The sequence below is a fragment of the Streptomyces mutabilis genome, assembly GCF_014649815.1.
GTDB classification, from domain to species: domain Bacteria; phylum Actinomycetota; class Actinomycetes; order Streptomycetales; family Streptomycetaceae; genus Streptomyces; species Streptomyces mutabilis.
Genome location: NZ_BMTT01000003.1, coordinates 115,344 through 173,014, shown reverse-complemented (window position 1 = coordinate 173,014; position 57,671 = coordinate 115,344). Strand labels below are relative to the sequence as shown.

Genomic DNA, 57,671 nt, shown 5'->3' with positions numbered 1-57,671 from the left:
ACTCACGTCTGGCAGGACACCGCCGCGCGCCTGACCGCCGCCGGAGCCGAGGCGCACCCGGTGGCCCTCACCGGGCTCGACGGACCGCCCATCGCGACGGGGACCGGCATCGACCTTGAGACACACATCACGGACGTACTCGCGGTGATCGACTCGGTCACCGCGACCACCGACCGGAAGATCGTGCTGGTCGGCCACGACTACGGTATCCACCCGGCTCTCGGCGCCGCCGACCGGCGGGCGGACCGCGTCGAGAGGATCGTCTACCTGGACTCGGCCATGCCGCGGGACGGCGTGCCGCCCGTGGCCGCCGTGCCGGACCAGTCCCTGCGCGAGCGGCTGGCCGACGAGGCCGGGGACGCGGGGGACGGCGGAGCACTGCCGCCTCCGGCCCACGACGAGTGGGGCCGGTGGGGCAGCACCGCGGGCGTGCCCGCCCCGGCCCTGGACCGGCTCACCGCCCTCGCCTCGCCGCAACCTCTGGGCACCCTGCTCCATCCCCTCACGCTGACCGGCGCCGTGCACTCGGTGCCCACCACGGGCGTGCTGTGCACCGGCAACGGCACGAGCATCGAGATGGTGCAGATGCTGGTGGGCTTCGGCGACCCCGCGCTGCGGACCCTGGTCGACCCCCGGGTGACCTTCTTCGAACTGGCCACCGGACACTGGCCGATGCTGTCCTGCAGCGCCGAACTGGCGGACGTACTCCTACGGGCCGCGGCCGGCGAGGGGCACCGGCTGGCGCCCGTCGACGCGGCCGAACCCCCTCCGCACCTGCGGCCGTTCCTGCTGGACGTCCCCGAAGTGCCCCGGGAGCGGCACGGGAACGTCGACCTGTATCTGCCCGACGGCGAGGAACCGCATCCCGCGGTGCTGTTCGTGCACGGCGGCCCGGTCCCCGCCGACGCCCGCCCCACACCGAGGGACTGGCCGACCCTGACCGGGTACGCCCGGATGGCGGCCGGCGGCGGGGCCGTGGGCGCGGTCGTCGACCACCGCCTGCACGATCTGGCCGACTACGAGCGGGCCGCCGCCGACGTGGCCGCCGCCGCGGAACTCCTCCGGGCCGACCCACGCGTTGACGCGGACCGCATCGCGCTGTGGTTCTTCTCCGGCGGCGGCCCGATCACGGCCGACTGGCTGGACGCGCCCCCGGCCTGGCTGCGTTGCCTGGCGGCCACCTACCCGATCCTCGCGCCCCTGCCCAACTGGGGGCTGTCCGGCACCCGCTTCCACCCGGCGCGTGCGGTGGCGAACGCCGGCACGCTCCCCGTCGTCCTCACCCGCGCGGGACGGGAGGTGCCCCAGATCGCCGCGACCGTCGAGGAGTTCCTGGCCGCGGCCGAGGAGTGCGGGGCGGACGTCGACGTCGTCGACGTGCCGCAGGGCCACCACAGCTTCGAGACCGCCGACCCGACCGACGAGTCCCGTGATGCCGTGCGCCGCGCGATGCGTTCCGTACTGGACCGCGTCGGCCGGCCCGGCAAGGCGTGACCACGCGGCAGCCGGGCACGACCCGCCGGGACTTTGTCCCGCCTGCGGAAGAAGAGACGAGATCTTGCGTGAAAGGGGTTACAGGTTCGGACCAACGCCGCTAACTTCCTTGGCATGAGCCGGTCATAATAGAGCTCCTCCGGCCGGCCTCGACGGCGCGACGGCGCGCGCCCGTACTCCCTCACGGCAGGCCCTCATGCCTGCCGCCACCCCACACCTTCGGGAGAACCCTGTGCGCACGAGACCGCTCGGACACAGACGTGTCCGCTTCTTACTGCCGGCCCTGGCGTGTGTCATCGGCCTGGCGCTGCCGACGGGCCCGGCGGCAGCCGCCCCGGCGGACCCCGGCGGCGGGGCCGAGGCCGCCGCGGCCGAGGAGTTCCAGCAGGTCACCCTCGCCAAGGGGGTGGCCGAGACCGGCGAACCCATGACCCTGGCGGTCCTGCCGGACCGTTCGGTACTGCACACCTCGCGCGACGGCACGCTGCGGCTGACCGACGCGGCGGGGGACACCGCCGTGGCCGGCAAGCTCGACGTCTACAGCCACGACGAGGAGGGCCTGCAGGGCGTCGCCGTGGACCCGGGCTTCGCCAGCAACCGGTTCGTCTACCTCTACTACGCGCCCCGGCTCGACACACCGGCCGGCGACGCGCCGGCGGACGGCTCGGCTTCCGACTTCGCCCCCTTCGACGGCGTCAACCGGCTCTCCCGCTTCGTGCTGCGCACCGACGGCACCCTGGACGCGGGCAGCGAGAAGAGGATCCTCGACGTCCCCGCATCCCGCGGCCTGTGCTGCCACGTCGGCGGCGACATCGACTTCGACGCGGCCGGCAACCTCTACCTGTCGACGGGCGACGACACCAACCCCTTCGCCTCCGACGGCTACACCCCCATCGACGAGCGCGCCTCACGCAACCCCGCCTACGACGCCCAGCGCTCGTCCGGCAACACCAACGACCTGCGTGGCAAGATCCTTCGCATCAAGGTGAACGCCGACGGCTCCTACAGCGTCCCGTCCGGCAACCTCTTCCCGCCCGGCACGGCCAGAACCCGCCCCGAAATCTACGCCATGGGCTTCCGCAACCCGTTCCGGATGAGCGTCGACAAGGCCACGGGCACCGTCCACGTGGGCGACTACGGACCGGACGCGGGCACCGCCAACGCCTCCCGCGGCCCCGCCGGACAGGTGGAGTTCAACCGCATCACCGGGGCCGGCAACTTCGGCTGGCCCTACTGCACCGGCGACAACGACGCCTACGTCGACCACGACTTCGCCACCGGCGGCGCGGGCGCCACCTTCGATTGCGCGGCTCCGAAGAACACCTCGCCGCGCAACACCGGCCTTACCGACCTGCCGCCCGCCCAGCCCGCCTGGATCCCCTACGACGGCGGCTCCGTACCGGAGTTCGGGGGCGGCTCCGAGTCACCGATGGGCGGGCCCGTCTACCGCTACGACTCCGACTCCACCTCCGACGTGAAGTTCCCCGAGGCGTACGACGGAGACTTCTTCGCCGGGGAGTTCGGCCGCCGCTGGATCAAGCGCGTCGAGGCCGGCGGTGACGGCACCGTGCAGTCCATCAACGCCTTTCCCTGGAGCGGCACCCAGGTGATGGACATGGCCTTCGGCCCGGACGGCGCCCTCTACGTCCTCGACTACGGCACCGGCTACTTCAACGGCGACGCCAACTCCGCCCTTTACCGCATCGAGCACGTCACCGGCGGCCACGCCCCCGTCGCCCAGGCCACCGCGAACACCACCTCCGGCAAGGCGCCCCTCGCGGTGACCTTCTCCTCAGCCGGCAGCTCCGACGCCGACGGCGACGCCCTCACCCACGCCTGGGACTTCGGCGACGGCGCCACCTCCACCGCGGCCAACCCCACACACACCTACACGGCCGACGGCCAGTACACGGCCACGCTGAAGGTCACCGACACGACCGGTAAGTCCGCCACCGCCTCCGTCCATGTCACCGTCGGCAACACCGCGCCCAGCGTGCGCATCGACCTGCCCACCGACGGACGCGTCCACGACTTCGGCGCCGCCATCCCCTTCAAGGTGACGGTGACCGACCCCGAGGACGGCGCCGTCGACTGCGCCAAGGTGAAGGTCACCTTCATCATCGGCCACGACAGCCACGGCCACCCGCAGACCTCCGCCACGGGCTGCACCGGCACCCTCCAGACCCTGGCGGACGGCGAACACGACCCGAACGCCAACATCTTCGGCGTCATCGACGCCGAGTACACCGACAACGGCGCAGGCGGCCAGCCCGCCCTCACCACCCACGACCAGCACATCACCCAGCCCCGCCACCGCCAGGCCGAGCACTACGGCGACTCCTCGGGCGTCCAGGTCGTCGACCACGCGCCCGCGCACGGCGGCAGGACCGTCGGCCACATCGAGAACGGCGACTGGATCTCCTTCCGGCCGTACGCCCTCGACAACGCCACCGCCTTCACCGCCCGGGTCTCCTCGGCCGGGACCGGCGGAACCATCGAGGTGCGCGCCGGCTCCCCGACCGGCACCCTGCTCGGCACGGCGACGGTACCGGTGACCGGCGGCTGGGAGACCTTCCAGGACGTGACGGCCGCCCTGAGCAACCAGCCGTCCGTCTCCACCACCCTCCACCTCGTCTTCAAGGGCGGCGCGGGCTCCCTCTTCGACGTGGACGAGTTCTCCTTCACCACGGGCCAAGACGGCGCGCGCACGGGCCCGGTGCGGGGTGTGAACGGCAAGTGCCTGGATGTGGACGACGCCGGCACGGCGGACGGCACGCAGGTGCAGCTCTGGTCGTGCAACCAGTCGTCCGCGCAGGAGTGGACGGTCGGTGGTGACGGGACGTTGAAGGCGCTGGGGAAGTGTCTGGACGTGTCCGGTGGCGCGAGTGCGGACGGTACGCGGATCCAGTTGTGGACGTGCAACGGGACGGGTGCGCAGAAGTGGGCGGCGGAGCCGGACGGTACGGTGCGCAATCCGCAGTCGGGCAAGTGCCTGGACGCGTCGGGCGGTACGTGGAACGACGGGACGCCGGTCCACCTGTGGACCTGCCACACCGGACCCAACCAGAAGTGGACCCTGCCGTAGCAAGGAGGCGACCTCCCATGCGCAAACATCCGAAAGCAGCCCTGGCCCTGTTCGCCGGCGCCCTGCTGTGCGCGGCACCGCAGGCCGGCGCCCTGCCCGGCCTCACCGCCGCCGCCGAGGCGGCCCCGGGCGCGGCGGAACAGATCGCGGCCGACCCGCCGTACGACGTGCTCGTCTTCTCCAGAACCGCGGGCTTCCGCCACTCCTCGATCGACGACGGCATCGCGGCCCTGCGGGATCTCGGCGCGGCGAACAACTTCACCGTGGACGCCACCGAGGACCCGGGGGCCTTCACCACCGGGAACCTCGCCCGGTACGAGGCGGTCGTCTTCCTGTCGACGACGGGCGACGTGCTCGGTGACGCCCAGCAGACTGCGTTCGAGAGCTACGTCAACGCCGGCGGCGGATACGTCGGCATCCACGCCGCCGCCGACACCGAGTACGACTGGCCCTTCTACGAGGGGCTGGCGGGCGCTCTCTTCCACTCCCACCCCGCCGTCCAGCCCGCCACCGTGGAGGTCGAGGACCGGGCGCACGACGCCACCGCGCACCTCGGCGGCACCTGGCAGCGGACCGACGAGTGGTACAACTACCGCACCAACCCGCGCACCACGGCCCACGTCCTGGCCTCGCTCGACGAGTCCAGCTATTCGGGCGGCAACATGAACGGTGACCATCCGATCGCCTGGTGCAAGGACTACGAGGGCGGCCGGGCCTTCTACACCGGCGGCGGCCACACCGACGAGTCCTACGCCGACCCCGCCTTCCGCCGGCACCTCCTCGGCGGCATCCGCTGGGCGGCCGGCGTGACCAACGCCGACTGCCGCCCGGAGAGCGGCTACACCTCTCTCTTCGACGGCTCCGGCACCACCGGCTGGCAGCAGGCCGGACCCGGCGGGTTCACCCTCGCCGACGGCACCCTCACCTCACACGGCGGGCTGGGCATGCTCTGGTACTCCGCCGAGGAGCTCACCGGGGACTACTCCCTCAAGCTGGACTGGAGGGCGGCCGGGGATGACAACTCCGGTGTCTTCGTGGGCTTTCCGGCCTCCTCCGACCCCTGGTCGGCGGTGGACAACGGCTACGAGATCCAGATCGACGCCACGGACGCGGCCGACCGCACCACGGGCGCCGTCTACGGCTTCCGGTCGGCGGACCTGCCCGCACGCGACGCCGCGCTGAACCCGCCGGGGGAGTGGAACACGTACGAGATTCGTGTCACCGGTGAGCGACTGGAGGTCTTCCTCAACGGCGCGAAGATCAACGACTTCACCAACACCGATCCGGCGCGGAGCCTGCGGCAGGGACACATCGGCCTCCAGAACCACGGCGACGGCGACGAGGTGGCCTTCCGCGACATCCGCGTCAAGCACGCCGGTACGCCGGGACCCGATCCGCGCACGGGCCCGGTGCGGGGTGTGAACGGCAAGTGCCTGGATGTGGACGACGCCGGCACGGCGGACGGCACGCAGGTGCAGCTCTGGTCGTGCAACCAGTCGTCCGCGCAGGAGTGGACGGTCGGTGGTGACGGGACGTTGAAGGCGCTGGGGAAGTGTCTGGACGTGTCCGGTGGCGCGAGTGCGGACGGTACGCGGATCCAGTTGTGGACGTGCAACGGGACGGGTGCGCAGAAGTGGGCGGCGGAGCCGGACGGTACGGTGCGCAATCCGCAGTCGGGCAAGTGCCTGGACGCGTCGGGCGGTACGTGGAACGACGGGACGCCGGTCCACCTGTGGGCCTGCCACACCGGACCCAACCAGAAGTGGACCCTGCCCTGACCGCATACTGAGGGCAGCAGACCCGGTGCGTCCCGCTCACCCGATGAGCGGGACGCACCCGTTTCCCGCGGCATTCGATCCCGCATCTTGACGTGTACGCGCCTTCATGGGTTCATGGGAGCGCTCCCACACAGTAAGCGCTTCCGCAACGCATCCACTTCCTGGAGGCACCGTGCGCACGACACCACGCGAACCCCGGCAGAGTCTCTTGGCCCGCCTGATCACCGCCCTGGCCGCCCTGGCCGCCCTGATCGGTCTGGCCGTCCTCGGCGCCCTCTCCCCGGCCGCCGCCCTGGCCCAGTCGCCCGGCACCCGGGCCGCCACCGGCCTGCACATCAGCGACGGCCGGCTCCTGGAAGCCAACGGCAACGACTTCGTCATGCGCGGCGTCAACCACGCGCACACCTGGTACCCCGGCGAGACCCAGTCGCTGGCGGACATCAAGGCACTGGGCGCCAACAGTGTCCGGGTCGTCCTCTCCGACGGTCACCGCTGGAGCGAGAACAGCCCCGCCGACGTCGCGAACGTCGTCGCCCAGTGCAAGGCGAACCGGCTCATCTGCGTCCTGGAGGTGCACGACACCACCGGCTACGGCGAGGACGCCGCCGCCGGCACGCTCGACCACGCCGCCGACTACTGGATCGGCCTCAAGGACGTACTGACCGGCGAAGAGGACTACGTCATCGTCAACATCGGCAACGAGCCCTGGGGGAACACCGACCCCGCGGGCTGGACCGAGCCGACCGTCGCGGCGGTGAAGAAGCTCCGCGACGCCGGATTCCAGCACACGATCATGGTGGACGCGCCCAACTGGGGCCAGGACTGGCAGGGCGTCATGCGGGCCAACGCCCGGAGCGTCTTCGACGCCGACCCCACCGGCAACCTGATCTTCTCGATCCACATGTACAGCGTCTACGACACCGCCCAGGAGATCACCGACTACCTGAACGCCTACGTCGACGCCGGACTGCCCATCCTCGTCGGAGAGTTCGGCGGCCCCGCCGACCAGTGGGGCGACCCCGACGAGGACACCATGATGGCCACCGCCGAACAGCTCGACCTCGGCTACCTGGCCTGGTCCTGGAGCGGCAACACCGACCCGGTCCTGGACCTCGCCCTCGACTTCGACCCGAGCCGGCTCAGCTCCTGGGGCGAGCGCATCTTCCACGGCGCCGACGGCATCGCGCAGACCGCCGAGGAGGCGACGGTCTTCGGCGGCGCCCCCGGCGACACCGAGGCACCCACCGCTCCGGGGAAGCCGACGGTCTCCGCCGTGACGGACACCTCCGTCACCCTCGGCTGGGCCGCGTCGACCGACAACACCCGAGTCACCGGTTACGACGTCGTCCGGGTCGACGACGGCACCGAGACCGTGGTCGCCACCTCCGCCACCGACTCCGTCACCGTGCCGGGCCTCACCGCCGACACCGCCTACACCTTCGCCGTCTACGCCCGTGACGCGGCCGGCAACCGCTCGGCCCGCTCCGCCACCGTGGACGTCACGACTCGCGACGGCGGCGGCACCCCCGGCACCACGTGCGCGGTGACGTACCGCGTCGTCGGCGAGTGGCCCGGCGGCTTCCAGGGGGAGATCGCCGTTCGCAACACCGGGACCGCGCCCCTCGGTCCGTGGACGCTCACCTTCACCTTCCCGGACGGCCAGACCGTCACCAACATGTGGGGCGGGACCGCGACGCAGACCGGCGGCGCGGTGAGCGTCACCCCGGCCTCCTACACCGCCACCGTCCCGGCCGGCGGGACCGTCACCCTCGGGTTCACCGCGGCGAAGGGAGCCGCCAACACCGCCCCGGCCGCATTCAGCGTCAACGGGACCGCCTGCGCGTGAGGGATGCCTGTGAGCGGTGTCACCACGACACCTCGCGGACGTCGGCCCGGCTCTGCGGCCGGGTCGTGGCCGTGATCTCCGACCGGTGGCGGCTCGCCGAGAACGTCACCGTCAGCGTCTGCGGGCCGCTCTGCTCCGTACTCACCGTGAACCCCCGGTTCGGCACCGCCGAGATCAGGCACACCCCGACGTCACCGAACCGCACGGTCGCCTTGCCGCCCTCTGACGGCACCGTGTAGACGCCGGCGCCGCCCTCCTCGCACCCCGTGCCGCCCCCGACGGTCGGCGTCATCGGCGGAGCGGTGCGGGCGGTCGGTGTCGGTGTCGGCGGCGGGCTCGGCTCGGGCGGCTTCGCACTGCTCCGGGACGGCGCCGGGCTGGGCCCGCGGCTGGTCGCCGACGGGCTCGGCGAGGGCTCCGCGGTCCTCGAAGGGCTGGGCCGGGGGGACTGCGGCGGCTCACTCGGCGCCGACTGAGCGACCGGCGCGGTCGGCCGCGTCGAACCCACCACGAAGTGGATCGTGATGATGACAGCCGTGACACTGGCCGCGGTGCACGACAGCCAGATGATCAGGTAGCGCAGGAGGCGGGACACGACACCATAGTGACGGACCGGCTAACGTGCCTGCCCATGGCCTCCGTACTGGTCGTCGAGGACGACCCTGTGATCCGGGCCGCGCTGATCGAGGTCCTGACCGGACACGGCTACGCGGTCAAGACCGCCCACCAGGGTTTCGAGGCGCTGCGCGACATCACCCAGAGCCCGCCGGACATCGTGGTGCTGGACCTCGGCCTGCCCGACCTCGACGGTCTCGACGTGCTGCGCATGATCCGGGGCATCTCCCGCGTCCCGGTCCTCGTCGCCACCGCCCGCGACGACGAGAGCGAGATCATCCGGCTGCTCAACGCCGGGGCGGACGACTACATGGTCAAGCCGTTCTCCGGCGGCCAGCTCGCGGCCAGGCTCGCCGCCGTGCTGCGCCGGTCCGTGCCCGCCGACGTCCGGGCGGCGCGGCGGCCCGTCCTCCAGGTCGCCGACCTGCGGATCGACCGGACCGCGCGTACCGCGCACCTCGCCGGCCGGGAGCTACCGCTCACCCGCCGTGAGTTCGACCTGCTCGCCTACCTCGCCGCCAACGCCGACCAGGTCATCTCCCGGCAGCGGATACTGGCCGAGGTGTGGCAGCAGCCGTACGTCGAGGACCAGACGGTCGATGTCCACCTCTCCGCACTCCGCCGCAAAATGGGAGAAAAGGCGCGCAAGCCCCGCTACCTCCACACCGTGCGCGGCATAGGCATCAAGTTGGTCAGCTCGCCATGAGACGTGCCCTCGCCGGGATCGCCCTGGCCGTCACCTCGATGGTGGCACTGTCCTTCCTCATCCCGCTCGCCCTCCTCGTACGGGAACAGGCCCGGGACCGGGTCACCACCGCCGCCGAGCAGCGCGCCTCCGCCCTGTCCCCGGTGCTCGCCCTCACCACCCGGCGCGCCGACGTCCAGCAGGCCGTCGCCGAACTCGGCTCCGCCGACCAGCTCGTCGTACGGCTGCCCGACGGCGGCTTCGTGGGCACCCCGCACGCTCCCCGCGATGCGCTCGACCGGGCCGTGCGCGGGCGCGAGACGCTGGCCGTCGACACGGAGGACGGCTGGGTCTACATCCAGCCCGTCGTCCTGCGGGGCGACCGGGTCGCGGTCGTGGAAGCCTTCGTGCCCGCCGCCGACCTCACCCGGGGCGTGGCCGCTTCCTGGGGGGTGATGGCGCTCCTCGCGCTGGGTCTGGTCGGCGGCTCGGTGCTGGTCGCCGACCGGCTCGGCGCCCGAGTGGTGCGCTCCTCCCGCGGCCTCAAGCGCGCCTCACTGGCCCTCGGCTCCGGCGACCTGGACGTGCGCGTGGAACCCGACGGCCCGCCCGAGCTGCAGGAGGCCGGCGCGGCGTTCAACACGATGGCCGACCGGGTCGTCGACCTCCTCGCCGTCGAACGGGAACTGGTCGCCGACCTCTCGCACCGGCTGCGCACCCCGCTGACCGCCCTCTACCTGGAGGCCGACCGAATGGGCGCGACCCCCAGCGCCCGGCGGGTCACGGAGGCGGCCGGCCAGCTGGAGAGCGAGCTGGACTCGGTCATCGCCGCCGCCCGGACCCCGCTGGCGTCTGCGCACCTGGCAGGTGCGGGGGCGGGCGCGGCGAAACCGTGCGACGTCGCCGAGGTGGTCGCGATGCGCCTGGACTTCTGGTCGGTCCTCGCCACCCAGCAGGGCCGGCCCTACGAGCGTTCGCTCACCCCGCGCCCGTCGCCCGTCGCCTTCCCCGAGGACGATCTCGCGGCCGTCGTCGACGCCCTGATCGGCAACGTCTTCCGACACACCCCCGAGGGCACCGCCTTCGCCGTACGCGTGGAGCGGGTCGACCGGCACGTGTTCCTCACGGTCGACGACGCCGGACCGGGCGTGGCGGATCCTGAGGCGGCGCTCACCCGGGGGGTCAGCGTCGGCGGTTCCACGGGTCTGGGTCTGGACATCGTGGCGAGGGCGGCGGGCACGGCGGACGGCGAACTGACGATCACCCGCGCTCCGCTGGGCGGCGCGCGGGTGCGGGTGTCATTCGTACTGGCCGGCGCGGACCGCGCAGGGGGCCGGTGACCGGCGTCAGCGGCCGGCGCCGAAGTTCTGCGTCCACCAGGGGCCGCCGTCGCCGAAGTGGACGCCGACGCCAAGCTCCTCGAAGGAGCAGTTGAGTATGTTCGCGCGGTGGCCGGGGCTGTTCATCCAGGACTCCATGACCGAGGCGGCGTCCGCCTGCCCCCTGGCTATGTTCTCGCCCAGCGTCGACCACTGGTATCCGGCGGCCTCGACCCGGGTCGTCATCGTGGAGCCGTCGGGGCCGGTGTGGGACATCACACCGCTGCTCGCCATGACGTCGCTGTAGTCGTCGGCGGCCCGGGTCAGCCGGTCGTTCGCCGTGACCGGCGAGCAGCCCGCCGCGGCCCGCTCCTCGTTGACCAGCGCCAGGACCTGCGCCTCGGGCCCGCCCGCCCCGCCGGAACCGGAGCTTGAGCCCGCACCGGAAGCCGCCCCGGTGCCGCCCGCCCCCGTGTCGCCGCCACCGCTCGCCGGCCGGACGCTGCCGCTCTTCGCCGTCGTCCTCGCGGGAGCCTCCGACGCGGCCTCGGCCTTCTTGACCGGGCTGTGGGAGGGGCTGGCCGACTTCGTCGGCTTCTCCTTCGGGCCCACGCTCGCGCTCGGCGAGCCGCTCGCCGTGGCGCTCGGGCTCACCGGGCCGGAGACGAGCGGCGCCGCACCGCCTGCTGCGTCCTCGGCACCCGGCGCCTCTCCGGCACTGTTCGCGGTCACCCGGTCCGCGGCCTTGCCGTCCTCACCGTCCGCGACGGCCAGGGTGATTCCGACGCCCGCCGTCACGGTGACGGCGCCCAGGGCCAGCACGGCACCGCGTCTCCTGAGCCCGCCGCGGGGGCGGGCGTGGGAGCGGGACGGGCGAGCGGCTCGGCGGGAACCCATGCAGGACACCTCGGTCTGTCGATCGGCTGGCACGGCCCCGTGCCCGGTGGACGCGACCGCGTCCACCGGGACTGTGGGGGGTGTTCGAGAGCCTAGGACGCGTCGGGCGCGCAAACGCCGTTCGAGGGTCATCTTCAAGAAGCCCTAAAAGAGCCGCCAAACTCCGCTGAGGTCCCGGCCCTGCCGAGCGGTGTAAATCGGGGCCGTGAGTGGCCCGGCTCACATGGCGTACCGGAGGTGGCGCCGACACCATGGTCTCGTCACCCGGCAGGCTGAAGGGATCAAGAATGTTCCGCAAGGTGCTGGTCGCCAACCGCGGGGAGATCGCGATCCGCGCGTTCCGTGCGGGCTACGAGCTCGGCGCGCGCACGGTCGCCGTCTTCCCGCACGAGGACCGCAACTCGCTGCACCGGCTGAAGGCCGACGAGGCCTACGAGATCGGGGAGCCGGGACACCCGGTGCGCGCGTACCTCTCCGTGGAGGAGATCGTCCGCGCGGCCCGCCGTGCCGGAGCCGACGCCGTGTACCCGGGGTACGGGTTCCTGTCCGAGAATCCCGAACTCGCCCGCGCCTGCGAAGAGGCCGGCATCACCTTCGTCGGACCGAGCGCGCAGATCCTCGAACTGACCGGTAACAAGGCCCGCGCCGTGGCCGCCGCCCGTGAGGCCGGCGTACCGGTCCTCGGCTCCTCCGCGCCCTCCACCGACGTGGAGGAACTCGTCCGCGCCGCCGACGACATCGGCTTCCCCGTGTTCGTCAAGGCCGTCGCGGGCGGCGGCGGGCGCGGCATGCGCCGCGTCGAGGAGCCCGCCCAGCTGCGCGAGGCCATCGAGGCGGCTTCCCGGGAAGCGGCCTCCGCCTTCGGCGACTCCACGGTCTTCCTGGAGAAGGCGGTCGTGGAACCCCGCCACATCGAGGTCCAGATCCTCGCCGACGGCGAGGGCGACGTCATCCACCTCTTCGAGCGGGACTGCTCGGTCCAGCGCCGCCACCAGAAGGTCATCGAGCTGGCGCCCGCCCCGAACCTCGACCCCGCGCTGCGCGAGCGAATCTGCGCCGACGCCGTGAACCTCGCCCGGCAGATCGGTTACCGCAACGCCGGCACCGTGGAGTTCCTCGTCGACCGCGAAGGCAACCACGTCTTCATCGAGATGAACCCGCGCATCCAGGTCGAGCACACGGTCACCGAGGAGGTCACCGACGTCGACCTCGTCCAGTCCCAGCTGCGCATCGCCGCCGGCGAGACACTGAGCGACCTCGGCCTCGCCCAGGAGAATGTCTCCCTGCGCGGCGCCGCCCTGCAGTGCCGCATCACCACCGAGGACCCCGCCAATGGCTTCCGCCCGGACACCGGGCAGATCAGTGCCTACCGCTCACCCGGCGGCTCCGGCATCCGCCTCGACGGCGGCACCACCCACGCCGGCACGGAGATCAGCGCCCACTTCGACTCGATGCTGGTCAAGCTCTCCTGCCGGGGCCGGGACTTCACGACGGCCGTCAACCGCGCCCGGCGCGCCGTGGCGGAGTTCCGCATCCGCGGTGTCGCCACCAACATCCCCTTCCTCCAGGCGGTGCTGGACGACCCGGACTTCCAGGCCGGTCGGGTCACCACGTCCTTCATCGAGCAGCGCCCGCACCTGCTCACCTCCCGCCACTCCGCCGACCGCGGCACGAAGCTGCTCACCTACCTCGCCGACGTCACGGTCAACAAGCCGCACGGCGAACGCCCCGAACTCGCCGACCCGCTGACCAAGCTGCCACCGCTGCCCGCCGACGCGGGTGAACCCCCGGCCGGCTCCCGGCAGCGGCTCGCCGAACTCGGTCCGGAGGGCTTCGCCCGGTGGCTGCGCGAATCGCCCACCATCGGCGTCACCGACACCACCTTCCGGGACGCCCACCAGTCGCTGCTCGCCACCCGGGTCCGCACCAAGGACATGCTCGCCGTCGCCCCGGTCGTCGCCCGCACCCTGCCCCAGCTGCTGTCCCTGGAATGCTGGGGCGGCGCCACCTACGACGTCGCGCTGCGCTTCCTCGCGGAGGACCCGTGGGAGCGGCTGGCCGCCCTGCGGGAGGCCGTGCCCAACATCTGTCTCCAGATGCTGCTGCGCGGCCGCAACACCGTCGGCTACACCCCTTACCCGACCGAGGTGACGGACGCCTTCGTCGAGGAGGCAGCCGCCACCGGCATCGACGTCTTCCGCATCTTCGACGCCCTCAACGACATCGACCAGATGCGCCCCGCCATCGACGCCGTACGCCGGACCGGCACCTCCGTCGCCGAGGTGGCCCTGTGCTACACGGCCGACCTGTCCGACCCGAACGAGCGGCTGTACACGCTCGACTACTACCTGCGGCTCGCCGAGCAGATCGTGGACGCCGGGGCCCACGTCCTGGCGATCAAGGACATGGCCGGGCTGCTGCGCGCCCCGGCCGGGGCGACCCTCGTGTCCGCCCTGCGCCGGGAGTTCGACCTGCCGGTGCACCTGCACACCCACGACACCACCGGCGGCCAGCTCGCCACCTACCTCGCCGCGATCCAGGCCGGCGCGGACGCCGTGGACGGAGCCGTGGCGTCCATGGCGGGCACCACCTCGCAGCCCTCCCTGTCGGCGATCGTCGCCGCCACCGACCACACCGAGCGGCCCACCGGCCTCGACCTCCAGGCCGTCGGCGACCTGGAGCCGTACTGGGAGAGCGTCCGCAAGGTCTACGCCCCGTTCGAGGCGGGCCTCGCCGCACCGACCGGCCGGGTCTACCACCACGAGATCCCCGGCGGCCAGCTCTCCAACCTGCGCACCCAGGCCATCGCGCTCGGTCTCGGCGACCGCTTCGAGGACATCGAGGCCATGTACGCCGCCGCCGACCGGATGCTGGGCCGGCTGGTGAAGGTCACGCCCTCCTCGAAGGTGGTCGGCGACCTGGCCCTGCACCTGGTGGGCGCGGGTGTCTCACCGGCGGACTTCGAGGCGGAACCGGACCGGTTCGACATCCCCGACTCCGTCATCGGCTTCCTCCGCGGCGAGCTGGGCACCCCGCCCGGTGGCTGGCCCGAGCCGTTCCGCACCAAGGCGCTGCGCGGCCGTGCCGACGCCAAGCCGGTGCCGGAACTGTCCGCCGACGACCGCACGGGGCTGGCCAAGGAGCGCCGGGCGACCCTGAACCGGCTGCTGTTCCCCGGACCGGCACGCGAGTTCGACACCCACCGTGCCTCCTACGGCGACACCAGCGTCCTGGACAGCAAGGACTTCTTCTACGGGCTGCGTCCCGGCAAGGAGTACACGGTCGACCTCGACCCGGGCGTGCGGCTGCTCATCGAACTCCAGGCGGTCGGCGACGCCGACGAGCGCGGTATGCGCACCGTGATGTCCTCGCTCAACGGGCAGCTCCGCCCGATCCAGGTCCGCGACCGGTCGGCGGCCTCCGACGTGCCGGTCACCGAGAAGGCCGACCGGTCGAATCCCGGCCACGTCGCGGCGCCGTTCGCGGGCGTGGTCACCCTCGCGGTCGCCGAGGGGGACGAGGTCGAGGCCGGCGCCACCGTCGCCACCATCGAGGCGATGAAGATGGAGGCCACGATCACCGCCCCGAAGGCCGGCACGGTGAGCAGGCTCGCCATCAACCGCATCCAGCAGGTCGAGGGCGGCGACCTCCTGGTGCAGCTCGGCTGACCACGGTGGCGGCCCCGACTCGGACCGGGGCCGCCACCGCCGCCTCACGCCTCCTTCGGAGCCGCCTGCTGCACCACCTCGAACGACCACAGAGTGGACCCGCTCGCCGCGGGCTTCGGCCGCTCGCCGCCCTCCGCGCCGCCGCCCTGGTGGGCGGCCTTCATGGGGCCCTCCATCCATGCCTGGAACGACGCCTCGTCACGCCACCGGGTGTAGACGAGGTAGTTGTCGGTGCCCTCCACCGGACGCAGCAGCTCGAACCACTCGAAGCCGTCGGAGCTCTCGACGGAGTGTGCCCGCGAGGCGAAGCGCTTCTCCAGCGTCTCGCGCTGCTCGGCCGGGACGGTCAGTACGTTGATCTTGACTACGCTCATGTCCCCATCCTGCCGCATGCCCCCCGCACCACCGTCAGCACGGCTCGCGCCAGACCCCCAGCTCCGGCCGCTTCAGCATCGAGGACAGCCCGAGCCTGCGCGAATCGGGACAGAAGCGCCGGGTCGGCCCGCTGTACTCCACGTGGAAAACGGCCTTGCCCGCCGCCACGAACGGGGTGAGCCGCGCGCACTCGCCGTACTGGGCGCACTGCTCGTTGACGGCGAAGTCGAAGTCGTCCACGAGCTGCGGAATCTGCGACAGATCGTTCTTCAGGCCCACCGCGAGACCGCGTTCGTGGGCGATGGCGGCGATCATGCGGTTGTACGCCAGCTGGTCCCGCGCGGTCAGCGGGAAGCCGGTCTCGTCGCCGTAGCCCTCCACCAGGTCGGGTTCCACCGCGTCGAAGCCCTTGTCCCGGCACATGTCGAACCGCCGCTCCATGATCGGCCGCAGCACGGAGCGCCGGCGGATGTCCAGCCAGCGCTCGCCCCGCCAGCCGTTGGGTTCGCCCAGCACCTCGCGGGGGAAGGCGTCCCGGTCGGGACGGAAGTCCTCCCAGGCGCCCACGTTGATGTAGCAGATCACCTTGCGGCCGGCCCGGTGCAGCCGGGCCACGTCGTCGGCACCGTTCTCGAAGCCGTCGATGTCGTAGACCGGGACGTCGGCGGACGGGTCCACCCGCCCGTCGAGCTGCCACTGCCAGGCCAGGCCGGGCCGGGGCTGCCACACTCCGGTCGCCGAGGGGCCCGGCGGCGGAGTGCCGTCCGTACCGGAACACCCGGCCACCACCGCCACGGCCAGCGCGGTGAGCAGCGCGGCGCACGCCCGTACCCCGCGCCTCATGGCTCCACCCCGGTCAGTACGGGTGTCAGCCGCGCCCACGGGTTCGGCGGCCCGCCCGTGACCGGCCCGGACACCGCGGCCCCACGCTCCCGCGCGGTGCGCACGGCGAGCGGGGACAGCGCCTCGGGGACCCCGTACACCAGGTGGCAGAACCGCTCCGGCCGGTACCGCAGCGTCCAGTCCGGCCGGCTGAACGCGGACACGTAGACGGACCAGGGGCCCTCGAAGGTGACGACCAGATCGGCGATGCGGGCGTAACCCGGTGCGGGGTGAACCCCGGGATTGAGTACGACGGGCGCCGAGCCCTGCCGGCGCAACGCGCGAACCAGGGCCCGGTAGGCGGGGAGTTCGGTCGCTGCCGAACTCACCTGGTCCAGGAAGCATCCGTCGGCCCCGTACCACTGGCGGTGCCGCAGGGCGTCCTCGGCGACCTCGGCCGCTGCCCGCGTACCGAAGTCCGTGTCGACGTAGCCGAGCAGCCGGGCGCCCGCCGTACGCAGCGCGCCGGCCACCGCGGCGAAGGCGGGATCGGGCGCTTCGCCCGGCCCGTTCGCGGGGTTGAGGACGACCCCGTACGTGCGGTCGGCCGCCGTGATGAGCCGGTGCCAGGCGCCCGGGTCCTCGGCCGGGTGGACGTACAGCGGGATCAGCAGGCTCACGACGGACGGTCGCCTTCCGGGGCACGGGACGGTGGCCGGGCGTCGGCCGACCACAGCGCGGCCAGCGACTCGTCCAGCGTGTACGACGGCCGCCAGTCGAGGACGGCCCGTGCGGCGGTGATGTCGGAGCACTGCCAGGACACCTGGTCCGAGCGTGCGGAACCGGCGCCCTGCTCCTCGATCCGGCCGCGGAAGCCGGCGATGTCCGTGAGCGTCCGCACCAGCCGCCGCACCGGCACGGCCTCACCACCGCCGACGTTGAGCACGGGCGGCAACGGGCCGGGCGCGGTCACGGCGCGCTCGGCCGCCCGCGCGACGTCGCGTACGTCGACGAAGTCCCGGAACGCCGACAGGTCTCCCAGCGGCACCACCGCCTCCGGGTCCTGGCCGGCCGCACGGAGCAGTCCGGTGACCCGGCCCGGCAGGCCGGTGGAGGGCGCGCCGGGGCCCACCGGGTTGCCGACCCGCAGGACCACCGCGTCCAGGCCCGAGGTGGCGACGGTGACGGTGCCGGCCAGCTTGGTGGCGCCGTACACGGTGAGGGGCCGGGTGGGCGCGGACTCCGCCACGGCGACCCGACCGGTGCCCGGCCCGTACTCGGCGGCGGAACCCAGGTGCACCAGGCGGGCCGCTGGACGCGTCCGGCGCAGTGCCGCGCACAGCACGGCGGGGCCGCGGGCGTTGAGCTCGGCTAGCGCCACGGGGTCGCCGCCCGTCGCGCCCGCGCAGTTGACGACGGTGTCGACGTCCGCCTCGGCCAGCGCCCGCGCGAGCCGTTCGGCCGAGTCGGTGGCCAGGTCGACGGGTACGTCGGCGGCGGGGGAGCGGCCACCGCCGAGGACCCGCGCGCCGGGCAGGGCGCGCAGTCGCTCGGCGACGTGGCCGCCCAGATAGCCGGTGAAACCCAGGACGAGAATGCGCATGCGGTGCTCAGGCTCCCTTGAGCAGCAGGGACTTGCGGCTGGTGAACTCCGCGTTGGCCCGGTCGTAGTCGTCGGGACGGCCGATGTCGAGCCAGTAGCCGTCGAAGTCGTAGGCGTGCGGCGGATTGCCGTCCTTGAGCAGGTCCAGCACCAACTCGTCGAAACCCAGCGGAAGTCCGGCGGTGTAGCCGTCGAGGGTCGACCGGGTCAGTCCGTACACGCCCATGGAGACGCGGTAGTCCATGCTCGGCTTCTCGGTGAAGGCGACGACCCGGCTCGCGTCGGTGGTCAGCACGCCGAAGTCGATGTGCACCTTCCTCGCGTACGTGGCGATGGTCAGCGGCGCGTCCGAGGAGCGGTGCCGGTGCAGGACGTCGGCGTAGTCGAGGTCGGTGAGGATGTCGCCGTTCATGACCAGGAAGTGCTCCGGCAGCCGCTCGCGCATGGTGAGCAGCGGCCCCATAGTCCCGAGCGGGCTCTCCTCGGTGGAGTAGTCGACGGTCAGGCCCCACTGCGAGCCGTCGCCGACGTAGGCGCGGATGATCTCGCCGAGGTGGCCTATGGCGATGGTGCAGCCGGTGAATCCGGCGCCGGCGAGCTGGCGCAGGACGATCTCCAGGATGGCGTGCTGGTCGCCGATGGGCACGAGCGGCTTGGGCAGCGCGGTGGTGTAGGGCCGCAGCCGGACGCCCTTGCCGCCGGCCAGGATCACTGCGTGCATGGAATTCCCCCTCGGGTCACGTGCCGGTCGTAGTCGGATCGCGCGGTCAGATGTTGTAGATGCCGGTCTTGTAGCGGGCGAGGTTGGCCGGGTCGCGGAAGAACTCCACGGTGTGCGCGAGGCCCTGCACCAGGTCGTGCGCCGGGGACCAGCCGGTCGCCGCCCGCAGCCGGGTCGCGTCCGCCACCAGCCGCATCACCTCGGAGTTCGCGGGCCGCAGCCGCTGCTCGTCCTCGCGTACGTCGAGCGCGGTGTCCATCACCTTGCCGATGAGCGCCACCAGGTCGCCGACCGAGATCTCGCCGCCGGTACCGGCGTTGAAGGTACGGCCCACCACCCGCTCGGCGGGCGCCGTGCCGACCGCGAGGAACGCCTGCGCGGTGTCCTTGACGAAGGTGAAGTCCCGGGTGGGGCGCAGGTCGCCGAGGGTGATGGTCCGCTCGCCGGCCGCCACCTGGCCGATGACGGTCGGGATCACCGCCCGCATGGACTGCCGGGGACCGTAGGTGTTGAACGGCCGCAGCGTCACCACCGGTGTGTCGAAACTGGCGTGGTAGCTGTCCGCCAGCCGGTCCCCGCCCGCCTTGGAAGCGGCGTACGGCGACTGGGTGTTGATCGGGTGGTCCTCGGTGATCGGCACGGTCCGCGCGGTGCCGTAGGTCTCACTGGTGGAGGTGTGCACCAGCCGGGGCGTGCCCTGGGCGCGAACCGCCTCCAGCACGTTCAGGGTGCCCGTGACGTTGGTGTCCACGTAGCTGTGCGGTGCCTGGTAGGAGTACGGGATCGCGATGAGGGCGGCCAGGTGGTAGACGCAGTCGGCGCCCTCGACCAGACCGCGGACCGAGCCGGGGTCGCGTACGTCGCCGAGGACGATCTCGACCTGGCCGAGCACGTCGGGCGAGAGGGTCTCCAGCCAACCGTAGGAGGAGAAGGAGTTGTACTGCGCCATGGCCCTCACCCGGTGCCCGGAGGCCACGAGTGCCTCGGTGAGGTGGGAGCCGATGAAGCCCTCGGCTCCGGTGACGGCGGCGAGCGGTGTGGCGGTCACGCGGGGTCCTTCCGGTCGGTGGTCGGTGGTCGGTGGTCGGTGGGTGGCGAGGCGCGGTGGGGAGCTCGCGCGGGTTCGGTGGTGGTATGGCGGTTCCGCCGCGGCCTCACGCATGCGCCGCCGGCCGACCCAGCAGCCGCAGTACGCACGCGGCGAGACAGAGCCCGGCGACTCCGCAGCACAGGGTCAGGGCGGTCGCCGGGTCCGGCGGCAGCCCGGCCAGGACGACCGTGCCGGCGCCGGCGGCCGCGGCGAGACACAGGAGGGCCGGCGTCCAGGCCACGCCGAAGGCCTGGAGCAGCAGGGAGGTCCACAGCACCGCCGCGAGAAGGAGCAGCGTGACGGGATCGGCGTCCACCAGCAGCGCGGCGGGCACCAGCGGACCCAGGTAGGCCAGCAGGCAGCCGGCGAGGACGGCGGCGGACCGCACCCGGAAGCCGGCCGGGGTGGCCGTGGCCCGCAGCGCCGCCACCGACAGACCCCGGTACCGGTACAGCAGCCACTCCGCCGGTCCCATGCTCAGCGTCAGCACGACCACCGCCCACGGGTGGTGACGGCCCGCCAGGAACACCAGTGCCCCGGCGGCCAGCCCGAACAGGCCGTACGGCAGTGAACCCAGCGGGTGCGGGCGGGCGGGGTCCGCGGCCGGCGCGGTCGCGAGGGCGCCGCGCAGCGCCCACCCCGCCGCGGCCACCGAGCCGAGGAGCGACAGCAGGGGCAGCACCGCCCGCAGGACGTCGCCGGGCTCCCACCACGGCAGCGTCGCCGCGCCGGCGATCACCGGTGCGAGCGCGGCCAGCAGGAGCCGTTCCCGGCCCAGCACCAGCAGTACACCGGCCGCCGCGAGATACCCCGACTGGACCGCCACCGTCAGGGCCGACGCCCCGGACCCGGCGAGGGCCACCCCGGCCGCGGTCGCCGCGGCGGCACCCACGGGCGCTCCCTTCGCGAGGGTACGGCCGGCCTCCCGTCGCCCCGTCGCCAGGCGTGCGTACGCCCGGTGGCCGAGCGCCTGGTTCCACGCCCAGGAGAGGAGGCCGGCCACCACCAGGGCCCGCACCGTCCCTTCCGCGGGCAGCAAGTGCCCGGCGAGCGCGTAGGCCAGGCCCGGCAGCGCGAACAACGCCCCCCGCAGTGCGCACCGCACGTGGTCGGGCCGCCAGGGGTCGGCGGGGCGCGGGGGGTCCGGGAAGGTGCGCGGCACGCGCTCGTACAGGGCCGTGGCGAGCGAGAACAGGTCGCGGTGCCCGTACCGGTCCGCGATCACCTCGCCGGTCAGTCCCTCGGACTCCAGCAGCGCGGCCACCTCGTAGGCGTGGACGGCGGGCGCGATGCGGTCGGCGAGCTCGGCGGCCAGCCGGTCGACCGCGTCGCGCCGGACGGCGTGGCCGGGACGGACGAGCGCGAGAGTGTGCCGGTCGGACTCGCGCGGGCGGGGGGCGCGCTCGCCCGCGAGCCGGAGGGTCAGCGTGTCCTGTTCGGGGCCGCCCGGTTCGAGGCCCATGGGACCGCTCATCCGGTCGCACTCCTCACCGGTGTCCCGGTCGCCGTCGCGAGTGCTCCGTCGGCGATCGCCGTGCGCGGGGCGGCGCCGCCGAACGCCGAAAGCTCCAGGTAGATGGAGCGGAAGGTGTCGATGGTCCGGCGGAGGGTGAACTGCTCGATCACCCTGAGCCGGGCCGCCTCGCCCATCGCCCGGCGCCGCCCGGCGTCGCGCAACAGCTCCAGCGCCGCGGCGGCCATGGCGGCCGGATCGCGCGGCGGCACCACGAGCCCGGTGTCGCCGACCGCCTCCCGGACGCCGCCCACGTCCGTGGAGACGGTCGCCCGCCCGCACGACATGGCCTCGATCAGAGTGAACGGGAATCCCTCGCTGATGCTGGACAGCATCACGACGTTCCCGGCGGCGTACGCGTCCTTGATGTCCTCGACCCGGCCCTCGAAGGTGACCGCGTCACCGTGTCCGAGCTCCGCCGCCAGCGCCTCACAGCGCTCCCGGTAGGCCTCACCGCCGCGCGGCGTGCCGCCGAACAACCGTAGCCGGGCATCGGGCAGTTCGGCCCGCACGAGGGCGAAGGCGCGGATCAGGGTCTCCAGGTCCTTGATCGGGTCGACCCGTCCGGCCCAGCTGAGGACCGGCTGCGCGGGCTCGGGGCCGGCGGGCGGGAACGCGGCGGGGTCGACACCGTTGTAGACCGTGCGTATGGACTCCGGTGCGGCGCCGCCCCGCTCCTCCCACAGCCGGTTGTAGCGGTTGCCCGGGGTGATCAGGGCCGCCCGGCGGTAGGTTTCCTCGGCCAGCAGCCGGAAGAAGCCGAGCAGCAGTGCCTTGACCGGCCAGCGGTAGGGGCCGGTGCGGTAGCCGAGGTAGCGCTCGCGCAGGTAGACGCCGTGCTCGGTCAGCAGCAAGGGCACCCCGTGCCGCTCCAGTGCGGCCAGGCCGGGCAGGACGGCGAGACCGCCGCTGACCGCGTGCGCCACGCCCTGTCGGGGGCACGGCGCGGCCAGCGGTCGCAGAGCGTGCTCCAGGAGCGCGGTCGCGGTCACCGCGTCGTGCAGGCTGGGCCGGGCCTCGCGCACGGGCAGCCCCGGCCGGTTCCATACCGCGGTGAGGACGGCGATCGCCCGGTCCCCGCGCAGGAACGGACTGAGCCCGCCGTCCGCGGCGACCCGCGCCAGCCGGTACAGCGCGGGGCCGAACCCGTCCTCGGCGCGCGGATCGAGCAGCGCGCTCACGAACCGCTCGTAGTCGGCGGCGAGCCGGTTGCGCCGCCGCCCGCGGGGCGCGGCTCCCTGCGGCGCGGGCCCCCACATGGGGACGGAGACGACCCGGCCGACGTGCGCGGGGACGTCCCAGACAAGTGGTTCGCGGCCGGTGCCGGTGACGGCGATGACGTCGAAGTCGAGGTCGGGCATGCCGGTGACGAGCTGATCGCACCAGACGCTCACGCCGCCGTGACTGTGCGGGTAGGTGCCTTCGGTGAGCAGGGTGACGCGCGCCGCGCCGGAGCGTCGGGCGCCGTGGGGAACGTGCATGGATGTGCTCCACGGCCGAGGTGGGTGTGCGGGCCTTGGGTGGGTGCGCTGGCCTTGAGTGGTGGTGCGGTGCTCAGCGTTCCGCGCCGTACGGCACCGGTTCGGTCACGCCGGCCGGCACCCGGGTGCGGGGTGCGGTGGTCACGACGGGTTCCGTGTCGACCGTGGAGCCGGCCGGTGCGCCGGGAACGGCGGCCGAGGGCGGCAGGGTGAGGGCGAGTGTCCCGCCGGGTGCGGGCGTCCAGCCGGAGAGCGTGCCGGCGTAGGCGTCGCCGAAGTCCGTGTCGCCCTGGCGGGTGCCGACGGGCATCGTCGCCGTCACGGCCACGCCGTCCGGCGCCCGCACGGTGACGGCGTCACCGACGCGGTAGGCGGTGACGCGGCCGGCGTCGACCGCGCTCCGCCAGGCGGCGCGGCGCTGCATCTCGGCGCCGATGTCCGCCATGCGGAGGTTCACCACGGGGGCGCTGTCGGCGAACAGGCCGTTGTAGCCCTCCAGTACGCCGTCCAGGACGGGGTAGGCGATGCGGTCCTCGGCGAGGTTGGACTGGTGGATGAAGTGCGGTCTGGGGTCGTTGGACAGGACGTGTCCGAGCGCGATGCGCGTCTCCAGCGGCACGATGTGCTCGGCGTAGCCCGTGGCCGGGTCCAGTGGTGCGGCCAGGCAGGTGGACGTGGCGGGATTGTCCTCGCAGATCCCGCTGCCGCCCTGGGCGCGGCCGGTGTAGATCCAGTTGTACTCGTCGACCTGCTCGGCCGCCCGGCCCGCGTTGTAGAAGACGTTCATCGGGTAGCGGGAGACCGTCGTGGCGCTGCCGACCTGCCGCTGCACGGGGTCGCGGGAGTTGTCCGAGGCGAGCCAGGCGATGCCGATGTCCGTGAGAGCGGGGCCCAGGTTGGGGTTGTCCTCGGGCTGCTGCGGGGCGACCTTCAGACCGGAGTGCTCGCCGGTCACCAACTCATCGTTCTCCAACGGCAGCCCGGCGCTCTCGCCCCAGACCCGGTTCGTGGCGATCTCGTCGGCGATCTCGCTCCGGCTCATCCACTGGGTGCTGCCGTCGGCATTGGTCGCGCACTTCCAAGGGACGACGACCGTGTCCTGCCGGCAGCCCAGGAAGGCATGCGTGTAGGTGTGATTGATCCAGCGGAACCGGCTCCGGTCGGCGATCAGCTTGTCGGTGAGCGGGTCCGCGCCGCCGTTGTCCTGGCGGTGGTCGACGCTGCCGGAGCCGTTGTAAGCCAGGTCGAGTGTGAAGTCCCGGCTGTCCTGCCAGGCGGTGGCGTGGTCGACATCGGCCGGGACCATGCGGATGGGGTCGGGTGTCCCCTCGCCCGGCGGGCAGTCCACGTCCCCCGGCGTGCAGTTGAGCTCGGTGTCCCAGCGGTCGTCGGCCGCGAAGACGTCGTCGACGTGCACGGCGAAGTAGTTGCGGTCGGCGCCGAGGTGGACCCCGCCGGTCATCCACTCCACGATGCCTCGGGCGAGCAGCCGGAACTGCTGCTGGTGCCGGTTGTAGACGAAGGTGACGACGAGTTCGCGCCGCCCGTCGTGCCGGTACTCGCCCACCAAGGAGCCCTTCGTCGCCCGGCCCGGGATGGCCGCCTGGACGTAGGGCACGAAGTCGGCACCCGGCGCGGGTGTGGAGAGGTAGGCGTAGGACTCGTCCACGGTGGGGGAGTTGTCCTCGAACGAAACGGCTCCGTCCAGATACCCGAAGGGGCCGACCAGCCCCGCCTGTGTCACCTCGGCCCGGACGCCGTCGACGCCCCCGGCGTACCCGGCGCCGACGGCGGGCTGGAGCCCGACCTCGGGCCGTGCGTAGGTGTAGGCGTCGACCTGCGGGATCGCGTACGTCCGCTCGTAGTCGGCGAGCGCGGTCATCTCGGCGGAGCCCGCCGGGAAGGGGTTGTCGTTGGGCAGGACGACGGCCTGGTACCTGGCGCGCGGTCGTCCGTCCACGGTGTCCGCGAGGAACCCGGCGTCGATCACGGGCCGGCCGGCGTCCCGCAGGTCGACCTCGGTGTACGGCGTGCCCGCGGTCTCCAGTTCGGCGGCGATGGCGTCGGTGGCCGGCCCTCCGTCGCTCACGACCAGCACCCGCAGGTCGATGCGCGGGGCCGGTGCGTCGGCGTGGACCGGCCCGGCCGGTAGACCGAGCGACGCGATCAGCGCGCCCGCCGCGAGCGCCGTGGTGCGTATGGTCCGCTTCATGCGGTGAGATTCCCTCCCCCGGGCAGGGGTGACCTGGCTCCTGCCGGAGCCCGCCCCACCCCGTGACCACGCCGCCGCCCCCCTGAGACGCCGGTCGTCGACGTTTCCGTCGGATCACATAGTGATGCGTGTGTGGAGCTTTTGTGTGCCCGTCGCGGAACTTGACGGAAAAGAGCATGTGTCCATTTGCCCGGGACAGGCAGGGACCCGGGCGTGTGGCGAACACCGGGCGCAGCGCGGCGGATCGTGCCGTCGGGCCCGTGCGCTGCCGAGTGCCGGAAAGCGGTGGCGGCGGAATGGCCGCCTCCGTGGAGTGTGGCCGTCAGTGGTCTCGACCAGTGCGTCGGCCGGGGGCGGAGCGAGTTCAAGTCAATGTGAACGCGGTCGCGCCGGCGGCGGCCGGACTGCCGGGCCGGCCGCCGTCGGTGGTCAGGGTGCGCTCAGGTGTGGGGTCAGGCGCACAGGACGCGGGTCTCGGGCGTGTACACCGGGCCGCCGTTGACGCTCGTGCTGTCGCTGAACTCGGCGTAGAAGTACGAGTAGAAGCCGATGTTGCCGTTGCAGCCGGAGTCCGCGGCGACCTGGAGGGTCAGGGTGACGGTACGGCTCTGGCCGGGCGGAACGGTGGCGCCGTAGTTGGTGCCGAGGTCGGCGGGTCCGGTGCCGGAGCACGGGACCGCGCTGGTCTCCGAGGCCAGGCTGCACGCGGTGAAGGCGTACTTGAGGTCGGGCCGCTGGGTGGTCAGCCAGGTCGGGTCGATCGTCTGGTACACGAACCAGATGTCGTACGTCTTGTTGTTCTTGACGGTCATCGACAGGTTCACCGTGCCACCCGGCTGGGTGGTCGCCGCGTCGGTGGTGAACGTCAGCTCGGCCGGGGCGGGGTCGGCCGCGCTCGCGGAGGGTGCCAGGCCGAACAGGGTGAGGGCGAGGGTGATGACCGTGGCGAGACCGAAGCGTCTCGTTCGTGTGGATCGCATGGCCCGGGAGACTAGGCACGGCCCCGGCGCACCGTCTGCACCGTACGGACCGCGGAGAACGCGGGTCGGCCGGAAGTGTGTGTTCGGTGAAGGGCACGTGACGGCGTCTTCACGCCGTGTGGCGGTCGGTGTTCGCCCATGACAGGACACGGGCCCGGCCTGTGCCGTCCCGCACCGGACCGTCGGTCGGACGCCCCGGCGGCAATGGCGGATTTCCGGTGTCCGTCGGCTGCCCCGGCGACCCCTCAGCGCGCCGGTCCGACGAAGGCGCCCGCCCGTGCCGCGGCGGCCGCGGCGTCGGCGGCACGGTCCGCGGCCGCCTCGTCGAGCGGCTCGGCGGTGGTGAGCAGGCGGTAGTACAGGGGTGCGGAGACGGCACGGATCACCTCGCGCGTGTCGGTGCCCTCGGGCAGTTCGCCCCGCTCGACGGCCTGCCGGGCGCAGGGTTCCCACTCCGAGACCCGGATCTCGTAGAACCGGTGGAGGGCGGCAGCCGCCTGGGTGTCGCAGGTCGCGGCGGCGATCACCGACTTGAAGAGCGCGCCCTGGCGCGGGTCGGCCAGGGTGCGCTGCACGAGACGGGCGTTCGCGCGCAGGTCGCCGAGGAGGGTGCCGGTCTCCGTGCGGGGGAGTGACTGCTCCGCCATGTCGGCGAGCAGGTCGGCGACGAGACCGACCGGGGTCCCCCAGCGGCGGTAGACCGTGGTCCTGCCGACCTCCGCGCGCAGGGCCACGTCGGCCAGGTCGAGGCCGGCCAGCCCGTGCTCGGCCAGCGCGTCGCCCGCGGCCCGCAGGACGGCGGAGCGCACGCGCGCGGTCCGCCCTCCGGGGCGTACGGTGCCCGGGCTCACGGCTTCAGGCGTCATAACGGTACTCCGGTGCCATTAGTTGCTCGTCCCTGTTAGTCTCTCAGTATCTTAACGGGACGATCGGCCCGTTAAGGATTGCCGCCCGCCGCACGACGCACACCGTCGCCACGGTCGGAGACGGCCCGACAAAGGGGAACGGTCATGGAATTCAGGAGACTGGGGGCCTCCGGGCTCATGGTCCCGGCGCTGAGCTTCGGCGCGGGCACCTTCGGCGGCCGGGGTGAGCTCTTCGGAGCCTGGGGCACCACGGACGCTGCGGAGGCCCGCCGGCTGGTGGACATCTGCCTGGAGGCGGGGGTAACCATGTTCGACACCGCCGACGTCTACTCCGGCGGAGCGTCCGAGGAGGTGCTCGGCGCCGCGATCCGGGGCCGGCGCGACCAGGTGATCATCTCCACCAAGGCGGGACTGCCCACGGGCGACGGCCCCGCCGACGCGGGCACCTCACGCGCACGCCTGATCACCGCTGTCGACGGGGCCCTGCGCCGCCTCGGCACGGACCACATCGACCTCTTCCAACTGCACGCCTTCGACGCGGGGACACCGGTCGAGGAAGTGCTCGCCACCCTCGACGACCTCGTGCGGGCCGGCAAGCTCCGCTACACCGGGGTCTCGAACTTCAGCGGCTGGCAGCTGATGAAGTCCCTGGCCGACGCCGACACCCACGGACACCAGCGCTACGCGGCACACCAGGTCTACTACTCCCTCGTCGGCCGGGACTACGAGTGGGAGCTGATGCCGCTCGGTCTCGACCAGGGCGTCGGTGCCGTGGTCTGGAGCCCGCTCGGCTGGGGCCGGCTCACCGGCTGTATCCGCCGCGGCACCCCGCTCCCGGCAGGCAGCCGGCTGCACGCCACCGCCGACTACGGGCCGCCCGTGCCGGACGAACTCCTGTACCGGGTGGTCGACGCCCTGGACGCCATAGCCGAGGAGACCGGCCGCACCGTGCCGCAGATCGCGATCAACTGGCTGCTGCGCCGCCCGACCGTCTCCTCGGTCATCATCGGCGCCCGCAACGAGGAGCAGTTGCGGCAGAACCTCGGCGCCGTCGGCTGGAGCCTGACCGAGGAGCAGGTGGCCGGGCTCGACGCGGCGAGCGCCAGGACGGCTCCCTACCCGTACTTCCCGTACGAACGACAGGAGGGCTTCGCCCGTCTCAACCCCCACCCGCTGCGCCACGTGGCCCCATCAAGGGCCTGACCCGTGGTTCTTCCGGCGGTGCGGGCCCCCATTGTCAGTGCCGTGCACAACAATGCGGGCAAGCGAGATCAACACCGGCCGGAGCGGGTAGGCGGTCTCGAGTCCCCTGTTCCGGAAAGGCCGCAGCCGATGCCGCTTACCGCCGTTCACGCGCCAACCGCCGACCCACGGGCGACCCGTCGCCGCGGGCCCCGCCAGTGCGGCCCGCTCAGCGCCGCCGAGGCCGAGGTCCTGCGCATCGTCGCCGACGCGCGTACCCCAGTGTTCGTGACCGTGCGCGAGGGCGGACGGCGCAGATACAGCTACTGGCGGCCACTGGACTCGACCACCGGCCGGGGCGGCTGCTACGTGGCGCTGCCCACCGCCGAGTGCGACAGGCTGCACGCCGCCGGCCGGATCGCCCTGGGCGAGCCGCTGACCGACCCGGCCCGGACCACCCACCGCGTCACCGCCGTCCGGGCCGGGACGGCGGAACCCGCACCCACGCCCGCACCCACGCCCGCACGCGCGGCGCGGGTCCGGGCGCGGGCGGCCTGAGCGGAAGGACGGTACCGGAGGAGCCGACCGCCAGGACGCCGACCCGAGTGCCATCGGCACCGGGGCGGGAGAACGCCGCCGTCCGGCCCGGTTCCCGGCGGCGCGGTCGGCCCGTGCCGCGCCGCGTTCACTGCGCCAGAGCGGACCGGAGCGCGGGATCCGACGCCGTACGCCACACCGACGGCAGCTCCTCCTCACGCGCGCGGGCCCCCGCCCGTTCCTGGCCGAGCAGCACACCCCAGGTGAACGAGGTCTCTCCCGCGGCGTGTGCGGTCACCGCCAGTTCCCGCAGTGTCTCCTGGGCAACGACGGAGTCCTGGTGGTCGCCCAGCAGTTGCTGGACCGCCTTGGTGCGCTTGCCGAGGCGCTTGACGGGCTTGCCGAGCACCGGACGCGCGACCTCCGCGGCGTAGCGCACCTTCTTCGCCTCCTTGCGCGCCTGGTGCAGCGCCGCGTCCCGGGACGGCCCCGGCGGCAGTCCCAGCGCGTGTTCCACGTGTCCGGCCAGGCGGTCGTACTCCTTCAGCACCCCCTTGGCCATCGTCCGGGCGGGCTTGCCCGCGGCCCCGGCGCGCAGGGGCGGCTGTCGGAGCAGACCGTCCAGTGCGTCCAGGAGACGCAGATAGCGGTCCGAACCCAGGGCCTCGCGGACGTGCGCCCTGCTCTCGTCGCCCCGCGACACGTCCCACACCCGCAGCCGGGCGGCGGCCGGACCGAGCACCAGGTCGCCGGGCAGCCCGGCGAGCCCGGCGCCCAGACGCTCGCGCAGCACCTCCTGATCCCGCGCCACTCCCAGTTCACCGGCCAGCCACTTCAGTTCCGCGCGTACCGGATCGGTGACCCGCCGGTCCAGCACCGAGCGGTAGGAGCGCAGGCAACTGCGCAGACGACGACAGGTGACACGCATCCGGTGCACCCCGTCGGGCAGATCACGCCGGGCCGCCGGATCCAGGGCCACCAGCGTGGCGACCTGCTGCTCCAGGTACGCGAGCACGTACCGGCCGGGGGAACCGGGAGCCGTCGAGGCGGCATGCGCGGACTTCCGCGCGCCTTCCGCCGCGGCTCCGGTGTCGCGCAGCGCCCGGACGAACTTCGAAGGGCTGTCCGCCCGGGTGATCCCCTTCTTGCGGAACCTCTTCTCCACGGTGTCGAGCAGTTCGGCCCGCACCCCGTCGGCGAGTTCGACCTCCACTTCCCGCCACTCGGCACGGCCGCCGCCGGGCAGCAGTGAGTCCGCGCGAACCTCGTCGAAGCTCAGCTCCGCCAGCACCGCGCCCTCGGCGTCCCGCAGGTGCCGCACCGCACGGGTCGACCGGATCCGCACCACCGGACGCAGCCGCGCACCCAGGGTGCGGGACAGGAGCAGCTCGCGCAGCGCCTCCGGCACGTCGTCCGACAAGGGCGCCCGCATCTCCTCCCGGGTGTCCCCGGTGAGCGGCAGCTTCAGGTGCCAGCCGGCGTCCGGCCCGCCCGTGCGGCGGCGCAACGTCGCCGAAGAACCGGCCAGCCGCAGGTCGGCGGTGTCGTGGTACACCGCGTCCAGCTCCTCGACCCCGGCCGCGGTGACCGAGGCCACGGGCCCGGCACCGCTGAGGTCCGGCAGTCCGTCGACGCCGGGGGAGGACGGCTCGTACTTTCGCTCTGTCTCGCGCTTCGACTCGGTCATACTGTCACCCTGAACGGTATCCGGCGGATCAAACGCGCGCGGCGGTGTCCGGTGGGGCGACACCTGCCCTAACCGCCGGGGGCCAGCCAGGGGCGCGGATCGGTGTAGTAGCCGTCGAGGACGACTTCGAAGTGCAGGTGGGGGCCGGTGGACAGGCCGGTCGAGCCCACCCGGCCGATCGTCGCCCCCGCCTCCACGGTCCCGCCCACGACGGTTTCCAGGGATGACAGGTGACTGTAGGTCGTCTCCAGCCGCTTTCCCTGGATGCTCCCGTGGTCGATCACCACGCGGTTGCCGTATGCGGCGGTCGACGCGGCGAACACCACGCGGCCCGCCCGGGCGGCGGCGACCTGCGTCCCCTGGGGCGCGGCGAAATCCACGCCGGTGTGCAGCTTGGTCACGCCGGTCAGCGGGTGCTCCCTCGAGCCGAAGGGCGAGGTGATGGTGAGCGGGCTCACCGGGGCGGCGAGGAGCGCTCCGGCGGCGCCGCCCGCACCGCCGGCGGCGTCGGCCCGGTCGAGGGCCTCGTAGCGCGGGACCAGCGCCTCCACCTCGGCGAGGTAGGTCTCGGCCGTCGGCGGGACACGCCCCGCCTTCGTCACGGCCTCCGGTCCCTCCGCGTACGCGGCGAGGGTCAGGTCGACGAGGTCGCCGTTGGCCCTGCCCTCGGTGCGCAGCTCGGTCACCTCCTCGGCCAGGGAGCAGTCCTGTCGGCCGAGCGCCATGATGGCGTCCGCCGGGTCGCGGGGCGAGGAGTGTCCGTTGCCGTCGTCGTCCCGGCCCCAGGTCCGCCACTCGCTGTCGGTGAAGGCGGCGATGCCCTTCTGGCCCGAGAGCTCGTCGGTGTCGTCGCTCCAGCCGGAGAGCTGGTCGATCTGCGCGGCGAGCACGGACGGTTCCAGAACCGTGCAGGCCGAGGCCGCCTTGCGCAGCCAGGGCACGTAGGACGGGTCGATGTCGACCGCCGCCGCCTTCTCCGGCTCCGCGTCCTCGGGCCACGGCGTAGGCAGGCCGCCCGTCAGTGCCAGGAACGTGGCCACGCCGGTGACGGTCACCAGACCCGGCAGGAGCAGCAACGTGAAGGGGCCGGGGCCGCGGCGTCGGCGTCTCCCCGCCCGCTCCTGCTGCTCGGGCCGCGCTTTTGGGCGTTCGCCGTCCGTCTCCCCGGCGGCCTCCACCACGCTCGGCCGTTCGTCGTTCACCCGGCCGCCCGCCGGGACGTGATGCTCACGGACGGAACTCAACACCCCCGCTCCACGGGTGTCAGGAGGCCCCGAGGCACGAGGCGATGCCCGAACGGGCAGAGCCGGCGGCACCCGACGGCCCGACCCCGCGCACTAAGGTCCCGCCCCGACCGTCGACCCCGGAGAAGACGCGAACTCCGTTGATCATCGTCGCCGAGTCGGCCTTCCGCCTGCTGGACCAGGCGGTGCAGATCCACGGCAAGGACGGACCGACCCAGGGGCACGAGATCGAGTGCCTCTTCCGCAAGCTGCGCATGCTCCGGGTCCTGACCGGCACGTCGTAGATCCAGCGCAACGGCATCGCCAAGGGCCTCGCCACCCTGACCCAGCGCCGACTGACCGCCGAGCAGGGGCGGTGTACGAGGTGGCGGAGCGTGCGGCTGCTCGCCGCGCGGGCATCGGGCGCCGCCGCGCGTCGGGGCCGGGCGGCCTCATGGAACGCCCCGACCCCCGTTTCCCGATCGTCACCCCGTCCACAGGCACCGCGTACACTCCCCGCCATGGGCGTCTCCTGAACCGACCGCACGGTCCGCAGCCACCCGCCCCGCACATGCCGGGCGTCGATCCGTCGCGCCCGCGCGCTCAACCAGGAGACAGTCACCCATGTCCGTTCGCTCCGCCTCCCCCGCCCTCGACGACCGCATCGCCCGCCTGCGCCGGCTCGCCGAGTCGGAACCCCGTCTCGAAGGCGTCCTCCTCTACGGTTCCTGGACGGTCGGCGAGGCCGACGCCCACTCCGACATCGAGGCGTACCTGTACGTCGAGGACAAGCACCTAGACGACTTCGACGCCCGGGCGTTCCTCGAACAGCTCGCCCCGCTCGAGCTGGCGTACACCAACATGTACGGCATCCTCGCGGTCGTCTTCGACGACCTGATGCGCGGCGAGTTCCACATCACGCCGGCCGGCGAGGGCATCGAGGAGGTTCCGACCTGGGAGGGCGTGGTCCACCTGCCCCGTCCCGAGGCCGCCGTCCTCCTGGACCGCACCGGCCGCCTCACCCGGGCCGCCCGCCGCCTGGCCGGGTTCCGCCCGCCGGAGCCCGTCGGCACCGCCCAGCAGCTCTGCGACGAACTCGCCAACTGGACGCTGATGCTGGCCCACGTCCTGGCCCGGGGCGAAGTTGCCCGCGCCCACGCCCTGTTGCACGCCGTCGTCGCGCCGCTGCAGCTCAAGCTGTGCCGGCTCCTGCGCGACTCCACCGCCCACTGGCTGACCCCCAGCAGGGCCCTGGAGAACGACCTGCTCGCCGCCGACGTCGACCGCTACACCGCCACCACCGCCGCCGCACGCGAGGGCGAGCTGCGCACGGCGGCCCGCGACAGCTGGCAGTGGAGCCGGGAGCTGAGCGCCGAGGCCACCGGCCGCTGGGCGGTGCGGGTTCCGGAGCAGCTGCACGAGCGGATCGCGGACCTGCTCGCGGGGCACCGTACGGGCTGACGCCCGGCAGGCGCGGTCACGAGGGGCGGACGGCGAGCAGGGCGATGTCGTCGGCGCTGTCCGCCCCCAAACCGATCATCAGCTCGTCGCAGAACGTGTCGAGGGACTCGCACGCCAGATCGGCGGCGTGCCGTCGCAGCCGGCCCAGCGCCTCGTCCAACGGTTCGTTCCGGCGTTCGACGAGACCGTCCGTGTACAGCAGGAGCGTCGAGCGGGCCGGCAGCGGGTGGCGTGCCGTGCGGCGGGGCACGTCCGGGTCCACGCCGAGGAGCAGGCCCGCTCCCTCGTCCAGAAAGCGGGTCTCGCCCTCGGCCGTGGTCAGCAGTGGCGGCAGATGACCGGCCGAGGAGTGCAGCAGCTCCCAGGGACCCGGCGCGCGGCCCTTGAGCAGGCCGTAGACGCACGTGGCGGTGGCCTCCCGGTGCAGGCTGTGGTTCGCCAGGTCCAGGCGGTGCAGGACCTCCGCGGGAGGCTCCTCACGGTCCACCGCGATGCCGCGGAGCATGCTGCGCAACTGGCTCATGGCGATGGCCGCGTCGAGGTTGTGCCCCGTGACGTCACCGATCACCAGGGCGGTGTCCCCACCGGGCACGACGAAACTGTCGTACCAGTCCCCGCCGACCTGCGCCGTTGTCGATGAGGCGGCGTAGCGGGCGGCCAGCTCCAGTCCGTCGACCCGTGGCAGCACCGGCAGCAGGGAGCGCTGCAGCCGCTCGGCGATGGAGCGGGTGTCCTGGTACAGACGGGCGTTGTCCACCCCGAGCGCAAGGCTGTGCACCAGGTCGTCGACCAGGGGCAGGTCCTCCTCGGTGAAGGGCTGCTGGCCGGGTGTACGGGCGAGGGTCAGGGCACCGAAGATCTTGCGCCGGGCCCGCAGCGGAGCGACCACGGCGCTGCCCGCACCCAGCCCGTGGAAGAGTTCGCGGTAGTTGCGGTCCAGCGCGTTGTCGGCCTGACCGGGCGACGGTGTCTCGGAGAGCAGCAGCGGACCCGCGCCGCGCAGCACCCGGGCGAGCGGACCGCGCGACTCCTCGGAGACGGCCGGGAGCATGCCCTCGTACGCGGTGGGGCGCAGGCCGCGGGGGTCACGATGGACGACACAGGCCCGCTCCACCTGGTCGTGCTCGGTGAACAGGTCCAGCACGCACCAGTCGGCCAGCCGCCGCGTCAGCAGCCGCCCGGCGTGCTGCAGGCCCTCGTCCAGGTCCAAGGCGTCGCTGAACCGGGACCCCAGCTCGGCCAGGAGGGAGAGCCGGTCGAGTGCGGACATGGCGGCGCCTTCGTCGCCCTCCGTTCCCGGGCCGGGGCCGCCCGGCCACACGTTCGCCGGAACGTCCCCGGGGGCCGACCGGACCGTGCCGCGGGCGCTGCCGACCGTCCTCGGCCCGTCGAGGGACGTGGTGGCCCGCGGTGCGAGCTGGGCGACGAAGACGGTGCGGCCGTCGGCCGTCTCCTGCGTCTGGATGAACAGCCGCACCGGAACCACCCCGCCGTCACGGTGGCGTGCCGGGAGCGGCACGGAGCGGCCCACGATGCGGGTACGGCCCGTCAGCAGCATCGAGCTGAACGCCGCCGTGTGCCGACGGCGCAGATGCTCGGGAATGAGCGTGGTGAGACGGCGCCCGACCAGGTCGTCCGGAACCCAGCCCAGCAGATCCGCCGCCGGCCCGTTCGCCGCGATGATCCGATTGCCCTCGTCGGCCGCGATGGTCGGGACACGGCTGGTCCGCACCTGATCGGGGTCCCACGGGACCAGTTCGTCGGAGCTGACCTCCGGATCGCGGGGCATCACGGACCAGGCGGTGGGCCCGCCGCCGTCCAACTGGTCGACGATCTGGTCGAAGAACCAGTCCTGGAACACCCGGCAACGCGGCAGGGCGGGCAGCGTGAGCAGCAGCTCCTCACGCGCCGCCTCCTCGGCCAGACCGAGTGTCCGGCGCAGCGCCCGGACTGCGGGTGCCGCGTCGGCCGGCAGCGACAGGAGCAGGGAACGCAGGCCGGAGTCGGAAAGCGGCTCCCGGGGCGCGGCCGTCAGACAGGCGCTGATCACGTTGTTGACGTCGTTGGCGGCGGCGAGGTCCTCGGGCGGCACCCCCGGACCGCCCCCGGACGCCACCAGGGTCAGTTCCCGCAGGACGGCGTGCCGGTGCTGCCGGCACGTCGACTCGAGGGCACTCGGTACGTCGATGAGCGTCACCGTCCGCTCGGCGGGGCACGGCGCCACCGCGGGCTCCCACCCGGACGACGGCGGGGGCGGACCGTCCGGCCACAGTTCGAACCACACCGTCTTGCCCTCGTCGCCGACGTCGACCCCGTACCGCGACGCCAACTGTTCCACCAGGGCCAGCCCCTGCCCCGTACCGGCGTACGGCGGGCAGTTCTGCGGCACCAGTCCGCGGCCCGGCCGCCGGTCGGCGACGCGCACCCGCACCCGGCCGTCGAGGCGGGACACCGTCACCTCGGCCTCGGTGCGCGCGTGCAGCACCGCGTTGGTGACCAGCTCGCTGACCAGGAGCTGAGCCGTGTCCACCAGATCGGAGGCGGCGTCGTCCAGCGCGGCTCGCACGAAGCGACGGGCCGAGGCCACGCTCACCGGCCCGTCCGGAAATCGTCGTGACACCGTCGCCGGATCGAGGGAACCCATGCCCTCAGTGTGTGCCCCGCACGGGCCGCCGCGCAGCGCGCCGTCCCGGCGGGCCGCGACCTCGGGCCGCCGCCGTCCGCCGGTCGGGTGACCGATCGACAGGCCGGTCGGACCGCGGCCGCGGTGGGCGAGCCGGGCGGGAGCCGTGATCACGGGGCCGGTCGGGTGCTGGTAGCGTCGCGTGGTCGCGGCGGCCGGAGCGAGGGAGGTGTCGGTGCGTGGGAGAGCGGCACGAGCGTGAGTGGGTGGCGATGACACCCGGTGACTTCGACCGGGAAGCGCCGCTGGTCCTCAACGTGGGCACCGGGCCCGCGACCGTGCCCGCCGAGCCGGACGAGTACGGCACCGCGCCCCTGTTCGGTGAGACGGCGCCCGTACGGCCGGCCCCGCGCCGGAACCGGCGAGGACGGCCCGCCCCAGCCCAGGAGCGGTTGTTCTGACCGTCCCCGCCGGGGATCAGCGCGGGATCACGGCGCGGGGACCTCGTCGACGAACGCCGTACCGGCGCCGCGGTACCCGGCGACCTTCGCCGCGACCTGGGCCGGGGTGAGCACCTGGTCCTTGACGTGCAGGACGTAGTCGACCTGCTGGTCGTAGGCGCGCGGAGTAGTCGAGGTCTGGCCGTTCAGGTCGATCAGCCACTGGTTGAAGTTGATCGACATCGGCCGCTCGGGCAGGTAGCGCGCGTCGTGCGTGCCGAAGTGCTGCCCGTCCACGTAGTACGTGATGGCGCTGTCGTCGATGGTGACGACGAGGTCGTGCCAGCCCTCGTAGCTGACGCGCTGCTCCGAGTGCTGGTTGACGGCCTGCCAGGGGTCGGGGGCGTAGGTCTCCCAGGAGGTCGTGTACAGGATGTTCGACGGCTCGCCCCACCCGCCGTTCGGCAGGTACTCGAAGTCGTACTCGGCGTAGTCGTCGGCCATCGGAGCCTTGAGGTCGTTGATGGTGAAGAACGTCTGCACCAGGTGGTCCCCGTCGGGCCCCGACTTCGGGGCGTCGGAGAACCTCACGCGGGCCGCGTAGGTGCCGTTCTTGAACTTCATGGCCTTGGTGAGGACCTCGGTGTGGGTCGTGGACGCGCCGGTGCCCGCTGTGGACGTCTCCAGGTTCATCACCGAGTTGCCCCCGGCGGAGACGAAGGTGACCTTGGACGGGTCCCAGGTGGCCCCGGGGACGCCCGGCCCGCCGGAGTTGGCGCGGATGCTCCAGCCGTGTGCGGCGATGTCGGGGTCGGTGTGCGAGCTGTAGTCGAAGTCGTCGAAGAGGGTCCGTCCGTCGCCGGGCGGGTCCGTCGGGTCGGGCGGATCGGTCGGGTCGTTGCCTTCCGGTGCCGTCCCCCACACCGTGGTGCCGGCGAGCTGGGCGGTGACCTTGTCCCAGTCGGCGTACGAGGTCCGCGCGCCGTCGAACGAGTAGTCGTCGCTCTGCCGGACCGGCTGCCAACTGCTCTGGTGGAAGCGCAACTGCATGTCACCCGTGTCCGCGCCGGGCGCCAGTGTTCCGGCCGCCGGGGTGAAACCGATCTCCAGGTAGCGGTCGGCGTTCGCGGTGGGGTTGCTCAGGGTGCCGAACGTGCCGGTGACGACGGAACAGCCCCGCACCGCCCAGGAGCAGGCGAAGCGGTAGGAGGCGTTCGGTGAGTCCGACTTGAAGTAGTAGCGGATCTTCACCTGACTGAGCCGCACCGTGGAGGAGCCGGAGTTGCGGACCTTGAGCCAGGGCTCCGTCTGGTCGGCGGTGGCGCCGCCCGCGCTGGTGCGGTATCGGACGGTGAGGCCGTCGGCCGCGGGAGCGGCCTGGGCGGGGAGGGCGGTCAGGGCACCGCCGCCCAGGAGAGCCGCGAGGGCGAGCGCCAGGCGGGCGCGGCCGGCGGGGGGTCGGGTACTCATGCGAGGTCCTTTCGGTTGGGCTCCCGTGTATTTGCGGGGGCGTCGGCGAGGGTGCGGGGCGTGGGGGAGCGTCTGTGAGTGCTCAGTGGACGCCACCCACTCGCGGCGGCACGGGGACGCCGGCCGGCGGGTGGGCGTGCGCGACCTCCAGAGCGTCCAGCCGGGCCCGGTGGCCTGCCAACCGGGTGCTGAAGTCCCCCCAGCCGGACGTGCCGTCCCAGACCCGCTCGGCGAGCGCGCACAGCCGGGGATAGGTCAGGTACTCGATGTGCTCGGACGTCGGCACGAACTCCGTCCACAGCTGGCCCTGCGCGCCCAGCACCCGCGCCGCGACCTCCGGGTCCGGCGTGGGCGGCGCGAGGTCCACGTCGTACACCGCGCGCAGATCGACGATCCCACCGGGCTGGGCGGGCGGTTCCTCCGGTCCGTCGCCGCGCGCGTAGTCGAAGTAGGTCGCCCGGTGGTCGGCCTGGACGACCCGGTGACCGCGCTCCGCCGCCGCGCGGGCGTGCCCCGGTTCGCGCCAGCCCATCACCGTGCACTCCATGGGTGGGAGGACGCCGTCCTCGGCCCAGACGACCGGCCGGCGGCCCCCACGCACCACGTGTTCGGCCATGCGCCCGATGAACCAGGGGTGCAGCGCACGCGGGCCGGGCAGCCCTTCGCGGGCGGCGCGGGCCCGTGCCGCCGGGCTCCGCTCCCACTCGGTGGTGGGGCACTCGTCGCCCCCGAGGTGGACGTACGGCGAGGGGAAGACGTCCATCACCTCGTCCAGCACGGTGCGGAAGAAGTCCAGGACGTGGTCGTCGGTGCCGAGGACGTTCTCGCACACGCCCCAGTGCGTCCACACGTCCAGCCGGCGCGTGGGGTCCGTGCCCAGCTCGGGATGGGCCGCGAGGGCCGCGCGCACGTGCCCGGGCACGCCGGTCTCCGGAAGGACCGTCACTCCGCGATCGGCCGCGTACGCCACCAGTTCCCCCAGCTCGGCACGGGTGTACGCCCCGCCGTGCGGCACACCGTCGAACCGGTCGCTGCCGGCCGGGCCGGCCATCGACTGCGCCCGCCATCCGCCGACCTCGGTGAGCCGCGGGTGGGCGGTCACCGGCATCCGCCAGCCCTGGTCGTCGGTGAGGTGGAGGTGGAAGACGTTCAGCTTGTGCAGCGCCAGCAGGTCGACGTAGCGCCGCAGGTAGGACACCGGCTGGAAGTGCCGGGCGACGTCGAGCATGGAGCCGCGCCAGGCGTGGCGGGGAACGTCGGTGATCTCCACGGCGGGCAGGTCCCACGGCACGCCGCGCACCGGAAACCGGGACAGGGCCTCGTAGGGCAGCAGTTGCCGCAGTGTCTGCACGCCGCGCAGCAGCCCGGCGGGGCGGGCGGCGCGCAGCAGGGCGCCCCGCGGGCTGACGGTCAGGCCGTAGCCCTCGTCGCCGAGGCCGGTCAGGGCGGGGTCGAGGGCGAGGACGAAGGCGCCGTCCGGTGCGGTGTCCAGCCGCAGCCCCGTGGCCGGGGCGACGAGCGTGCGCAGCAGGGCCGCGGCCGGTTCGGCTCCCGGCGTCACCCGCAGGTGGGTCGTGTCGTCCAGCCGGAAGCGTCCGGCACGGGTGGAGAGGCGGCGGGGACGGGGGACCAGGGCGAGTTCGGGGCGTGGCAGGTCCACGGGACGGCTCCGTTGGTCGGGGCGGTGCACGGCGGGTGGGGGGGGAGCGGCGTACGCGGTCAGCCCTTGACGCCTCCCGAGGCGAGCCCGGCGGTCACCTGGCGCTGCAGCACGAGGAAGACGACCAGCGCGGGCAGGGCGAAGAGGGTGGAGGCCGCCATGGTGGCTCCCCAGTCGGTGCCGAACGTCGACTGGAAGGACGAGAGCCAGACCGGGAGCGTGCGGCTGTCCTGCTGCTTGATGATGAGGAAGTTGGCGTAGGTGAACTCGTTCCAGGCGGTGATGAAGCCGAACAGCGAGGTCGCCATGAGACCGGGCGCCAGCAGCGGGAAGGCGACCCTGCGGAAGGCGCCGGCCCGGGTGCAGCCGTCGACCTGCGCGGCCTCCTCCAGCTCGGGAGGGATGCCGGCGATGAAACCGCGCAGCACCACGACCGTGAACGGCAGCGTGATCATGAAGTAGATCAGCGTCAGCGTCGGCAGCCGGTCGAGCATGCCGGTGTCCCGGGAGATGATGTAGACCGGGATGATCAGGGACTCCCAGGGCGCCATCTGAGCGATGAACACCGCCAACACGAACTGGCGGCGCCCGCGCCACCGCATCCGGGCCACGGCGTAGGCGGCGCCGAGGGCGACCAGCAGGGCGAGCAGCACCGCGCTGATGGTGACCAGGATGCTGTTGCGCCAGAAGAGCGCGAAGCCGTCGGCGGCGATCGCCGTCCTGAAGTGGTCGAGCGTCCAGGCGCGGGGGAGCGGGCGGGGGTCGTACGACTGGATGTCGGGGGATGGTTTGAACGCCGTCGTGACCATCCAGTACACGGGGAACAGGCAGATCAGTACGGTGAGCGCGGCGGCGGCGTCGAGCGGGAGGCGTCGGACGGCGCGGAGCGTCGTGGGGCGCGAGGTCCTCACAGCTGCTCACCCTCCTGGCGGAACAGTTGGCGGAAGTAGAGGACGAGGACGCCGCTCATCAGCAGCACCGTCAGCATCGAGGCGGCCGAGCCCAGGTCGTAGCGCTGACCCGCCAGCGCCGTCTGCACGGCGTACACCGGCAGGATCGTGGTGGCTTCGCCCGGTCCACCGCGGGTCATCACCCAGATCTGCACGAACGCCTTGAAGGTCCAGATCACCTCCAGCGACAGCACCAGCATGAAGATCGGCCGGATCAGCGGGAACGTCACCGAGCGGAAGACACGCACGCCGCCCGCCCCGTCGATCCGTGCCGACTCGTGGAGTTCGGCCGGCACCGTGACCAGGGCCGAGTACAGCGTGATCGCGGCGAAGGGCACGGACTGCCAGACGATCAGGACCACGATGATGGCGAACGCGGTCCCGCCGTGCGCCAGCCACGGGTAGCTCTCGTAGGAGTCGAGGCCGAAGCCGGTCAATGTCTCGTTGACGATGCCGAACTCGGAGTGGAACAGCCACCGGAAGACGGTCGTTGCCGCCACCACGGGCACTGCCCAGACCAGCACCAGCGAGCTGAGGACCACGGTCCTGGCCACCCGGTCCAGCCGCTCGGTCATCAGCGCGACCAGCGTGGACAGCACCATGATCGCGACCACGTTGACGGCCATGAACACGAAGGTGCGGCGCACCACCTCCCAGAACTGCGGATCACCCAGCAGAGTGCGGTAGTTGCGCAGTCCCACGAACTCCGCGTCGCCCAGGATCAGCTGGCGCAGCCGGAAGTCCTGGAAGGAGATGAGCACGGCGCGGGCCAGCGGATAGACCAGCAGGTAGAGCATGCCCAGCACGGCGGGCGCGATCAGCAGGTACGGCCAGAGGGCTCCCCGCCCGGTCCCGCCGCGCCGAACGGCGCGCCCGGGGGCGGGCGGCGCCTGGCGGCGGCCGGTGCGCGGCACGCTCCTGTCGCGGACGGTCGACACGATGCCACCTCCTCGGAGTGTCGGGACCGGTCGCGGTCAGGAATCGCTGTTGAGGGTGTCGGTGATCGTGCGGGACGCCTCGGCCGCCTCCGACTGGGCGTCCCCACCGGTCAGTACGGCCGTCATGTATTCCTTGATCGGGTTCCTCGCCTCGACCGCCGCCCATTGCGGGGTGTTGGGCGTGGCGTGCCCGTTGGCGGCGCCGGCCGCCATGGCCGCGGTGCCGGGGTCGGCGGAGACGGCACCCGCGAGGGTGGTCTTGTTCGGTACGTAGCTCATGGCGACGGCGAGTCTCTTCTGCCAGGCGTCCCCGGTCAGTTCCCGGATGAAGGCGAACGCTTCCTCCTGGTGCGCGGCGACGGCGGGGACGACCAGGTCGCTGCCGCCGGTGAAGACGGCGCCCGGTTCCCCGGCGGTCTTGCCGGGGATCGGGAAGAAACCCAGCTTCCCCTTGAGTTCCGGGTTCTTCTCCTCGATGACCTCGGCTCCGCCGGGGACGGCGATGAGCTGGGCGACCTGCCCCTTCGCCATCACCTCGGCCTGTGGCGGCCGGGCATCGTCCGAGTCCTTGGGGCCCTTGCCGAGCGCTTGGAGGCGCCGGTAGAAGTCCATGGCCCGCAGCGCCTCGGGACTGTCGAGGCCGCCCTTCCACTTGCCGCCGGACTCCACCGCGAGGTCACCGCCCTCGTCCCAGACGAAGCCGGCGAGGACGTACCAGTTCTGGCCGGGGAGGTAGATGCCCTGGGTGCCGCCCCGATCGAGCTTGCGGGTGGCGGCGATCCACTGCTCACGGGTCCTGATCCCGGCCGGGTCCACGCCTGCCTTCTCGAACAGGTCGGTGCGGTGGATGACCACCCGGTTGGCGGCGTAGTACGGGATGCCGTACTGCTTGCCGTCGTACGAGCCGGGCTCCGCGAGCCCTTCGAGCCAGTCGCTCCCGCCGAGCTCGTCCACCCGGTCCGAGAAGTCGGTGAGGCCGCCGCTCTGCGCGTACTGGGCGACCTGGGTGTTGCCGACCTCGATGACGTCGGGCGCGTCGTTGCTGGCCAGGGATGCGGTGACCTTCTCGCCGATGCCCTCCCACTCCTGGATCTGTATCTTGAGGTCGATCCCGGGATGGGATTTTTCGAAGCCGGTCTCGAACTCCTTCCGGAAGTCGGCCGAGACGCTGTCGCGCATGAGCCACACGTCGAGGGTGGTCCTGCCGCCGGCGTCGTCCGAGTCGTCCGACGACGAGCAGGCGGCGAGCGAGGCGCTGAGTACCAGCGCGGAGAGCAGGGCGAGCGAGCGGTACTTCACGGTTCACCTCTGGGAGGGCTGGAGGGACGAGCTGGGAGGAACGACGTACCCGCGCTTTACCAGTAGAGGCGTCAGTGGTTGACCAGTCGGCGTTGGTCGAAGGTGGCATGGACCAATGAGGTCGTCAACCCCCCGCGTACGAGCGGGGTTTCGGCCGAACCGTGGTCGGTGTGGCTGGTTCGTGACCGATGTGCACAGGTAAACTCAGTTGACCAGCAGACCAGTTACGGGAGTACTGCATGGAGATCGACGCCGCCGCCTCCGGTGCGGTGCTCAAGCGCGAACGCGTACGCGACGCGATCCGGGAGCTCATCGAGGAGCGGAACCCGGGGGACGCGATCCCCTCCGAGCGCACCCTGTGCGCCCGGCTCGGGGTGTCGCGCCCCACCCTGCGCGCCGCGGTGGACGAACTGGTGGTCGCCGGGCTGCTCGTGCGCGAGCACGGCCGGGGCATGTTCGTCGCCGCCGAGAAGATCACCCAGGAACTGGTCTCGGACCGGCGGGCCTTCAGTCTCCCGCAGGCCGCGGGCGCCTGGACCAGCAGACTCCTGGAGGTCCGGACGCTGCCCGCGGGCGCCCGGGTGGGCCGCAAGCTGCGCATGTCGCCGGCCGCCCGGATCCACTACGTGGCGCGCTTGCGGCTGGTCGACGGCTCGCCCATGGCCATCGAGTACCTTCACGTGCCGGCCGACCTGGTGGCCGACCTGACCAGTGAGGAACTGGAGGAGGGTGACCTGTACGAGCACCTGAGCGGGCGGCACGGCGTCCGGGTCAGCGAGGCAGTGCAGTCGATCGAGCCCACCGTGGTCACCCGTGCCGAGGCCGACCTGCTCGACGTGCCGGAGCTGTCCCCGGCGCTGCTCTTCGAGCGCCTGACCTCGGACACCCGCGGGCGTCCGGTCGAGTACGTGCACTCCCTCTACCGCGGTGACCGCTACCGCATCGTCTCCCGGCTCACCCTGGGGCCGCGGGACCAGGCTCCGCCCCCGAGCGACGGTCACCATCCGGGCATTCCGCCGGGCGACTTCAGGAACGGGGACCCCGTCACGCTCTCGACGCGCGGTGTCGTCCAGGGCGGAATGTAACGCCCATCGGTGCGCGGAACTGCTCGGAACGGCTTTGCATCGAGCACGTATTGACATGTATCGGCTGAGGCCGCAGAGTCATGCCCCGAAAGCGTTCGACGGTCCGACGACCCGATGCCGCGACGGTCCGTCCGTGCTCGACCGCGCTCGACAACGCCCGACAGTGCCCCGACCGTGATGCCGACCGCCCACGAGGAGTGTTGCCGTCATGTCCGAAACGCCCGCTGTCTCACGCCGACTCCTCCTGGGTGGTGCCGTCGCCACCGGCGCACTCGCGGCCGGGATGACCGCGTCGGCCCCGTCCGTGGCCGCGGCCGAGCCGGCCCCCCGCCGCGGACACGGCCAGAAATCGATGATCGGCGTCCCGTTCGCCGCCCACAGAACAGTCCGCGTCGGCGTCATCGGCCTGGGCAACCGGGGCGGCGGCATGATCACCGGCTGGGCGGCCGTACCCGGCTGCACCGTGACCGCCGTCTGCGACATCCGCGCCGACCGGGCCGAGCGCGCCGCCGACCGCCTGGAGAGCAAGGGCCACCCGCGCCCCGCCGAGTACGGCGGCTCCGCGGACTCCTACGCCAGGATGCTCGGGCGCGACGACATCGACCTCGTCTACATCGCCACGCCCTGGGAGTTCCACTACGAGCAGGGCAGGGCGGCGCTGCTCAGCGGCAGGCACGCCGTCGTGGAACTGCCCGTCGCGACGGAACTGCGCGAACTGTGGGACCTGGTCGACACCTCGGAGCGCACCCGCAGGCACCTGATCCTGTCCGAGAACTGCAACTACGGCCGCAACGAACTGGCCATGCTCAAGGCCGCGCACGACGGCCTGTTCGGGGACATCACCAACGGCCACGGCGGCTACCTGCACGACCTGCGCGAACTCCTCTTCTCCGACACCTACTACACCGACTCCTGGCGACGCCTGTGGCACACCCGCAGCACCGCGTCCTTCTACCCCATGCACGGCCTGGCCCCCATCGCGGCCGCCATGGACGTCAACCGCGGCGACCGCATGACCACCCTGAGCGCCACCTCGACCGCCCCGAAGGGCCTGGCCGACTACCGCGCACGCTTCGTCCCGAGGGACCACCCGTCCTGGAAGGAGAAGTACATCAACGGGGACCTGGTCACCTGCATGATCGAAACGGCGAAGGGCAGGACGATCCGCGCCGAGCACGACGTGAGCTCGCCCCGTCCCTACAGCCGGATCAACACCCTCGCCGGCAGCCGCGGCATCGTCGAGGACTACGCCGGACCCGCCCCGACCGGCGCCCGGATCTACGTCGAACCGGACCACAGCGGCCACACCTGGCGGGACTTCGAGGGATACCGCAAGGAGTACGACCACTGGCTCTGGCAGAAGGTCGGCGACGACGCGGCCAACAACGGCGGCCACGGCGGCATGGACTACGTGCTGCAGTGGCGCATCGTCCAGTCCATGCGCGCGGGGCTGGTGCCGGACATCGACGTCTACGACTCGGCGGCCTGGTGCTCGCCCGTCCCTTTGAGCGTGAAGTCGCTGGCCAGGGGCGGCCGTCCGGTGGAGATCCCCGACTTCACCAGGGGCGCCTGGCGTGAGCGCCGGGCGGGCCTCGACTCGGCGTCCACCGACATGCCGCCCGTCGGCTGATCCCGGGACGGAGCACAGCTCCCGCCACGGCTGCCCCATGGGAGCTGTGCTCGTCGCCCCGGAGGCCGTTTCAGCGCTCGCGCAACCGGCCCAGCCCTTCCAGCGTGCGCGCGGCGGCGCGGGCCATGCGCGGCCGGTCCCGTACGAAACGGCGAGCGGCACGCACCGGCTCCCGCCCCAGCCGTTGGAGGGCACCGCCCGGACCCGGACGCACCACGGCGCCCTCGTACACCCTCAGGTCACCCGTCTTGAACGACTCCTTGTAGCGCGCCGGCCCGCTGCCCAGGTCCACCGTCCCGATCCCCTCGGCGGCCGCCGCCTCCAGCATCCGCAACTGGAGCAGGACCCCGGGGGAGTACTTGCCGAACGCCGGGTCGTACGCCGGGAACCACCAGGACAGGACCGTGGGCGAGCGCAGCCCGAAGTGGGCCGCCACCGGTCGGTCGGCGGCGTAGAGCACGGACAGCACACCGCGGCACTCGGGGTCCTCGCCTCTCGCCAGCAGGTCCACCAGCCGGATGATCCACGCCTGCGCGAACCGGTCCCGCCGGCCCGTCCGCCGGTACTGCGCGGACTTCCACCGCATGAGCGTCCGCAACGCACCCGGATCCGGGTCGTCGAACACGAAGCGGACCGCGCCGACCTGACGGGACAGCCTCCGCTCCTTGGCGAAGGTCTGTTTGCAGAAGCCCGGCGAGCGGCGCCGCAGGTCCTGCGCGTACCGCTCGAAGCCGCCGCCGAGGTCGACGACTGGAGAGGCCAGCTCCTCGGTTGAGTGCGCCGAGAACAGGTCCTGGCCCGCTTCCAGATTGTCGAACTCGAAGGACGACAGGTCGCAGGCCCGCAGCAGCGCGCGGGCGTCGAGACGGATGCCCCGGCCCAGCACGGCACCCTGGCTGTCCGACACCCCCAGGCCGATGGCCCGCCCGCGCCCCGCCAAACCCCGCTCGTGCGGGAAGTACCCGACCGGTGACCCGTCCTCCCGCAGCACCGCCACGCGGGCCTGTGCCCTGACCGCCCCGACGGCCGCGGTGAACGCGGGATCCATGAAGGGATTCGCCGGGGCTCCTGAGGCCGCCCTGATCTCCCGCCAGATCTTCCGGTCGTCCGCACCGAGCTCTCCCGGTGCGACAACGTCTATGCGCTTGCTGGACACTCGCCTGCCTCCTGTGTCGTCTGACTGCGGACACGCGAAGGCCTGCTGGACACCGCGGCACGGGGCAGTACCCGGCCCACGCGGCGCAGGCCTCGTCGGTGATGTCGTTGCTCAGCAGCGGAACGTCTGCAACGCGGGCACGCCCCGGACGGCTTCGTCGGCTCCCGCGGCGCGCTCACGCCCCGGCGGTCGGTCGGTCGTGCCGTCCTGCCCCGCTGATCGAGCCCGCGCGGGGGCGCTCACCGGGAGGTCGTCCCCAGGACCGGCCGATCCCGCGCTCCTCGGCGACCGGGCGGCGGCCGGCCGGAGCACGGGGTCCTCGTCGCACGGGCCCGGTGCCCCGGCCAGCCCGGCCAGCCCGGCCAGCCCGGCCAGCCCGGCCAGCCCGGCCACCGCGGCGGACGCCGCCGTGCCCCGGTCCGGCGGCGGCTCCACGAACCCCGCTCGCTGCGGGGCGACGAGGTGGAGCAGCGCCAGTGCCAGCAGAACCGCGGCCGCTGCCCGTCGACGCCGCACAGCGGGCTCCTGACTGCCGATCCAGCGGGGGCTGACATGCGGGCCGACACCGGACCAGTCCCCCCCTGATACGCCCAGTCCTTCCCCCAGTAGGCCGGGGGCGACCAGCCCCGTCAAGCCCGGGTGACACGAACCGGTACGCGGGGCTCACCCCGACGGACGCAGTGCTCCGGTGCGGTCTCGCACCGGGTGTCCAGTGCGCGTGGACACCCGCCGTGGGGCGCCCTACCGAGCCAGGACCGACGCAGGTCCCATGACGATGACCGGCTCCTTGTCCGGGTCCAGGACGTTGAGCAGCGCGCGCATGTGCTCCTCACTCAGGGACACGCACGCGTTGGTCGGCCCCTGGTGATCCACGTGGATCCAGACACCGCCGCCCCTGTCCTCACCCAGCGGGCGGGTCTTGTCCAGCGGGGTGGTGCCGGGCACCCGGTTGTAGTCGATGGCGATCACATAGTCGAACGAACCCTCCAGCGGCTCGCCGAGATGTCCCGTGCCCGACACGGCGAACTCCGGGTCCTGGTCGTAGGGGAGCCGGGTGCCCGGGTCGGGCAGCCTGCCCCCGGCGTCGCTCAGGCGGAACACGCCGATGGGAGTGCGCAGGTCGCCCGCCTCGTGGTCGTCGGTCCAGCCGCGCAGTCCGTTGTGCGCGGGCCACGGACCCGCGACGGCACGCCAGCCATGCGCGGGGTGTCGCTCGTACACGACCGCCTCCGCCCGGTTCGAGCTCTCCGTCGCCCCGGTGACCACCAGCGCCTGCCGGGAGGCGTCGGGGAGCCGGGCGCGCACTGCCGGCCCGACCCCGGGCAGGAGGCGGGGGAACGAGCGCCGGGGACCTGCCTGCGCTGGCGCCGGAGGCGAGGCGGACGTGCCGGGCGGCTGCGAGTCCCCGGAGGTGGTCCCCGACGGCTGCTGGGCGCACCCGGTCCCCAGCGCTCCGGCGCACACGACGGCGCCGATCACCAAGGCCAGCGCTCTTCTGACGGTCATATCGTTCTCCGGCTCCGTGAGTGGACTACTCATTGCTTCACCACTAACGGAACCGGGTTGTGCGGCTGCTTCGCCCTCTCCCCCGTATGGCGCAGGAGCCCCCCGCGCGACCGCCCGCCGAAAGCCCCGGAGATACCGGTCCGCCACGCCGTCACCGCCTCCTTGGCGCAACATCGTTCCCGCTCGGACCCCTTACTCACTGGTGGGGCCCGGACATGCCGTGTAGCGTCAGCAGCAGATGTCGTGGTTCGCCCAGACCGCCCGCCCCGGAGTGCGGGCGGTTTGCTGTGCAATGCCGGAGGACCAGGACGACCACCTCCGGGTTCGCGCGGTGCGGACTCGATAACGGCTGAAAGGCAAAAGGCATGGCCAGCGGAACTGTCAAGTGGTTCAACTCTGAAAAGGGCTTCGGCTTCATCGCGCAGGACGGCGGCGGTCCCGACGTCTTCGCGCACTACTCCAACATCAACGCCCAGGGCTACCGCGAGCTGCAGGAAGGCCAGGCCGTCACCTTCGACATCACCCAGGGCCAGAAGGGCCCGCAGGCGGAGAACATCACCCCCGCCTGACCGGGAGACCGGAGTACGAAGCACGGTGCCCGGGAACCGCTCGGTTCCCGGGCACCGCGCCGTCGGCGCACCCACGCCGACACGCAGTCACACGAACGAGGTCACACCGCCGTCAGCGAAGGCCTCGCAGGAACGCGATCAGTGCGGCGGTGAGCTGCGCGGGCGCGTCCTCCTGGACGAGGTGGCCCGCACCGGCGACCGGCTCCCACCGGGCGCCGGGGACGGCGGCCGCGAGTTCGCGTCCCTTGTCCACCGGGATCCAGGCATCGTCCTCGCCCCAGCAGACCAGCGTCGGTACCCCGATGGCCGGGTAGCGGTCCTGGATCTCGTCGGTGTAGCGCTGGTCGGCTTGGGCGATCTGCCGGTAGAAGGCGGACTGGCCCGGTTCGCCGAGCCACGGCCGTACCAGCCGGTCCAGCACCGCCGGATGCAGCCCCGGGCTGCTGGCGGACCCCACGTACTCGCGGACCAGAGCGCCGTGCAGCGCCGGCGGCAGCTTCTCGAAGACATCGGCGTGGTCGCGTACCAGCCGGAAGAACGGCGACCCCCAAGGAGCCAGCGCCACCGGGTCGACCAGGGCCAGGGCCCGGTAGTCGGCACCGTGCAGCAGATGGGCGCGCAGCGCCACCGCGCCGCCGAAGTCGTGGGCGACCACGACGGGCTCCGCCAGACCCCAGTGACCCAGCAGCTCGGTGAAGACCCGGCCCTGCGCGGCCAGGGACACGTCCTGACCGGCGGACTTCTCCGACATCCCGTAGCCCGGCATGTCCCACACGAACACCTGGTGGTCCCGCGCCAGCGAACCGGCCACCGCGCGCCAGACGTACGAGGAGAACGGCGTGCCGTGCAGCAGGACCAGCGGCGGCCGGTCCGCCTCGCCCAGCCGGTTCCACCGGACGGTCCCGGTGCTGCCGGCGAAGGTCTCGGGCAACTTCCAGTCGGCCATCCGCGTGCGCTCCTCTCAGGGCGGGGGGAGGGTGCCCCCGTAGTGCGGTGGGGTCCTTACGGCTTGCGGGCGAGGCCGCCGTGCTCGGCGACGGGCTCCGGGGCCGGGGAGTCGGCGTCCGGACGCCAGAGGGGGACGGAGACGACTCCGGGCTCCACCAGCTCCAGCCCGTCGAAGTACGCCGTGATCTCGTCGACGGTGCGCAGGTTGTACGGAACGGCGCCGCTCTCGTTGTAGGCGTCCTGGGCCTCCTCGAAGCCCGGGTCGACGCCCCGCGAGCCGTCGTTGACGGAGAGGTAGCTGCCGGACGGCAGTGCGTCCATCAACCGGGTGACTATGGAACGCGCCTGGTCGTAGTCGGCGACGTGGCCCAGGATGTTGCTGAGGATGAGGGCGATCGGCCGTTCGAAGTCCAGCGTCCTGGCGGCGTCCCGCAGGACGCTCTCCGGGTCGAGCACATCGGAGTCGATGTACGCGGTGGTCCCCTCGGGGGTGGAGTAGAGCAGCGCCCGGGCGTGCGCGAGGACCATCGGGTCGTTGTCCACGTACACGATCCGGGACTCGGGGGCGATGCGCTGGGCGACCTCGTGGGTGTTGTCGGCGGTCGGCAGACCGGTCCCGATGTCGAGGAACTGCCGGACCCCCGCCTCGGCGACCAGGTACGTGATGTTGCGCCGCAGGAAGGCACGGCTGCCGCGGGCGATGGTGACGATGCCGGGGAAGACGGCGGTGTACGCGTCACCGGCCTCCTCGTCGACCGGGTAGTTGTCCTTCCCGCCCAGCCAGTAGTTCCAGATGCGGGCCGAGTGCGGCACCGAGGTGTCGATCTTCTGGTGTGCTGCGGGGCCGGGGTTCGTCACGGGATCGCTCATGGGGACGGTCCGTCTTTCAGCCGAGTCATGGGTGCTTCATCACAACCTACGCCGCAACGGCCTTGCCTCGCACACCGGTTCACCCTGTGCCTCCCCTCTAGAGTCGCGGTGCGCCGGTCACCGACATCACCAGCGAGTACAGGGAGGTGGTGGCCGTGATGAACAGGCGGTTGTTCCTGGGGCCGCCGAAGGCGATGTTGGACACGGGCTCGGGAACCCGCAGCCGTCCGATGAGGGTGCCGTCCGGGTCGTAGCAGTGGACGCCGTCGGCCAGCGCGGCGGCCCACAGGCGGCCCTCGTCGTCGAAACGGATGTTGTCGAAGCGCACGTCGCCCCGGGCCTCGGCGAAGACCATGCCGTCTGACAGTGTGCCGTCGTCGTGGACGTCGAAGACGTGGATCCGGGCGGCCCGGGAGTCCGAGACGTACAGCCGCTTCTCGTCGGGGGAGAGGATGACACCGTTGGGGCCGTCGAAGCCGTCGGCGGCGAGCCGCACCTGACCCGACACCGGGTCGATCCGGTAGACGTTGCACGCGCCGATCTCGGACTCCGCGCGGTGGCCCTCGTAGTCGCTGACGATGCCGAAGTCCGGGTCGGAGAACCAGACGGTGCCGTCCGAACGCACGACGGAGTCGTTGGGGCTGTTGAGGCGCTTGCCGTCGTAGCGCTCGGCGAGGACGGTCACGGTCCCGTCGGCCTCCGTGCGGGTGACCCGCCGGTTGCCCTGCTCACAGGTGACCAGACGGCCCTGCCGGTCGAGGGTGTTGCCGTTGCTGTGGCCGGCCGGGGTGCGGAAGACGCCGACCGTGCCGGTGGTCTCGTCCCAGCGCATGATGCGGTCGTTGGGGATGTCGCTCCAGACGAGCTGACGCCAGGCGGGTACGTAGAGCGGGCCCTCGGCCCAGCGGCAGCCGTCGTGCAGGACCTCCAGCCTGCTGTCTCCGTTCGCACAGTGCCCGGTGCGGAAGCGGTCGTCCAGGATCTCGTACGGGCCGTCGGCGGGCATGGGGTCCTCTCAGCGAGATGATCAGGATGGGACTCAACGTAACCCCGGTCGGTCGTCTCGCTCCAGCGGCCGTCGCGGACGGGCGCCGGTCGCTCAGGTGTCCGACCCGGCCGGTGCGGCTGTCCCGGTCAGCCGACCGGGAAGGGAAGCCTCACGGCCTTCTCGCCCGGTGCGGCCCGCTCCGCCTCGGTCGGTGCTCGCCGACCGGTGCCGACCAGGGGCGCGTCCCGGTCGGTGAACGACGGCGGGAACGCCGTCCCGGTGATCCGCTCCAGCGTCTTGCGCGACCGGGCGAGCCCTTCGGCGGACGGGCCCGGCACGTCCGGCAGGTGGGCGACCAGGTCGAGGTGGTGCAGTGTCCACTCCAGGACGTACGCGCTGAGGTAGTCGCCCGCCGTGAGCACCTCGTCCCGCGTGCTGACCCGGGCCGCGGGGTCCGCGAGCCCGGCGGCCCGGCCGGCGGCGGAACCGACGTCGTCCAGGTGGAACTCGAGCAGCCACGGCTCCTGGTACGCGGCGGCCAGACGGACGATCAGCGCGTCGAGCGGATCGTCGCCGGTCGGGGTGTCGACGACGTTCCAGTACGTCACCTCGTTCCGCGTCGGCTCCCCGGTGGCGGGGGTGGCCAGTGTGATCAGGGCGTCCTGGGCGTCGATGACCAGGTGGCACACCAGGTCCCGTACGAGCCAGCCGACGCACCCGGACGGCCGGGCGAAGTCCTCGTCGCGCAGTCCGGCGACCGCGTCGCGCAACGCCGACCAGGAGCTTGAGAAGAGATCCACGGCCGCAAGCTAGCGGCAAGCGGCCGTGCCGCGAGGGCGGTTCACGGGCCCCGGTCACGGACCCCGGCCACCGGCCGGTACTGCACCGGCCGTCCTCACACCTCCGCCGGGGCCGGTTCCTCCGGCGGGTCGACGAGCTGCTCGCGGACGTAGTTCCAGACCACCGCGATCAGCGCGGCGACCGGAACGGCGAGCAGGCTGCCCACGATCCCGGCCAGGCTGCCGCCCAGTGTCACCGCCAGCAGGATCACCGCCGCGTGCAGCCCGAGGCCCCGGCTCTGGATGATGGGCTGGAACACGTTGCCCTCCAGCTGCTGCACCACGACGATGATCGCCAGCACGATCAGCGCGTCCGTCAGGCCGTTCGACACCAGGGCGATGAGGACGGCGACGAAGCCGGCGAACAGCGCGCCCACGATGGGTACGAACGCGGACACGAACGTCAGCACCGCCAGCGGCAGCACCAGGGGCACGCCCAGGATCCACAGTCCGAGGCCGATGAAGACCGCGTCGAGCAGTCCCACGAGCGCCTGCGAGCGGACGAAGGAGCCCAGTGTCTCCCAGCTGCGCAGGGCGACGGCCGGGACGTCCGTGGCGAGGCGGCCGGGCAGCTGGCGGCCGAGCCACGGCAGGAAGCGCGGCCCGTCCTTGAGGAAGAAGAACATCAGGAAGACGCCCAGGACCGCGGTGACGACACCGTTGACCACCGTGCCCACTCCGGAGGCCACCGCGGTGACCATGCTGCCGACGCTGTCCTGGATGCGGGCCATCGCCGAGTCGAGGGCACCGGTGACCTGGGCGTCGTCGATGTTCAGCGGCGGACCCGCGGCCCACTCGCGCAGCCGCTCGATGCCCTCCAGCACGCCGTCGGTCAACTCGTCGGTCTGCGAGGACATCGGCACCGCGATCAGCGCCACGATGCCCGTGACGGCCAGCAGGAACGCCACGGTCACCACGGCGGCGGCGAGCGCGGGACGCCATCCGTGCCGTCGCAGGAAGCGGGCCGCGGGCCAGGTCAGCGTGGTCAGGAGCAGACCGACTATCAGCGGCCACACGATGGGCCACATGCGGCCGAGGACCCACAGGGCCACCGCGAGCATGGCGAGTATCAGCAGCAACTCGGCAGAGACGCGGGCGGTGGTGCGCATCGCGGCGCGTGTCCTCGCGGAACTCAATCTGGCAGACATGGGGATCACCTTATGGGGACGCCCGTTGCCCGCCGGCGCGGTACCCGCGTCGGCGAAGGGGGGACGCCCGGCGGGCCCGCGTCCCTCAGGCCGGTGTCACTCGACCTTGACCCAGTCGAGCGTGCGCTGAACCGCCGCTTTCCAGCCGGCGTAACCCTGGGCCCGCCGGTCCTCGGACCACTGGGGTTCCCAGCGCCTGGACTCGTGCCAGTGCGTGCGCAGTTCGTCGGTGTCCCGCCAGAACCCCGTGGCCAGTCCCGCCGCGTAGGCCGCACCGAGTGCGGTGGTCTCCGCGACGACGGGGCGGCTGACCGGGACGCCGAGGACATCGGCCTGGATCTGCATGCAGAGGTCGTTGGCGGTCACACCGCCGTCGACCTTGAGCACGTCCAGGTGGACCCCTGAGTCCTGTTCCATGGCCTCGACGACGTCACGGCTCTGGTAGCAGATGGCTTCCAAGGTCGCCCGCGCCAGGTGCGCGTTGTCGTTGTAGCGGGCGAGGCCGACGATCGCGCCCCGGGCGTCGGAGCGCCAGTAGGGGGCGAACAGGCCCGAGAAGGCGGGGACGAAGTACATTCCGCCGTTGTCCTCGACGCCGCGGGCGAGTTCCTCGCTCTCGGCCGCGGTCTTGATCATCTTCATCTGGTCGCGCAGCCACTGCACGGCGGACCCCGTCACCGCGATGGAGCCCTCCAGCGCGTAGACCACCGGGTTGTCGCCGAACCGGTAGGCCACGGTGGTCAGGAGCCCGTGGCGGGAACGGACCAGTTCCGTACCGGTGTTGAGCAGCAGGAAGTTCCCGGTGCCGTACGTGTTCTTGGCCTCCCCGGGTGCGAAGCAGACCTGGCCGACGGTGGCCGCCTGCTGGTCACCCAGCACCCCGCCGATGGGGACGGCGGCGCGCAGCGGCCGGGAGGTGCGGGTCGTGCCGTAGGCCTCCGGGTGGGAGGAGGGGTTGATGGTGGGGAGCATCGACCGGGGGATGCCGAAGAAGCCCAGCAGTTCGTCGTCCCAGTCGAGCGTCTCCAGGTCCATCAGCATGGTGCGGCTCGCGTTTGTCACGTCGGTGGCGTGGATGCCGCCGTCGGGGCCGCCGGTAAGGTTCCACAGCACCCAGGTGTCCGTGTTGCCGAACACGGCGTGCCCCGCTTCCGCCGCTTCGCGGACGCCGTCGACGTTCTCGAGGATCCACTGGATCTTGCCGGCCGAGAAGTAGGTCGCCGGGGGCAGTCCGGCCTTGCGTCGGATGACGTCGCCCCGGCCCGAACGCTCGAGGTCGGCCGCGATGGTGTCGGTGCGGGTGTCCTGCCAGACGATGGCGTTGTAGTAGGGGCGGCCGTTGCGCGGGTCCCAGACCACCGTGGTCTCGCGCTGGTTGGTGATGCCGATCGCCGCCAGGTCGGCCCCGGACAGGCCGCTGTGGCGCAGCCCGTTCTGCATCACCGAGTTGGTGCGTTCCCAGATCTCCACGGGATCGTGTTCCACCCACCCCGACCGGGGGAGGATCTGTTCGTGTTCCAGCTGGTGCTTCGCCACCTCGTTGCCGCCGTGGTCGAAGATCATGAATCGGGTGCTGGTGGTTCCCTGGTCCACCGCGCCGATGAAGTCCGCCATGGTGTGCCGCCTCTCCGGCCGGTGTGTCGGTCCTACGGCGCCGGTACGCGCCCTGTCGGCTCGGGCTCCGCGGCCGGCAGGAACCGGCCGATGAACACCTTGTACAGTCCCGCCCCGAGCAAGCCGCCGATCAGCGGTGCGATGATCGGCACCCAGAAGTAGAGGTTCCCGTACTGATCCCGCCAGGCCCCGCCGTATCCGGTGAGGAAGCTGGCCAGCCGGGGGCCGAAGTCACGGGCCGGGTTGATGGCGTAGCCGGCGTTGGTGCCGAAGGCCATGCCGATGGCGACCACCACCAGGCCGATGACGAACGGGGCCAGGTTGGCACCCGGCGGTGTGTTGAGCATGTCCGTGATGGCCATGATCAACAGCAGCAGGATGGCGGTGCCGATGACCTGGTCCCGGAAGGCGCCCCACTCGTGGACCGGCAGCGCGGTGTTCCCGTTGGCGGGGAGGGTGGAGAACACGGTCTGCGTCTTGATGGTGTGGCCGGGATCGGCCTTCGCCAGTGCCTCGGAGTAGTTCCAGCGGACCAGGAGCGCGGCCACGAAGGCGCCGGCCGTCTGGGCGAGCGCGTAGGGAGCCACCTTCCGCCACGGGAAGTTCTTGAACACCGCGAGGGCGAGGGTGACCGCGGGATTGATGTGAGCACCGCTCAGTCGCGCGGCCACGTAGACGCCCAGGGTGACACCGAGTCCCCACGCCCACGCGATGCTGTCGTGGTCCCCGAGCCCGCCCTCGGGATCGGTGAGGGCCCCGCCCGCGGCCACCTGCGCCACCACTCCGCACCCGAAGAGGATGAGGATCATCGTGCCGGCGAATTCCGCCGACAGTTCACCGAGCAGACCTGACCTCTTGAGCCGTTCAGCCATGGAAGCTCACCTTCCGCCGGCTGGACCGGCGTCGACTGTCCGCGTCTCTCAGTCGACACATTAAGGCGATAAGCGACAAGCCGCACATAGAGTGCGGCCGGCCGCCCGTCGCGCGCCGCCCCGCAGCGGGGCCCGTCTCAGGGACCGACGGGCAGTCGGCGCTTGTGGTCCGTCGCCCGGTAACGGGTGACGATCTTCTCGAAGGCGTCCTCCTTCACCGGCTTGCCCTCCAGGAAGTCGTCGATGTCGTCGTAGGTGACACCGAGGGCGTCCTCGTCGGCCTTGCCGGGGGCGAGGGACTCCAGGTCGGCCGTCGGGACCTTCCCCACCAGCTCGGCGGGTGCGCCCAACGCCTCGGCGACGGCACGCACCCGGCGCTTGGTGAGGCCGGTCAGCGGGACCAGGTCGGCGGCGCCGTCACCGAATTTGGTGAAGAAGCCGGAGACCGCCTCGGCGGCGTGGTCGGTGCCCACGACCAGCCCGTTGTGGGCACCGGCCACCGCGTACTGGGCGATCATGCGCTGCCTGGCCTTGATGTTGCCGTGCACGAAGTCCTGGTGGCGGGCGTCGCGGAAGGCCACGTCGGCGTCGAGCAGGGCGTCGAGCATGGCGTCGCTCGCGGGCTTGATGTCCACCGTCAGCACGTGGTCGGGCCTGATGAAGGAGAGCGCGAGCTGGGCGTCGTGCTCGTCGGCCTGGACCCCGTGCGGCAGCCGCATCGCGTAGAAGGTCGCCTCGTGCCCCTCGGCCCGTGCCCGCTCCACGGCGAGCTGGCACAGCCGCCCGGCGGTGGTCGAGTCGACACCACCGCTGATCCCGAGGACCAGGCAGCGCAGGCCTGTGGAGGTCAGCCGCTCGGCCAGGAAGGCCACCCGGCGTTCGATCTCCCGGTCGGTGTCGAAGGTCTCCGTGACCTCCAGCTCCCGGGCGATCTCCAGTTGCAGGGCGATGGACGCCGGCTCGCTCAATTCCGCTCCTTGTTCGATGTGCGGGGACTCCTCACTCAGCGTACCCAGTGGCGTCCGGCGGATACGGGCCGAGTGGTGGGTGCGGCGCGACGTGCGGGGTGGCCGGCGGCCACCCCGCACACCCGAGGACCGGCCGGGGTCAGCTCAGCGGCTGCACCCGGATGTCGCGGAACCGGACCTTGTTCCCGTGGTCCTGCAGCCGGATCGCCCCGGCCGCCGGTGTCTCGGTCCGGCCGCCCGCGGTCGGACCGTCGAGGACCACGTCGTCGTGGACCTTCTCGCCGTTCCACACCACCGTCACCCGCGCGTCGGCGGTCTTGCGGCCGCTGTCGTCGTAGCGGGCCGCGCGGAAGACGATGTCGTACGTCTGCCATGTCTCCGGCGCGGTCGCGGCGTTGGTGTCGGGTGCCTTCTTCAGGTAGAAGGCGCCGGCCTCGTTGGTCGCCGGGGTGGTGTCCCCGTACGAGTCGAGTATCTGCAGCTCGTAGCGGTCCTGGAGGTAGATGCCGCTGTTGCCGCGGTCCTGACCGGTCACGTCGGGCGGCAGCTGCGGGACGCGGAACTCCACGTGCAGCTTGAAGTCCTGGTAGGCGTCCTTGGTGCGGATGTCGCCGCAGCACACCTCCATCGACTCCTCCTCGGCCAGCGGCCACGCCACGGGCCGCCCGTCCGTGTGCTGCCACTGGGCCTGCGAGGCGGCCGTGCCGTCGAAGAGGTCGACGCGGGCGCCCCTCGGGTGCACGGTGATCAGGTCGAGGTTGACATGACCGGTGTCACCGGGGTCGTAGCGGTAGGACACGGTGTTGTGGCCGGCCCGCAGGCGCAGGGGCTCGGTCCGTGTGGACCAGGTGTCCCAGTCCCCGGTGGACGGGAGCTGGGTCTGCCGCACCTTCTTCCCGTTGGCGTACAGGGAGAGGGACTTGGTGCCCTCGAAGGGGTTCGGTCCGTTGGAGTAGCG

At 72.4% G+C, this 57,671-nt stretch carries 49 protein-coding genes (2 of these 49 cut by a window edge); 16 read left to right on the top strand and 33 right to left on the bottom strand.

The window, feature by feature from the left end:
* The 4 genes from IE142_RS08940 to IE142_RS08925 all read left to right on the top strand — a co-directional run.
* On the top strand, positions 1-1,494 hold the 3' portion of the coding sequence (locus tag IE142_RS08940; protein WP_191885193.1) for an alpha/beta fold hydrolase. The gene continues 39 nt to the left of window position 1, outside the view; the window shows 1,494 of its 1,533 coding nt (coding positions 40-1,533); its start codon lies beyond the left edge, outside the window; its stop codon occupies positions 1,492-1,494.
* Between the two features lie 196 nt (positions 1,495-1,690).
* Complete coding sequence (locus tag IE142_RS08935; protein ID WP_191885192.1) at positions 1,691-4,579, top strand: PQQ-dependent sugar dehydrogenase; 2,889 nt, start codon at positions 1,691-1,693, stop codon at positions 4,577-4,579.
* A 17-nt stretch (positions 4,580-4,596) separates the two neighbouring features.
* Positions 4,597-6,357, top strand: coding sequence for a ThuA domain-containing protein (locus tag IE142_RS08930; protein WP_191885191.1), 1,761 nt, complete (start codon positions 4,597-4,599; stop codon positions 6,355-6,357).
* 172 nt (positions 6,358-6,529) lie between these two features.
* Positions 6,530-8,203 (top strand): cellulase family glycosylhydrolase, encoded by a 1,674-nt coding sequence (locus IE142_RS08925; protein WP_229830303.1) that lies wholly within the window; start codon positions 6,530-6,532, stop codon positions 8,201-8,203.
* Between the two features lie 19 nt (positions 8,204-8,222).
* Here the strand turns inward: IE142_RS08925 and IE142_RS08920 are convergent, their stop codons facing one another.
* On the bottom strand, positions 8,223-8,495 hold the full coding sequence (locus IE142_RS08920; protein WP_191885190.1) for a hypothetical protein: 273 nt from the start codon (positions 8,493-8,495) through the stop codon (positions 8,223-8,225).
* On the opposite strand from IE142_RS08920, the gene IE142_RS08915 reads away from it, so the two are divergent.
* The 3 genes from IE142_RS08915 to IE142_RS08905 all read left to right on the top strand — a co-directional run bounded on the left by IE142_RS08915 (position 8,470) and on the right by IE142_RS08905 (position 10,843).
* The gene (locus tag IE142_RS08915) at positions 8,470-8,679 is read left to right on the top strand and encodes a hypothetical protein (RefSeq protein WP_191885189.1); all 210 of its coding nucleotides are present in this window, start codon (positions 8,470-8,472) and stop codon (positions 8,677-8,679) included. The two genes, IE142_RS08920 and IE142_RS08915, sit on opposite strands and share 26 nt — an antisense overlap.
* Positions 8,680-8,834: 155 nt before the next feature.
* Entirely contained in the window at positions 8,835-9,524 is a 690-nt protein-coding gene (locus IE142_RS08910) for a response regulator transcription factor (protein WP_191885188.1), read from the top strand.
* Positions 9,521-10,843 (top strand): sensor histidine kinase, encoded by a 1,323-nt coding sequence (locus IE142_RS08905; RefSeq protein WP_191885187.1) that lies wholly within the window; start codon positions 9,521-9,523, stop codon positions 10,841-10,843. The genes IE142_RS08910 and IE142_RS08905 overlap by 4 nt, the downstream gene beginning before the upstream one ends.
* A gap of 6 nt (positions 10,844-10,849) precedes the next feature.
* Here IE142_RS08905 and IE142_RS08900 read toward each other — a convergent pair whose 3' ends face one another.
* Positions 10,850-11,719: a CAP domain-containing protein gene (locus IE142_RS08900; RefSeq protein WP_191885186.1), complete on the bottom strand. Its 870-nt coding sequence runs from the start codon at positions 11,717-11,719 to the stop codon at positions 10,850-10,852.
* Positions 11,720-12,006: 287 nt separating this feature from the next.
* Between IE142_RS08900 and IE142_RS08895 the strand changes: the two genes are divergently transcribed.
* Positions 12,007-15,387, top strand: coding sequence for a pyruvate carboxylase (locus IE142_RS08895; protein ID WP_191885185.1), 3,381 nt, complete (start codon positions 12,007-12,009; stop codon positions 15,385-15,387).
* Positions 15,388-15,431: 44 nt separating this feature from the next.
* Here the strand turns inward: IE142_RS08895 and IE142_RS08890 are convergent, their stop codons facing one another.
* From IE142_RS08890 to IE142_RS08840, 11 genes are all read right to left on the bottom strand, one after another.
* Positions 15,432-15,761 carry an antibiotic biosynthesis monooxygenase family protein gene (locus IE142_RS08890; protein WP_191885184.1) on the bottom strand — a complete coding sequence of 110 codons (330 nt, stop codon included), beginning with the start codon at positions 15,759-15,761 and terminating at the stop codon, positions 15,432-15,434.
* Positions 15,762-15,795: 34 nt separating this feature from the next.
* Complete coding sequence (locus IE142_RS08885) at positions 15,796-16,605, bottom strand: endo alpha-1,4 polygalactosaminidase (protein ID WP_191885183.1); 810 nt, start codon at positions 16,603-16,605, stop codon at positions 15,796-15,798.
* Entirely contained in the window at positions 16,602-17,264 is a 663-nt protein-coding gene (locus IE142_RS08880) for a spherulation-specific family 4 protein (RefSeq protein WP_191885182.1), read from the bottom strand. The genes IE142_RS08885 and IE142_RS08880 overlap by 4 nt, the downstream gene beginning before the upstream one ends.
* Entirely contained in the window at positions 17,261-18,187 is a 927-nt protein-coding gene (locus tag IE142_RS08875; RefSeq protein WP_191885181.1) for an NAD-dependent epimerase/dehydratase family protein, read from the bottom strand. The genes IE142_RS08880 and IE142_RS08875 overlap by 4 nt, the downstream gene beginning before the upstream one ends.
* Positions 18,188-18,194: 7 nt before the next feature.
* Positions 18,195-18,908: a nucleotidyltransferase family protein gene (locus tag IE142_RS08870; protein WP_191885180.1), complete on the bottom strand. Its 714-nt coding sequence runs from the start codon at positions 18,906-18,908 to the stop codon at positions 18,195-18,197.
* A 46-nt stretch (positions 18,909-18,954) separates the two neighbouring features.
* On the bottom strand, positions 18,955-19,956 hold the full coding sequence (locus IE142_RS08865; RefSeq protein WP_191885179.1) for a GDP-mannose 4,6-dehydratase: 1,002 nt from the start codon (positions 19,954-19,956) through the stop codon (positions 18,955-18,957).
* 106 nt (positions 19,957-20,062) lie between these two features.
* Entirely contained in the window at positions 20,063-21,472 is a 1,410-nt protein-coding gene (locus IE142_RS08860; RefSeq protein ID WP_191885178.1) for a hypothetical protein, read from the bottom strand.
* Complete coding sequence (gene pelF, locus IE142_RS08855; RefSeq protein ID WP_191885177.1) at positions 21,469-22,992, bottom strand: GT4 family glycosyltransferase PelF; 1,524 nt, start codon at positions 22,990-22,992, stop codon at positions 21,469-21,471. The genes IE142_RS08860 and pelF overlap by 4 nt, the downstream gene beginning before the upstream one ends.
* A 73-nt stretch (positions 22,993-23,065) precedes the next feature.
* Positions 23,066-25,204, bottom strand: a complete 2,139-nt coding sequence (locus IE142_RS08850) for a hypothetical protein (protein WP_191885176.1) — start codon at positions 25,202-25,204, stop codon at positions 23,066-23,068.
* 452 nt (positions 25,205-25,656) lie between these two features.
* On the bottom strand, positions 25,657-26,184 hold the full coding sequence (locus IE142_RS08845; RefSeq protein WP_191885175.1) for a COG1361 family protein: 528 nt from the start codon (positions 26,182-26,184) through the stop codon (positions 25,657-25,659).
* A gap of 245 nt (positions 26,185-26,429) precedes the next feature.
* Positions 26,430-27,050 carry a TetR/AcrR family transcriptional regulator gene (locus tag IE142_RS08840; RefSeq protein WP_191885174.1) on the bottom strand — a complete coding sequence of 207 codons (621 nt, stop codon included), beginning with the start codon at positions 27,048-27,050 and terminating at the stop codon, positions 26,430-26,432.
* A gap of 144 nt (positions 27,051-27,194) precedes the next feature.
* On the opposite strand from IE142_RS08840, the gene IE142_RS08835 reads away from it, so the two are divergent.
* On the top strand, positions 27,195-28,253 hold the full coding sequence (locus IE142_RS08835) for an aldo/keto reductase (protein ID WP_191885173.1): 1,059 nt from the start codon (positions 27,195-27,197) through the stop codon (positions 28,251-28,253).
* Between the two features lie 129 nt (positions 28,254-28,382).
* Positions 28,383-28,790, top strand: a complete 408-nt coding sequence (locus IE142_RS08830) for a hypothetical protein (protein ID WP_191885172.1) — start codon at positions 28,383-28,385, stop codon at positions 28,788-28,790.
* A gap of 127 nt (positions 28,791-28,917) precedes the next feature.
* Here IE142_RS08830 and IE142_RS08825 read toward each other — a convergent pair whose 3' ends face one another.
* Positions 28,918-30,456, bottom strand: coding sequence for a CYTH and CHAD domain-containing protein (locus IE142_RS08825; RefSeq protein ID WP_191885171.1), 1,539 nt, complete (start codon positions 30,454-30,456; stop codon positions 28,918-28,920).
* Positions 30,457-30,524: 68 nt separating this feature from the next.
* Positions 30,525-31,658 carry a M23 family metallopeptidase gene (locus IE142_RS08820; protein ID WP_191885498.1) on the bottom strand — a complete coding sequence of 378 codons (1,134 nt, stop codon included), beginning with the start codon at positions 31,656-31,658 and terminating at the stop codon, positions 30,525-30,527.
* A gap of 86 nt (positions 31,659-31,744) precedes the next feature.
* On the opposite strand from IE142_RS08820, the gene IE142_RS36465 reads away from it, so the two are divergent.
* Both IE142_RS36465 and IE142_RS08810 read left to right on the top strand, forming a co-directional pair.
* Positions 31,745-31,984: an acyl-CoA dehydrogenase family protein gene (locus IE142_RS36465; protein ID WP_229830301.1), complete on the top strand. Its 240-nt coding sequence runs from the start codon at positions 31,745-31,747 to the stop codon at positions 31,982-31,984.
* Between the two features lie 319 nt (positions 31,985-32,303).
* Positions 32,304-33,140: a nucleotidyltransferase family protein gene (locus IE142_RS08810; protein WP_191885170.1), complete on the top strand. Its 837-nt coding sequence runs from the start codon at positions 32,304-32,306 to the stop codon at positions 33,138-33,140.
* A 16-nt stretch (positions 33,141-33,156) separates the two neighbouring features.
* On the opposite strand, the gene IE142_RS08805 is transcribed toward IE142_RS08810, so the two are convergent.
* The gene (locus IE142_RS08805; RefSeq protein WP_191885497.1) at positions 33,157-35,784 is read right to left on the bottom strand and encodes a SpoIIE family protein phosphatase; all 2,628 of its coding nucleotides are present in this window, start codon (positions 35,782-35,784) and stop codon (positions 33,157-33,159) included.
* 218 nt (positions 35,785-36,002) lie between these two features.
* On the opposite strand from IE142_RS08805, the gene IE142_RS08800 reads away from it, so the two are divergent.
* Positions 36,003-36,224, top strand: a complete 222-nt coding sequence (locus IE142_RS08800; RefSeq protein WP_191885169.1) for a hypothetical protein — start codon at positions 36,003-36,005, stop codon at positions 36,222-36,224.
* 27 nt (positions 36,225-36,251) lie between these two features.
* Here IE142_RS08800 and IE142_RS08795 read toward each other — a convergent pair whose 3' ends face one another.
* From IE142_RS08795 to IE142_RS08775, 5 genes are all read right to left on the bottom strand, one after another.
* The gene (locus IE142_RS08795) at positions 36,252-37,673 is read right to left on the bottom strand and encodes a cellulose binding domain-containing protein (protein ID WP_191885168.1); all 1,422 of its coding nucleotides are present in this window, start codon (positions 37,671-37,673) and stop codon (positions 36,252-36,254) included.
* A gap of 82 nt (positions 37,674-37,755) precedes the next feature.
* Positions 37,756-39,333, bottom strand: coding sequence for a beta-N-acetylhexosaminidase (locus tag IE142_RS08790; RefSeq protein WP_191885167.1), 1,578 nt, complete (start codon positions 39,331-39,333; stop codon positions 37,756-37,758).
* A gap of 59 nt (positions 39,334-39,392) precedes the next feature.
* Complete coding sequence (locus IE142_RS08785) at positions 39,393-40,244, bottom strand: carbohydrate ABC transporter permease (protein ID WP_191885166.1); 852 nt, start codon at positions 40,242-40,244, stop codon at positions 39,393-39,395.
* Positions 40,241-41,221, bottom strand: a complete 981-nt coding sequence (locus tag IE142_RS08780; RefSeq protein WP_191885165.1) for a carbohydrate ABC transporter permease — start codon at positions 41,219-41,221, stop codon at positions 40,241-40,243. Before IE142_RS08780 ends, IE142_RS08785 begins: the two co-directional genes overlap by 4 nt.
* Before the next feature lie 36 nt (positions 41,222-41,257).
* Positions 41,258-42,520, bottom strand: coding sequence for an extracellular solute-binding protein (locus IE142_RS08775; RefSeq protein WP_191885164.1), 1,263 nt, complete (start codon positions 42,518-42,520; stop codon positions 41,258-41,260).
* A 239-nt stretch (positions 42,521-42,759) separates the two neighbouring features.
* On the opposite strand from IE142_RS08775, the gene IE142_RS08770 reads away from it, so the two are divergent.
* Both IE142_RS08770 and IE142_RS08765 read left to right on the top strand, forming a co-directional pair.
* Entirely contained in the window at positions 42,760-43,605 is an 846-nt protein-coding gene (locus IE142_RS08770) for a GntR family transcriptional regulator (protein WP_191885163.1), read from the top strand.
* A gap of 208 nt (positions 43,606-43,813) precedes the next feature.
* The gene (locus IE142_RS08765) at positions 43,814-45,235 is read left to right on the top strand and encodes a Gfo/Idh/MocA family protein (protein WP_191885162.1); all 1,422 of its coding nucleotides are present in this window, start codon (positions 43,814-43,816) and stop codon (positions 45,233-45,235) included.
* A gap of 70 nt (positions 45,236-45,305) precedes the next feature.
* Here the strand turns inward: IE142_RS08765 and IE142_RS08760 are convergent, their stop codons facing one another.
* From IE142_RS08760 to IE142_RS08750, 3 genes are all read right to left on the bottom strand, one after another.
* The gene (locus IE142_RS08760) at positions 45,306-46,391 is read right to left on the bottom strand and encodes a GNAT family N-acetyltransferase (RefSeq protein WP_191885161.1); all 1,086 of its coding nucleotides are present in this window, start codon (positions 46,389-46,391) and stop codon (positions 45,306-45,308) included.
* 111 nt (positions 46,392-46,502) lie between these two features.
* Entirely contained in the window at positions 46,503-46,907 is a 405-nt protein-coding gene (locus tag IE142_RS08755; RefSeq protein WP_191885160.1) for a hypothetical protein, read from the bottom strand.
* Between the two features lie 225 nt (positions 46,908-47,132).
* Complete coding sequence (locus tag IE142_RS08750) at positions 47,133-47,897, bottom strand: L,D-transpeptidase family protein (protein WP_191885159.1); 765 nt, start codon at positions 47,895-47,897, stop codon at positions 47,133-47,135.
* A gap of 365 nt (positions 47,898-48,262) precedes the next feature.
* Between IE142_RS08750 and IE142_RS08745 the strand changes: the two genes are divergently transcribed.
* Complete coding sequence (locus tag IE142_RS08745) at positions 48,263-48,466, top strand: cold-shock protein (protein ID WP_003978336.1); 204 nt, start codon at positions 48,263-48,265, stop codon at positions 48,464-48,466.
* A gap of 112 nt (positions 48,467-48,578) precedes the next feature.
* Here the strand turns inward: IE142_RS08745 and IE142_RS08740 are convergent, their stop codons facing one another.
* From IE142_RS08740 to IE142_RS08700, 9 genes are all read right to left on the bottom strand, one after another.
* Positions 48,579-49,412 (bottom strand): alpha/beta fold hydrolase, encoded by an 834-nt coding sequence (locus tag IE142_RS08740; protein ID WP_191885158.1) that lies wholly within the window; start codon positions 49,410-49,412, stop codon positions 48,579-48,581.
* A gap of 56 nt (positions 49,413-49,468) precedes the next feature.
* Positions 49,469-50,284, bottom strand: a complete 816-nt coding sequence (locus IE142_RS08735) for an SAM-dependent methyltransferase (RefSeq protein WP_191885157.1) — start codon at positions 50,282-50,284, stop codon at positions 49,469-49,471.
* A gap of 97 nt (positions 50,285-50,381) precedes the next feature.
* Entirely contained in the window at positions 50,382-51,290 is a 909-nt protein-coding gene (locus IE142_RS08730; RefSeq protein ID WP_191885156.1) for an SMP-30/gluconolactonase/LRE family protein, read from the bottom strand.
* A 128-nt stretch (positions 51,291-51,418) separates the two neighbouring features.
* Positions 51,419-52,072: a maleylpyruvate isomerase N-terminal domain-containing protein gene (locus tag IE142_RS08725; protein ID WP_191885155.1), complete on the bottom strand. Its 654-nt coding sequence runs from the start codon at positions 52,070-52,072 to the stop codon at positions 51,419-51,421.
* A 95-nt stretch (positions 52,073-52,167) separates the two neighbouring features.
* Positions 52,168-53,259: an AI-2E family transporter gene (locus tag IE142_RS08720; protein WP_191885154.1), complete on the bottom strand. Its 1,092-nt coding sequence runs from the start codon at positions 53,257-53,259 to the stop codon at positions 52,168-52,170.
* A 96-nt stretch (positions 53,260-53,355) separates the two neighbouring features.
* Positions 53,356-54,873, bottom strand: a complete 1,518-nt coding sequence (gene glpK, locus IE142_RS08715) for a glycerol kinase GlpK (protein ID WP_191885153.1) — start codon at positions 54,871-54,873, stop codon at positions 53,356-53,358.
* A 32-nt stretch (positions 54,874-54,905) separates the two neighbouring features.
* On the bottom strand, positions 54,906-55,745 hold the full coding sequence (locus IE142_RS08710) for an MIP/aquaporin family protein (protein ID WP_191885152.1): 840 nt from the start codon (positions 55,743-55,745) through the stop codon (positions 54,906-54,908).
* Between the two features lie 137 nt (positions 55,746-55,882).
* Positions 55,883-56,713, bottom strand: coding sequence for an NAD(+) synthase (gene nadE, locus IE142_RS08705; RefSeq protein ID WP_191885151.1), 831 nt, complete (start codon positions 56,711-56,713; stop codon positions 55,883-55,885).
* Between the two features lie 139 nt (positions 56,714-56,852).
* Positions 56,853-57,671 carry the end of a 3-keto-alpha-glucoside-1,2-lyase-like domain-containing protein gene (locus tag IE142_RS08700; RefSeq protein ID WP_191885150.1) on the bottom strand. Its footprint extends 2,193 nt past the window's final position, so the window shows 819 of its 3,012 coding nt (coding positions 2,194-3,012); the start codon falls outside the window, past its right edge — the gene reads right to left on this strand; the stop codon is at positions 56,853-56,855.

Excerpts from the sequence above, each read along its gene's own strand:
- IE142_RS08935 (WP_191885192.1), top strand. The coding sequence starts at position 1,691 with ATGCCTGCCGCCACCCCACACCTTCGGGAGAACCCTGTGCGCACGAGA.
- IE142_RS08930 (WP_191885191.1), top strand. The coding sequence starts at position 4,597 with ATGCGCAAACATCCGAAAGCAGCCCTGGCCCTGTTCGCCGGCGCCCTG.
- IE142_RS08920 (WP_191885190.1), bottom strand. The coding sequence starts at position 8,495 with ATGACGCCGACCGTCGGGGGCGGCACGGGGTGCGAGGAGGGCGGCGCC.
- IE142_RS08910 (WP_191885188.1), top strand. The coding sequence starts at position 8,835 with ATGGCCTCCGTACTGGTCGTCGAGGACGACCCTGTGATCCGGGCCGCG.
- IE142_RS08905 (WP_191885187.1), top strand. The coding sequence starts at position 9,521 with ATGAGACGTGCCCTCGCCGGGATCGCCCTGGCCGTCACCTCGATGGTG.
- IE142_RS08900 (WP_191885186.1), bottom strand. The coding sequence starts at position 11,719 with ATGGGTTCCCGCCGAGCCGCTCGCCCGTCCCGCTCCCACGCCCGCCCC.
- IE142_RS08895 (WP_191885185.1), top strand. The coding sequence starts at position 12,007 with ATGTTCCGCAAGGTGCTGGTCGCCAACCGCGGGGAGATCGCGATCCGC.
- IE142_RS08890 (WP_191885184.1), bottom strand. The coding sequence starts at position 15,761 with ATGAGCGTAGTCAAGATCAACGTACTGACCGTCCCGGCCGAGCAGCGC.
- IE142_RS08885 (WP_191885183.1), bottom strand. The coding sequence starts at position 16,605 with ATGAGGCGCGGGGTACGGGCGTGCGCCGCGCTGCTCACCGCGCTGGCC.
- IE142_RS08875 (WP_191885181.1), bottom strand. The coding sequence starts at position 18,187 with ATGCGCATTCTCGTCCTGGGTTTCACCGGCTATCTGGGCGGCCACGTC.
- IE142_RS08870 (WP_191885180.1), bottom strand. The coding sequence starts at position 18,908 with ATGCACGCAGTGATCCTGGCCGGCGGCAAGGGCGTCCGGCTGCGGCCC.
- IE142_RS08860 (WP_191885178.1), bottom strand. The coding sequence starts at position 21,472 with ATGAGCGGTCCCATGGGCCTCGAACCGGGCGGCCCCGAACAGGACACG.
- pelF (WP_191885177.1), bottom strand. The coding sequence starts at position 22,992 with ATGCACGTTCCCCACGGCGCCCGACGCTCCGGCGCGGCGCGCGTCACC.
- IE142_RS08850 (WP_191885176.1), bottom strand. The coding sequence starts at position 25,204 with ATGAAGCGGACCATACGCACCACGGCGCTCGCGGCGGGCGCGCTGATC.
- IE142_RS08845 (WP_191885175.1), bottom strand. The coding sequence starts at position 26,184 with ATGCGATCCACACGAACGAGACGCTTCGGTCTCGCCACGGTCATCACC.
- IE142_RS08840 (WP_191885174.1), bottom strand. The coding sequence starts at position 27,050 with ATGACGCCTGAAGCCGTGAGCCCGGGCACCGTACGCCCCGGAGGGCGG.
- IE142_RS08835 (WP_191885173.1), top strand. The coding sequence starts at position 27,195 with ATGGAATTCAGGAGACTGGGGGCCTCCGGGCTCATGGTCCCGGCGCTG.
- IE142_RS08830 (WP_191885172.1), top strand. The coding sequence starts at position 28,383 with ATGCCGCTTACCGCCGTTCACGCGCCAACCGCCGACCCACGGGCGACC.
- IE142_RS08825 (WP_191885171.1), bottom strand. The coding sequence starts at position 30,456 with ATGACCGAGTCGAAGCGCGAGACAGAGCGAAAGTACGAGCCGTCCTCC.
- IE142_RS36465 (WP_229830301.1), top strand. The coding sequence starts at position 31,745 with ATGCCCGAACGGGCAGAGCCGGCGGCACCCGACGGCCCGACCCCGCGC.
- IE142_RS08810 (WP_191885170.1), top strand. The coding sequence starts at position 32,304 with ATGTCCGTTCGCTCCGCCTCCCCCGCCCTCGACGACCGCATCGCCCGC.
- IE142_RS08805 (WP_191885497.1), bottom strand. The coding sequence starts at position 35,784 with ATGGGTTCCCTCGATCCGGCGACGGTGTCACGACGATTTCCGGACGGG.
- IE142_RS08795 (WP_191885168.1), bottom strand. The coding sequence starts at position 37,673 with ATGAGTACCCGACCCCCCGCCGGCCGCGCCCGCCTGGCGCTCGCCCTC.
- IE142_RS08770 (WP_191885163.1), top strand. The coding sequence starts at position 42,760 with ATGGAGATCGACGCCGCCGCCTCCGGTGCGGTGCTCAAGCGCGAACGC.
- IE142_RS08765 (WP_191885162.1), top strand. The coding sequence starts at position 43,814 with ATGTCCGAAACGCCCGCTGTCTCACGCCGACTCCTCCTGGGTGGTGCC.
- IE142_RS08750 (WP_191885159.1), bottom strand. The coding sequence starts at position 47,897 with ATGACCGTCAGAAGAGCGCTGGCCTTGGTGATCGGCGCCGTCGTGTGC.
- IE142_RS08745 (WP_003978336.1), top strand. The coding sequence starts at position 48,263 with ATGGCCAGCGGAACTGTCAAGTGGTTCAACTCTGAAAAGGGCTTCGGC.
- IE142_RS08740 (WP_191885158.1), bottom strand. The coding sequence starts at position 49,412 with ATGGCCGACTGGAAGTTGCCCGAGACCTTCGCCGGCAGCACCGGGACC.
- IE142_RS08735 (WP_191885157.1), bottom strand. The coding sequence starts at position 50,284 with ATGAGCGATCCCGTGACGAACCCCGGCCCCGCAGCACACCAGAAGATC.
- IE142_RS08730 (WP_191885156.1), bottom strand. The coding sequence starts at position 51,290 with ATGCCCGCCGACGGCCCGTACGAGATCCTGGACGACCGCTTCCGCACC.
- IE142_RS08720 (WP_191885154.1), bottom strand. The coding sequence starts at position 53,259 with ATGTCTGCCAGATTGAGTTCCGCGAGGACACGCGCCGCGATGCGCACC.
- glpK (WP_191885153.1), bottom strand. The coding sequence starts at position 54,873 with ATGGCGGACTTCATCGGCGCGGTGGACCAGGGAACCACCAGCACCCGA.
- IE142_RS08710 (WP_191885152.1), bottom strand. The coding sequence starts at position 55,745 with ATGGCTGAACGGCTCAAGAGGTCAGGTCTGCTCGGTGAACTGTCGGCG.